The organism is Paraclostridium sp. MRS3W1, assembly GCF_032465715.1.
In the GTDB taxonomy this organism is placed as follows: domain Bacteria; phylum Bacillota; class Clostridia; order Peptostreptococcales; family Peptostreptococcaceae; genus Paraclostridium; species Paraclostridium dentum.
Genome location: NZ_JAWDJM010000188.1, coordinates 1 through 50,042, shown reverse-complemented (window position 1 = coordinate 50,042; position 50,042 = coordinate 1). Strand labels below are relative to the sequence as shown.

56 protein-coding genes are annotated in these 50,042 nt (G+C 27.8%); 45 read left to right on the top strand and 11 right to left on the bottom strand.

All coding sequences use genetic code 11. The annotated features are described in order from the left end of the window. From RWY47_RS16235 to RWY47_RS16225, 3 genes are all read left to right on the top strand, one after another. A partial coding sequence (locus RWY47_RS16235; protein WP_316030370.1) for a hypothetical protein occupies positions 1-470 on the top strand: 470 nt, incomplete at its 5' end. Beyond that, positions 463-1,461 (top strand): DUF4097 family beta strand repeat-containing protein, encoded by a 999-nt coding sequence (locus RWY47_RS16230; RefSeq protein WP_168930656.1) that lies wholly within the window; start codon positions 463-465, stop codon positions 1,459-1,461. The genes RWY47_RS16235 and RWY47_RS16230, both read left to right, overlap by 8 nt. A gap of 100 nt (positions 1,462-1,561) precedes the next feature. After that, entirely contained in the window at positions 1,562-1,702 is a 141-nt protein-coding gene (locus RWY47_RS16225) for a hypothetical protein (RefSeq protein ID WP_167402919.1), read from the top strand. 82 nt (positions 1,703-1,784) lie between these two features. Here the strand turns inward: RWY47_RS16225 and RWY47_RS16220 are convergent, their stop codons facing one another. Beyond that, positions 1,785-2,000, bottom strand: coding sequence for a hypothetical protein (locus tag RWY47_RS16220; RefSeq protein WP_021429706.1), 216 nt, complete (start codon positions 1,998-2,000; stop codon positions 1,785-1,787). A 231-nt stretch (positions 2,001-2,231) separates the two neighbouring features. Here RWY47_RS16220 and RWY47_RS16215 point away from each other — a divergent pair, with 231 nt between their 5' ends. Next, on the top strand, positions 2,232-3,449 hold the full coding sequence (locus tag RWY47_RS16215) for a hypothetical protein (RefSeq protein ID WP_168930660.1): 1,218 nt from the start codon (positions 2,232-2,234) through the stop codon (positions 3,447-3,449). 115 nt (positions 3,450-3,564) lie between these two features. Continuing rightward, complete coding sequence (locus RWY47_RS16210) at positions 3,565-4,263, top strand: M15 family metallopeptidase (protein ID WP_224170415.1); 699 nt, start codon at positions 3,565-3,567, stop codon at positions 4,261-4,263. A 27-nt stretch (positions 4,264-4,290) separates the two neighbouring features. Here RWY47_RS16210 and RWY47_RS16205 read toward each other — a convergent pair whose 3' ends face one another. Together RWY47_RS16205 and RWY47_RS16200 are read right to left on the bottom strand one after the other, a co-directional pair. Further along, complete coding sequence (locus tag RWY47_RS16205) at positions 4,291-4,611, bottom strand: YlbF family regulator (protein ID WP_021433607.1); 321 nt, start codon at positions 4,609-4,611, stop codon at positions 4,291-4,293. Positions 4,612-4,798: 187 nt separating this feature from the next. Continuing rightward, positions 4,799-5,413 carry a GNAT family N-acetyltransferase gene (locus tag RWY47_RS16200; protein WP_025161596.1) on the bottom strand — a complete coding sequence of 205 codons (615 nt, stop codon included), beginning with the start codon at positions 5,411-5,413 and terminating at the stop codon, positions 4,799-4,801. 158 nt (positions 5,414-5,571) lie between these two features. Here RWY47_RS16200 and RWY47_RS16195 point away from each other — a divergent pair, with 158 nt between their 5' ends. Together RWY47_RS16195 and RWY47_RS16190 are read left to right on the top strand one after the other, a co-directional pair. Beyond that, positions 5,572-6,723 (top strand): amidase domain-containing protein, encoded by a 1,152-nt coding sequence (locus RWY47_RS16195; RefSeq protein ID WP_224170416.1) that lies wholly within the window; start codon positions 5,572-5,574, stop codon positions 6,721-6,723. Positions 6,724-6,911: 188 nt separating this feature from the next. Further along, positions 6,912-7,316 carry a CBS domain-containing protein gene (locus RWY47_RS16190; RefSeq protein WP_021429554.1) on the top strand — a complete coding sequence of 135 codons (405 nt, stop codon included), beginning with the start codon at positions 6,912-6,914 and terminating at the stop codon, positions 7,314-7,316. 40 nt (positions 7,317-7,356) lie between these two features. Here RWY47_RS16190 and RWY47_RS16185 read toward each other — a convergent pair whose 3' ends face one another. Both RWY47_RS16185 and RWY47_RS16180 read right to left on the bottom strand, forming a co-directional pair. Then, positions 7,357-8,112 (bottom strand): peptidylprolyl isomerase, encoded by a 756-nt coding sequence (locus RWY47_RS16185; RefSeq protein WP_021429681.1) that lies wholly within the window; start codon positions 8,110-8,112, stop codon positions 7,357-7,359. 103 nt (positions 8,113-8,215) lie between these two features. Next, positions 8,216-8,662, bottom strand: a complete 447-nt coding sequence (locus RWY47_RS16180) for a hypothetical protein (RefSeq protein WP_168930662.1) — start codon at positions 8,660-8,662, stop codon at positions 8,216-8,218. Between the two features lie 201 nt (positions 8,663-8,863). On the opposite strand from RWY47_RS16180, the gene RWY47_RS16175 reads away from it, so the two are divergent. Continuing rightward, the gene (locus tag RWY47_RS16175) at positions 8,864-9,121 is read left to right on the top strand and encodes a TIGR03905 family TSCPD domain-containing protein (RefSeq protein ID WP_021429622.1); all 258 of its coding nucleotides are present in this window, start codon (positions 8,864-8,866) and stop codon (positions 9,119-9,121) included. A 49-nt stretch (positions 9,122-9,170) separates the two neighbouring features. Here RWY47_RS16175 and RWY47_RS16170 read toward each other — a convergent pair whose 3' ends face one another. Then, on the bottom strand, positions 9,171-9,623 hold the full coding sequence (locus RWY47_RS16170; protein WP_021429741.1) for a hypothetical protein: 453 nt from the start codon (positions 9,621-9,623) through the stop codon (positions 9,171-9,173). Positions 9,624-9,966: 343 nt separating this feature from the next. On the opposite strand from RWY47_RS16170, the gene RWY47_RS16165 reads away from it, so the two are divergent. From RWY47_RS16165 to RWY47_RS16140, 6 genes are all read left to right on the top strand, one after another. Beyond that, positions 9,967-10,155 carry a DUF1858 domain-containing protein gene (locus RWY47_RS16165; RefSeq protein WP_021429726.1) on the top strand — a complete coding sequence of 63 codons (189 nt, stop codon included), beginning with the start codon at positions 9,967-9,969 and terminating at the stop codon, positions 10,153-10,155. A 139-nt stretch (positions 10,156-10,294) separates the two neighbouring features. Further along, positions 10,295-11,566, top strand: coding sequence for a SulP family inorganic anion transporter (locus tag RWY47_RS16160; RefSeq protein ID WP_081949203.1), 1,272 nt, complete (start codon positions 10,295-10,297; stop codon positions 11,564-11,566). A gap of 185 nt (positions 11,567-11,751) precedes the next feature. Continuing rightward, complete coding sequence (locus tag RWY47_RS16155; protein WP_085282164.1) at positions 11,752-12,204, top strand: hypothetical protein; 453 nt, start codon at positions 11,752-11,754, stop codon at positions 12,202-12,204. Between the two features lie 160 nt (positions 12,205-12,364). Further along, positions 12,365-14,599 (top strand): formate C-acetyltransferase, encoded by a 2,235-nt coding sequence (gene pflB / locus RWY47_RS16150; RefSeq protein WP_150843142.1) that lies wholly within the window; start codon positions 12,365-12,367, stop codon positions 14,597-14,599. A gap of 443 nt (positions 14,600-15,042) precedes the next feature. Then, positions 15,043-16,581, top strand: coding sequence for a glycerol kinase GlpK (gene glpK / locus RWY47_RS16145; protein ID WP_021429684.1), 1,539 nt, complete (start codon positions 15,043-15,045; stop codon positions 16,579-16,581). Positions 16,582-16,656: 75 nt separating this feature from the next. Next, positions 16,657-17,223, top strand: a complete 567-nt coding sequence (locus RWY47_RS16140) for a hypothetical protein (RefSeq protein ID WP_150843141.1) — start codon at positions 16,657-16,659, stop codon at positions 17,221-17,223. Positions 17,224-17,287: 64 nt separating this feature from the next. Here the strand turns inward: RWY47_RS16140 and RWY47_RS16135 are convergent, their stop codons facing one another. Continuing rightward, on the bottom strand, positions 17,288-18,055 hold the full coding sequence (locus RWY47_RS16135; protein ID WP_224170417.1) for a hypothetical protein: 768 nt from the start codon (positions 18,053-18,055) through the stop codon (positions 17,288-17,290). 78 nt (positions 18,056-18,133) lie between these two features. Next, on the bottom strand, positions 18,134-18,901 hold the full coding sequence (locus tag RWY47_RS16130; protein WP_224170418.1) for a YaaA family protein: 768 nt from the start codon (positions 18,899-18,901) through the stop codon (positions 18,134-18,136). A gap of 91 nt (positions 18,902-18,992) precedes the next feature. On the opposite strand from RWY47_RS16130, the gene RWY47_RS16125 reads away from it, so the two are divergent. Further along, entirely contained in the window at positions 18,993-19,754 is a 762-nt protein-coding gene (locus RWY47_RS16125; protein ID WP_224170419.1) for a DUF975 family protein, read from the top strand. 38 nt (positions 19,755-19,792) lie between these two features. Here RWY47_RS16125 and RWY47_RS16120 read toward each other — a convergent pair whose 3' ends face one another. Together RWY47_RS16120 and RWY47_RS16115 are read right to left on the bottom strand one after the other, a co-directional pair. After that, the gene (locus RWY47_RS16120; RefSeq protein WP_150843138.1) at positions 19,793-21,415 is read right to left on the bottom strand and encodes a carbon starvation CstA family protein; all 1,623 of its coding nucleotides are present in this window, start codon (positions 21,413-21,415) and stop codon (positions 19,793-19,795) included. After that, entirely contained in the window at positions 21,412-21,840 is a 429-nt protein-coding gene (locus RWY47_RS16115; RefSeq protein WP_150843137.1) for a hypothetical protein, read from the bottom strand. Before RWY47_RS16115 ends, RWY47_RS16120 begins: the two co-directional genes overlap by 4 nt. 249 nt (positions 21,841-22,089) lie before the next feature. Here RWY47_RS16115 and RWY47_RS16110 point away from each other — a divergent pair, with 249 nt between their 5' ends. Genes RWY47_RS16110 through RWY47_RS16095 form a run of 4 tightly spaced genes read left to right on the top strand, consistent with a single transcriptional unit; the run spans position 22,090 to position 25,218 of the window. Beyond that, positions 22,090-22,446: a GntR family transcriptional regulator gene (locus RWY47_RS16110; protein ID WP_021433591.1), complete on the top strand. Its 357-nt coding sequence runs from the start codon at positions 22,090-22,092 to the stop codon at positions 22,444-22,446. 11 nt (positions 22,447-22,457) lie between these two features. Continuing rightward, positions 22,458-23,150 carry an ABC transporter ATP-binding protein gene (locus tag RWY47_RS16105; protein WP_021429577.1) on the top strand — a complete coding sequence of 231 codons (693 nt, stop codon included), beginning with the start codon at positions 22,458-22,460 and terminating at the stop codon, positions 23,148-23,150. Next, the gene (locus RWY47_RS16100) at positions 23,143-23,967 is read left to right on the top strand and encodes a hypothetical protein (RefSeq protein ID WP_150843136.1); all 825 of its coding nucleotides are present in this window, start codon (positions 23,143-23,145) and stop codon (positions 23,965-23,967) included. The genes RWY47_RS16105 and RWY47_RS16100 overlap by 8 nt, the downstream gene beginning before the upstream one ends. A 12-nt stretch (positions 23,968-23,979) precedes the next feature. Further along, on the top strand, positions 23,980-25,218 hold the full coding sequence (locus RWY47_RS16095; RefSeq protein WP_257439110.1) for a hypothetical protein: 1,239 nt from the start codon (positions 23,980-23,982) through the stop codon (positions 25,216-25,218). 53 nt (positions 25,219-25,271) lie between these two features. On the opposite strand, the gene RWY47_RS16090 is transcribed toward RWY47_RS16095, so the two are convergent. Then, positions 25,272-25,616, bottom strand: a complete 345-nt coding sequence (locus tag RWY47_RS16090) for a RidA family protein (protein ID WP_025161588.1) — start codon at positions 25,614-25,616, stop codon at positions 25,272-25,274. Positions 25,617-25,841: 225 nt separating this feature from the next. Between RWY47_RS16090 and RWY47_RS16085 the strand changes: the two genes are divergently transcribed. The 26 genes from RWY47_RS16085 to RWY47_RS15965 all read left to right on the top strand — a co-directional run. Continuing rightward, positions 25,842-27,134, top strand: a complete 1,293-nt coding sequence (locus RWY47_RS16085; RefSeq protein WP_021433587.1) for an NCS2 family permease — start codon at positions 25,842-25,844, stop codon at positions 27,132-27,134. Positions 27,135-27,219: 85 nt separating this feature from the next. Then, positions 27,220-27,381, top strand: coding sequence for a hypothetical protein (locus tag RWY47_RS16080; RefSeq protein WP_156344347.1), 162 nt, complete (start codon positions 27,220-27,222; stop codon positions 27,379-27,381). Positions 27,382-27,582: 201 nt separating this feature from the next. Beyond that, positions 27,583-28,554 carry a sulfurtransferase gene (locus tag RWY47_RS16075; protein WP_150843135.1) on the top strand — a complete coding sequence of 324 codons (972 nt, stop codon included), beginning with the start codon at positions 27,583-27,585 and terminating at the stop codon, positions 28,552-28,554. Positions 28,555-28,564: 10 nt separating this feature from the next. Then, the gene (locus RWY47_RS16070; RefSeq protein ID WP_150843134.1) at positions 28,565-29,257 is read left to right on the top strand and encodes a TVP38/TMEM64 family protein; all 693 of its coding nucleotides are present in this window, start codon (positions 28,565-28,567) and stop codon (positions 29,255-29,257) included. 80 nt (positions 29,258-29,337) lie between these two features. Continuing rightward, on the top strand, positions 29,338-30,447 hold the full coding sequence (locus RWY47_RS16065) for a (Fe-S)-binding protein (protein ID WP_150843133.1): 1,110 nt from the start codon (positions 29,338-29,340) through the stop codon (positions 30,445-30,447). Between the two features lie 16 nt (positions 30,448-30,463). Continuing rightward, complete coding sequence (locus tag RWY47_RS16060; protein ID WP_150843132.1) at positions 30,464-31,120, top strand: TVP38/TMEM64 family protein; 657 nt, start codon at positions 30,464-30,466, stop codon at positions 31,118-31,120. Between the two features lie 8 nt (positions 31,121-31,128). Continuing rightward, positions 31,129-31,710, top strand: a complete 582-nt coding sequence (locus tag RWY47_RS16055) for a CDP-alcohol phosphatidyltransferase family protein (protein ID WP_025161584.1) — start codon at positions 31,129-31,131, stop codon at positions 31,708-31,710. Between the two features lie 62 nt (positions 31,711-31,772). After that, a complete protein-coding gene (locus RWY47_RS16050) occupies positions 31,773-32,645 on the top strand; it encodes a DMT family transporter (protein WP_224170422.1) in 873 nt (290 codons plus the stop codon). Positions 32,646-33,020: 375 nt separating this feature from the next. Next, positions 33,021-33,179 (top strand): hypothetical protein, encoded by a 159-nt coding sequence (locus RWY47_RS16045; protein ID WP_021429484.1) that lies wholly within the window; start codon positions 33,021-33,023, stop codon positions 33,177-33,179. Between the two features lie 398 nt (positions 33,180-33,577). Further along, positions 33,578-33,844, top strand: a complete 267-nt coding sequence (locus tag RWY47_RS18190; protein WP_142729953.1) for an endonuclease/exonuclease/phosphatase family protein — start codon at positions 33,578-33,580, stop codon at positions 33,842-33,844. Between the two features lie 109 nt (positions 33,845-33,953). Next, complete coding sequence (locus RWY47_RS16040; protein WP_168930680.1) at positions 33,954-35,240, top strand: VanW family protein; 1,287 nt, start codon at positions 33,954-33,956, stop codon at positions 35,238-35,240. 336 nt (positions 35,241-35,576) lie between these two features. Further along, a complete protein-coding gene (locus RWY47_RS16035; RefSeq protein WP_167402914.1) occupies positions 35,577-36,566 on the top strand; it encodes a protein kinase domain-containing protein in 990 nt (329 codons plus the stop codon). Positions 36,567-36,689: 123 nt separating this feature from the next. Next, a complete protein-coding gene (locus RWY47_RS16030) occupies positions 36,690-37,634 on the top strand; it encodes a potassium channel family protein (protein ID WP_168930683.1) in 945 nt (314 codons plus the stop codon). Between the two features lie 77 nt (positions 37,635-37,711). Next, complete coding sequence (locus RWY47_RS16025; protein WP_150887146.1) at positions 37,712-38,899, top strand: D-alanyl-D-alanine carboxypeptidase family protein; 1,188 nt, start codon at positions 37,712-37,714, stop codon at positions 38,897-38,899. A gap of 315 nt (positions 38,900-39,214) precedes the next feature. Beyond that, entirely contained in the window at positions 39,215-39,937 is a 723-nt protein-coding gene (gene rpsB / locus RWY47_RS16020) for a 30S ribosomal protein S2 (RefSeq protein ID WP_021433574.1), read from the top strand. 63 nt (positions 39,938-40,000) lie between these two features. Continuing rightward, the gene (gene tsf, locus RWY47_RS16015) at positions 40,001-40,906 is read left to right on the top strand and encodes a translation elongation factor Ts (RefSeq protein WP_150843128.1); all 906 of its coding nucleotides are present in this window, start codon (positions 40,001-40,003) and stop codon (positions 40,904-40,906) included. A gap of 66 nt (positions 40,907-40,972) precedes the next feature. Next, entirely contained in the window at positions 40,973-41,677 is a 705-nt protein-coding gene (gene pyrH, locus RWY47_RS16010) for a UMP kinase (RefSeq protein ID WP_021429515.1), read from the top strand. Positions 41,678-41,701: 24 nt separating this feature from the next. Further along, positions 41,702-42,259: a ribosome recycling factor gene (gene frr / locus RWY47_RS16005; RefSeq protein WP_021429446.1), complete on the top strand. Its 558-nt coding sequence runs from the start codon at positions 41,702-41,704 to the stop codon at positions 42,257-42,259. 2 nt (positions 42,260-42,261) lie between these two features. Then, positions 42,262-42,465, top strand: coding sequence for a hypothetical protein (locus tag RWY47_RS16000; protein ID WP_021429454.1), 204 nt, complete (start codon positions 42,262-42,264; stop codon positions 42,463-42,465). 30 nt (positions 42,466-42,495) lie between these two features. Further along, positions 42,496-43,230: an isoprenyl transferase gene (locus tag RWY47_RS15995; RefSeq protein WP_021429498.1), complete on the top strand. Its 735-nt coding sequence runs from the start codon at positions 42,496-42,498 to the stop codon at positions 43,228-43,230. A gap of 12 nt (positions 43,231-43,242) precedes the next feature. Continuing rightward, entirely contained in the window at positions 43,243-44,019 is a 777-nt protein-coding gene (locus RWY47_RS15990; RefSeq protein ID WP_021429455.1) for a phosphatidate cytidylyltransferase, read from the top strand. A 64-nt stretch (positions 44,020-44,083) separates the two neighbouring features. Continuing rightward, entirely contained in the window at positions 44,084-45,235 is a 1,152-nt protein-coding gene (locus tag RWY47_RS15985) for a 1-deoxy-D-xylulose-5-phosphate reductoisomerase (protein ID WP_021429534.1), read from the top strand. A gap of 12 nt (positions 45,236-45,247) precedes the next feature. Further along, positions 45,248-46,267 carry an RIP metalloprotease RseP gene (rseP, locus tag RWY47_RS15980; protein ID WP_206198365.1) on the top strand — a complete coding sequence of 340 codons (1,020 nt, stop codon included), beginning with the start codon at positions 45,248-45,250 and terminating at the stop codon, positions 46,265-46,267. Between the two features lie 31 nt (positions 46,268-46,298). Then, positions 46,299-47,360 carry a flavodoxin-dependent (E)-4-hydroxy-3-methylbut-2-enyl-diphosphate synthase gene (gene ispG / locus RWY47_RS15975; RefSeq protein ID WP_021433569.1) on the top strand — a complete coding sequence of 354 codons (1,062 nt, stop codon included), beginning with the start codon at positions 46,299-46,301 and terminating at the stop codon, positions 47,358-47,360. Positions 47,361-47,492: 132 nt separating this feature from the next. Further along, positions 47,493-49,427, top strand: a complete 1,935-nt coding sequence (locus tag RWY47_RS15970) for a [FeFe] hydrogenase, group A (protein ID WP_035114970.1) — start codon at positions 47,493-47,495, stop codon at positions 49,425-49,427. Between the two features lie 74 nt (positions 49,428-49,501). Continuing rightward, positions 49,502-50,042 (top strand): hypothetical protein (locus tag RWY47_RS15965; protein ID WP_316030369.1); only part of this gene is annotated, 541 nt, incomplete at its 3' end.

Here is a 50,042-nt window from a genome sequence, read left to right as displayed (position 1 = left end):
GTGTAAACCAAGTCAAAATAAGATTAAAAGACAGTTACTATAAAACTAAAGATGTTATAAATAATAAGTTAACTCCAAATTTAAAAAATGATGATGAGGGATTATCAACTAAACTTATAAAAGTACTACTAGCTTGTTTGAGTTTTGGATTAATGTGTATTTGGGTTTTATTTATATTAATGATGGCAAGTGCAGGATTAACTATTGGGGCATTAAATATAGCATTTATTGCGTTATTAGGAACTTCAGGACCATTATTTGGATTAGATAGCTCTATAGCTTCACTTATAGTATTTTCTAGTATAGGAATTATAGGATTTGATATATTAGTAGTACAGGTTTATTTATATATTATGAAGCTAGGGAAAAAAATATATAAGCAATATATAAACTGGTTAAGAAATAAGAAAAAATATATACATGCAAAAGAAAACAAAATGAATTATAAAGGAGATGATATAGATGAATAAAAAAATAACTATATTTGCAGTTATATTGATTGCTATAGGAATTATAGGGACTATATCATCATCGATAGCTGCAGTACCATTTGCAACTAACTATATAAATGAATGTGCAAAAAAAGCAAGTGAAAAAGTTACAATATATGAAAAGCAGGTTGATGTAAAACAATTAGACATAGACACTAAAAACATAAATGTAGAAGTTAAAAAAAGTAACTCTGACAAACTTAAAATTGTTCAAGTAGGTACTTTAAATAATAATACACTGACTATAGATAACAAAGAAAACACATTTGATATAAAACAGAATGAAGAAAATAGACATATAGATATGGAAATTCAGGGATTTGGGGATGCTGTAATAAACATGCTAAACTTAGCTTCAAATAAAATAATTGTGTATGTTCCAAATAATGTAGACATACAAGCTAAAACTAGATATGGAGATCTAATTATAACGGATAAGGATGTATTAAATGAAAGAGTAACTTTTTCAACTGAATACAGTCAAATAACATTGCCAAAAGAAGTTAAAAGTTTAGAGAACTTAACTATAAGTTCAAATGGAGATATAAATCTAAAAGCTAGTGAAATATTAGGAATAAAGAATATAAATATAAGTACTACTGCAGGAGTATATTTACAATCTATGCCTGATGATGTATTTATTGAAAATATAGAAAACTTTATACCAGAAACATTTAATATAATAGCAACAAAATATTCACCTAGTATAAACATAGAATCTACAGTTCCTATTGCAAAAAAATTAAATATAGACAATAAAAATGGAATGACGTATTTAGATTTACCTACGGATAAATATAATATAGAATTTAATTTAGATGCATATGAGAATATATACTTTGAAGATGAACAAGATAATAATCAGGAACCTATGAAAAAATTTAATGGAACTATAAAACAAAATGAAGAAAATCAAAATAAATATAATGTAGATATAAAATCACAAATAATAAATATTAGAAATATTTAAAATAAAAGGAGCTTAAAAGCTCCTTTTTTATTAGTTATAAGAGTTAAAGTCAGACTTACCTGATAAGTAAGTAGCCATAGCTAACATTCCAACTCCTAATGTGAATTTTGCTTGTTGCTTAACTGCATACTTAGCAACAGGTACAGTTACTTTTCTTGTTTTTGGACTAACTAAGCTAAGTCCTGTTAAAACTGTAGCAGAAACTGCTGTAGCTGTTATTACAGGATGTTCTTTAGCATAATCCTTTATATAGTCAACTGTAGTTTTTGGTTCATCAAAACACTCAAAATTTGTACCACAGCAACATTCATCATAAGGATAGTCTACTTTAGACTCATAGTTGTCTTTTTTTTTACTGCATTTTCCACATCTTCAGCCATGTCGTTTGTTTTATCAACCACATCATGTGCAACACCATTAGCTTTTGACAAAAGTTCATTAGCTTTTTGTTCAGCTTTTTCTATATACTCTTGTCCTTTTTTAGTATAATCATCAATTTGATTATTAATGTTTTCATTATTTATTTTGTTATTATTCAAATTAATCACTCCAATCAACTATAATTTAGTGTTTTGATATAAATTTTAATTCATATATATCTTATGTAATAAAAGAAAATTTATAGTAAGAAAAAAATAAATTTAAAGGTAATTTTTGTATATATTTTAGATATTATTAGTAACCACACAAAGATACTTTCATATAATTAGTATTAAGCATATTAATTTGCTTAGTTAAAATAAAATACAACAAAGGGGTTTTGACTAGCTATGAGTACAATGAGAAAAAAGAAAAAATGTTATAATAGCTGTTCTGCAAATATAGGTTGCAATCCAAAAAAAGAAAAAGAAAGCTACTGTGAACCATGCAAAAAACCAGTTTATAAAAAATGTGAACCGGTAAAAAAATTAGAACCAACTTGCTGTCCTCCAGGACCATGTGATGACTGTGAAATAAAATTTGATGATACATGTGTTAAGTTAGCACAAGAAGCTGAGAGATTATTTAAAAAAGCTTTAGATTGTGAATGCTTGGCTGTAGAGTCATATGAAGAAGCTAAAGAATTTGATAAAAAAGCTAAAGCGTTAGAAGCTAAAGCTAAAAAATTAGCTAAAGAATCTATGGACAATGAAACAGAAGCTGAGAAACTTAGAAAACAAGCAAATCAACTTTTATGTAAATCGGAAGACCTTTGTGCAAGAGCGAAATGTTTATACAAAGAAGCAGAACAAGCAGGAGATGAAGCAGAACAATACTGTGAAAAAGCGAAATGCTTATATGAAAAATCTCAAAATGTAAATGAACAAGCAAAATGTCTATATTCTCAAGCTATGAAGTGTGATGAAAAGGCTATGAAGTGCTACAAAGTTGCTGGAGAAAAGATAAAAGAATACGAAGGTAAATCTAAAAAATGTGAAGATATGATGAAAAAATGCCAGGAAAAAATTGCAGGATGTTATGAAATGGAAGACTGTAAGCCGAAAAAATCTTGCTACGTGGATTTAGGAATAGAAGAACCATGTAAAGAAAAGAAATCATGTAAGCCATGCAAACCAATGCATATATGCAAAGAAGAAAAATCATGTAAACCAATTAACACATGTAAAGAAGAAAAACCAAGTTGTACATGCGAACCTAAATATGTAAGTCCAACTTATTGTAAACCTAAAAAAGAAATGAAACAATCATGTGGATGTGAATTTAACTTCTGCAATGGACAAAACAATAATAAAAATGATGATGAATATTGCAATTTAGACGATATAATGTTAATCAAAGAAGAGGAAACTGGATTATATATAAATCCTATATATAATATGGAACCAATGCAATATATGGGTGAGTTTGCGAATAAATATCCATCAATGGATGAGCCATATATGTATATGGAAAATATGGGAATGGAAGAAATGCAAGATATGTGGATGAACTATTATATGTATATGCAAAATATGATGAACAATATGATGTATAATTTAGAGGATTAATTAAATAAAAAAATCAAAGCTCATAGTTATTAGCTATGAGCTTTGATTTTTTTGGCGTAAAATAATAATATAATATATGTATAGTTAATTTTAAGTAGAGAAAGGAAAAGTTATAATGTTTTTAAAAAAATTTTTATACGTAGCTATAATTAGTTGCGTGGTTTTAGCTTGTATTGGGTGTGATACATTTAATGAAAAGAAAGAATCTAATGATGAAAAAGTAACTAAAAAAATAGAGAAAGAAGAATTTAAACCTTTATTTGAAGTTCAAAATATTCCAGATAATATATATGAAAAGATGATTGGGAACTCTATTCCTGATAAAGATTCTGTTGATAAAGATTCTTTGGATTATTTAAAAATAACATACTATGGATTTGATAATAAGCCACACATAGGAGATATGGTAGTTAGTAAAAAGGTATCGAAAGAAGTTATAGATATATTTAAAGAACTTTATGAAAATAAGTATCCTATAGAAAAAGTAAGTATAATTGATAATTATGGTGCAGATGATGAATTATCTATGTCCGATAATAATACATCTTCGTTTTGTTATAGGGTTGTAGGCGGATCAAAAGTATTATCAAACCATTCAAAAGGATTAGCTATAGATATAAACCCTCTTATTAATCCTATGGTCAAAAATGGAGTTGTAAGCCCTAAGAAAGGTCAAGATTACATAGAAAGAAATGAAAATATTAAGGGGATGATAAAAAAGGGTGATGCATGCTATAATGCCTTTACTAAAAGAGGGTGGACATGGGGTGGAGAATGGTCTAATTTAAAAGACTATCAACACTTTGAAAAATAAAAGAGACGTAATCGTCTCTTTTATTTTTTATTTAGTTAATTCAGATTCTATTTGTTTATATAAGTTTTCCATCATCGTATTAAAATTTCTATTTGCATTCATATAATTAGAAACTAGAGGATGATTAAAAAATTTATCATAATCTCTATTTAATTGACTTATTTTTTTTGATGCATCCTCTATCTTATATCTAGAATATATAAGGTTTTTCTTTTTTACATATTCATCAAATTGTTTTCTTAAAGTTGAATTTCTATCAAGATCTTTCTTTGCTTTATTCATAGTTTTAAACTCGCTAGTATTTCTTATGCACAATGCTAAATCTTTTGCCTTATCATTAATATTCATAAAATACCCCCTTGAAAAGTATAAACTAACTTAATAATATATTATAAAAATAAATAATAAGTGTTACTTATCTTTCAAATTAAAGTGTAGCAAAATTAACAATTATGAATAATATATACTATGAAGTACAAAGACATATAAGAACCTTACAACGTGGAAAAAGAGACCTTTATTTCAAAGGTCTCTTTTATATTACATCAGTCATAATGTTGTTATCTATGAAATTTTCATTTTCATCACAAGGGAATAAATCTTTTAAGAATATGTTTCTTAAAATTCCATATTCATTTTCTTGTTGAGTTTTAAATTCAAATCCTTTATTTAAAATATTGTTTATGCTGTGAATATTATCTACAGCAGCTACTGTTAATATATATTTTTTACGTTGAGATTTAGCTATATCTATTCTTAAATCTAGTAATTTACTTTGAAGCGAATTTCCTCTGTACATAGGATGAACCATAACAAAACCTGATATATAAGTGCTTTTAAAGTCTTCAACAGAAACTCCTAAAGAAGATAAAAGTTCTAAATCATTTATGCTAGGGACATCACAAAGAGCACAAGCAATAAGATCTAAACCTACATAACAACCAATTATAAAACCACCATTATCGACGGTTTTTTTTAATCCGGCATGATCTCTACTTTTTAACCAATTTTTATTATCCATAGAATTACTCACTTCTTCGTAGAGTTTTGAGACATCACCAAAATTTTCCTCACTTAAAAAACGAAAATTTGCATATATATTATTAGTAAGAACATTATTTACTTTAGACAGTTTCATTTTTGTTAGCAACTGAGCACCTCTTTCCTTTAATTTAATGTTAGACAATTATACCATAAATTTAATTATATTTGGCTAAAAAAATGTAAAAACTATATAAAATATTATATTAGCTTTGAAATACTCTATATTCTTAAGATAAAGTCTATTATTTGATAGGAGGAACAAACTTGAACGTAAAAAATACAAAAGGCAAAAAACTAAGGAGAATATTAGTATTAGCAGGAATTTGTATTATTACTACAATTATTTTAAACAATAAAAATGAAATAAAGTTGAATGCATTTATAAGAGGAAATGAAATTGTAAAAGCTAATAAAGATCCAGAAAAAGAACAATTTCAACTTTTACTTGAAAATTTGTTTGATCATAGAAATGAGGCTATATTGACTAAAAATGATGATGTTTTGAAAAAATTATATGATGTAAATCATAAATTTGGATTATGGGCATATGAACAAGAAGTGACTAAAATGAAATATTTAGAAAACTGGTCATATAAGCAAGGTGTTAAATTTAATGATATAAAAACTAGAGTTAAAATTAGTAAAGTAAAAGAAAAAGAGGAGAATTTATATGGAATTATATGTTCTGTATCTACTGAATACAATTATTCTTATGAGAATCAGCCAGATATGAAAAATATGTTTAGGATAGGAACATATCATTATCTTAATATGAGAATTGTAGATAATGAATATATAATTACAAAAGAATGGTATACTGATCCATTTGCAGATTCTCTTCATCTAGATAACATAAAATCAGATGATATTAGAAATTATATATTGGCTCAAGAAAAGAAGGATTCAAACTTAACTACTGAACAGATTAAAGCAATTGACTATGCACATAAATATTGTGGAGCTGCAGCAGATGAAGAGCATGGAATGAAGTTTAACTCAAAATATAAAGATTTCAATCCCGATGGAGGAGATTGCGCAAACTATGCATCTCAAATTATGTTTGAAAGTGGAAGATTCAAGAAAAATGGAACATGGAATTACGAAGGAACAGAAGGAACTAAAGCTTGGGTAAATGCCCAAGGATTTAAAAATTATTTGGTATATAGTGGAAGAGGATCGTTAATAGGAAAAGGTTCATACGAAGAAGTGTACAAGCTAGCATATAGCATGACTCCTGGAGATATAGTTGCTTATGAGAAAAATGGTAGAATAACTCATGTATCTACGGTCACGGGAGTAGATTCTAAAGGATATCCACTTGTAACGTGTCACAATACTGATAGGTTATTAGTTCCTTGGGATTTAGGTTGGAGTGATAAATCTATAAAGTTCCATTTAATAAAAGTTAATTATTAATAATGAAAAAGCTATTTTTAGTAAAATAAAAATAGCTTTTTTATTTTAAGATATTAAAAAGTCGCTTAAGCAAAGTGAATTTTTTTAATTAGAAATAAAATCTAATTTATTCAAATCTTATTAAATATATGATAAAATATGGATAGATGTATTTTTAAGTTTATACTACTTAATAGGAGGTGTAGTATTTGAATATACTATTTTTTATAACACCCAAAAGTGAAGTAGCATATATATATGATGACTATACAATGAGACAGGCATTAGAGAAGATGGAGTATCATAGATATTCTGCTATACCTATTATAAATCGTGAAGGTGCGTATGTAGGGACTATTACAGAGGGGGACTTACTATGGTATCTAAAGAATGATTTAAATTTAGAATTAAAAGCCATAGAAGATGTATATGTATGTGATGTAAAAAGAAGAATGGACAATAAACCTGTATCTATAAATGCAAATATAGAAGATTTGATATCTAAATCTATGAACCAAAACTTTGTGCCAGTTATAGATGACCAAAATATTTTTATTGGGATAATTAAAAGAAGAGATATAATTGAATATTGCTATAAAAAGATAAAATCATAAAAAAGATAACTAATGTTTAGCCATTAGTTATCTTTTTTTATTAGTCGTTTAATTTTACTAAATTATTATACTTAGCTTTTAAGTCATTTATTTTTGAAGAGTAAACTTCATTTTGTTTTTGGTACATTAAGCTTTTAGCTATTTCTTCCTTAACTTCATCAAGTTCAGATTGACCACCTTCGTGTCTATCTTCTACTTTTATTAAGTGATATCCGAATTGAGTTTTAACTGGACCTTGTACGTCGCCTCTATTCATATTAAATACAGCTTCTTCGAACTCAGGAACCATTTGTCCTCTAGGGAAAGTACCTAAATCTCCATCAGCATCTTTAGATGGGCAAGAAGAATGCTCTCTAGCTGCTTCTTCGAATGATATTTCATTACTATTTATTTTGTTTAATAAGTCATTAGCTAATTCTTCAGTATCAACTAATATATGTTTAGCAGATGCTGTTTCAGGTTTAACAAATTTAGTTTTGTTAGCTTCATAGAAGTTAGCTATTTCTTCATCAGTTAATTTAACAGATGCTAAAACTTTATTTATAGAATATTGTTTTAACATATTTTCTTCTATTCTTTTCATTTCAGCTTTGAAGTTTTCGTCATTATGTAAATTTTCGTCTTTAGCTTCAAGGTAGAATAACTCTTGATTTACTAAATCTTCTAGTAATCTTTTTTTACCTTCTTCTGTATTAAATTGCATAGCTTGGTATGGGTCTAAGCTTTTTAAAGCATTCTCGATATCAATATTAGTTATTTCCTTTTCACCGATAGTGGCTAAAACTGTTCTTTCCATTATAATAACTCCTTTTTATTTGATTATTAATAGTATTTTACTACTAAGATAAATAATATCAAAAAATACTAAATATGTCTAATATTTCAAAAAACTAATAATTTTAGTATCTAAGAAACATAAATAGCATTAAAGCAGATGCTAGTATACCAACAACGCCTTCTTCAAGTTTGTATTTATAAACTTTTAATATAGAAATATACATATATGTAAATAATAATGATAGCTTAATTAAAAACCACATAATACTAATAGGGAATATATAGTAACTTAATGTGGAGAAAATAAAGGATAAAAGCGTTGAAATTTTATAAAAAACTTCTATCTTTTTTTCGAAATTATTTGAACTTTTCATATAAATTACATAACTAATAATATATATTATACAAACTGAACTATATGCAATAAAAAAGTATATTGCTATTTTATTAAATTTATAATCTGTAAGGATTATTCCTATAAACCAAAACATAACCCAAAACATAAGAAATAAAAATTTAAATAAATTATTAAATAAGTTTAGTTTGTTTTCTTTTAATACATCACTCATAAGTATCACATCCTAAAAGGTAATCTAATAGATTATATACACAATCTATCTAATATATTCAGAGCAAATATAGCTATTATTATAATTATAACTACTAATTGATATATATAAAATATAAATTATAAAAAAATATTTAAAATCCTCATAAATTATACTGTTTATAAATAAATATGTATAAAATATTAAAATAAGGTGATGTGTATGTATAGATATTATACTAGTGGTGTTTGTTCAAAATCAATTTTATTAGACATAGAAGGAGATATGTTAAAAGATGTAATATTTGAAGGTGGTTGTGCAGGGAATTTAATAGGAATTAAAAATTTGATTGAAGGAAAGAATATTGATGAAATTATAGAAGCATTTGAAAAAATTCCATGTAAAAATAGAGAATCATCTTGCCCAGATCAGCTTGCGAATGCGCTTAAAATATATAAAAAGTATGTATTAAAAGAGTAATATAAAAAAGCTTCTACATTAATTTAGTAGAAGCTTTTCCTTTGAAAAATTATTTAGTTACAACGATTGCAATTTTTTCATCTTTATTATAACTTATTTGAACTAATTGGTTCTTTTTAACTTTCTCTAACTCTTCGCCACCATATTTTATTTGTAACTTATCAACTCTTTTACCTTGTTTTATTATAGCTACATATTCTTTTTTACCCTTTTTCTCAAGGCTTATTAAATTTCCAACAAAAGGTTTGAAGTTTTGATATTTGTCACCTTGTTTTTTGATGTAAAAATAAGTACCAACAGCGATAACAAGTACGATTCCGAATAATACCCAACCATTAACTTTAAAGTATATACCTGTCATCCAAACAACTAACATTATGATCATAGGAATAATACTCTTTTTAAGTAATAATTTCCCCATTATTTCATTAGCTTTTTTTTCAGGGCCAGACATTGTTTTAGATCTAGCGTATGATGCTGCGAATTTGTCTTTTAAGCTCATATTAATCCTCCTAGATTATTTCAAATTTAAATTATGATAACAAGTTATGCTTGAAATTTAAAATATATTTATAGTATGTACAAGTTTCACAATTAAATTTATATTCAAGCAAGCATAAATATATAACATATTTTATCATAAAAACATTAAAAAGAAAATAAATGGGAATGTAAAATTTTAATGTAAAATAAAATTTTACCATAATAAAGATTTTCATGCTTTTAATTATTAACAAAAAAATTAAAAATGTAACGTATGTTACGGAAAAAAGTTTAAAAATATTATAATATTAAGATATAATAAAATTAGAAAAATACGAACTATTATTAAAGGAGAATTTAAAATGAAAATAGATAAAAATACCTTAATAGGAGATTTAATTAATAAAAAACCAAACTCAGTAAATGTTTTAATGTCTTACGAAATGGGATGCTTAGGTTGTCCTTCAGCACAAATGGAAACTTTAGAACAAGCTGCATATATACATGGTATAGATTTAGACGAATTACTTCAAAAACTGAATGAAATTTAAAAAACAAAAAAGATACTTCGATTGCGGAGTATCTTTTTTGTTTTTAACACAAATTTTAAAAATTATGTATGGACTTTATCAAAAAATAGGATTAATATATTAAATGTTGCAATATTTAGTTTTGGAAGGAAGTGTTTTCGTGTCACCAAAGTTATTTAAAATGATTAAAGATAATGAGCTTACTAAAGATCAAGTTGGAAAAGATATAATAGCAGGTATAATAGTTGCTATAATAGCTTTACCGCTTTCGATAGCATTAGCTATATCTTCAGGAGTATCACCAGAGAAAGGTCTTATAACTGCTATATTTGCAGGGTTTGTAATTTCTCTTCTAGGTGGTAGTAAGGTTCAAATAGGAGGACCTACAGGAGCATTTGTTGTAATTGTTTATGGAGTAGTTAAAACTTATGGAATAACTGGACTTATAACATCTACAATGATGGCAGGAATTATATTAGTAGTTATGGGACTACTTAGATTTGGATCTTTAATAAAATATGTACCACAAACAATTACAGTAGGATTTACAAGCGGAATAGCAGTAACATTACTTACAACTCAATTAAAAGATTTTTTTGGATTTAAAATAGCGGATGTGCCAGCAGAGTTTATAGGCAAAGTTGAAAGCTATATACAAAACATATCTACTTTTGATATAGCATCATTTCTAATAGGTCTATCTTGTATTTTAATTTTAGTTTACTGGCCTAAGGTAAATAAAAAGATTCCAGCTTCAATAATAGCGCTAATAGTTTCTACATTAGCTGTAAATTTATTGAACTTACCAACAGACACAATAGGTACTAGATTTAGTGAAATATCATCTTCAATACCTAAGCCACAAATACCACATATGGATGTAAAAACAATTATAAACTTAATAAATCCAGCACTTACAATTGCACTATTAGGAGCTATAGAATCACTACTTTCTTGTGTAGTTTCAGATAATATGATAGATGATAAACATGATTCAAATATGGAACTTGTAGCACAAGGATTAGGAAATATAGCATCTTCTTTATTTGGAGGAATTCCTGCAACTGGAGCTATAGCAAGAACTGCTGCAAACGTAAAAAATGGGGGGCGAAGCCCTATATCAGGAATGGTACATGCTATAACATTATTACTTATAATGGTTATTCTTATGCCTTTTGCAAAGCTAATACCAATGACAACTTTAGCAGCTATACTTATTATTGTTTCATATAATATGGGAGAATGGTCTCATTTTAAGGAACTATTATCTTCAAGTAAATCAGATGTTTTAGTACTGCTTATAACTTTTACATTTACAGTAGTATTTGACTTAGTATTTGCTATTGGAGTAGGTATGGCAGTTCATTATGTATTTAAATTTATAAAATCTAGACAAGAAAAAGACGAAGAAGAAGAATTAGAAGCTGCATAATAAAACCTTAGTAAATAGTTATTTTCTTTGCATAATTGTCAAAAAAGGCAATATAAAATGCTACGTTAATAATTATTTATTAAAATAATTCTTTTAAAAGCATGAATTAATATATTAATTCATGCTTTTTTTGTATAAAATTGGGAACACTAAAGAGTAATAATATTGAGATTTTGGAGGATGTAATGAAAAAATTATTATTTTTATTGTGTTTAATGATGGTATTTACTGTTGGATGTTCTAAGGAAGTTGTTGAAAATAGAGTTGAAGTTGAAAAAACAATCCCATCTGGAGTGGAAGGGGATATAGGTAAGGGTAGTATAATAGTTACTACTCATGTTTCAAATTCAGAAGATGGCTCTATTCCTACTGTATATAGAGATGAAAAAAAAGGTTTGGGACAAGTTGGACTTAGCTCAAAAGACTTTGATGATTCTAGAGTAAGTTATATATATATAGATGGAAAGTTAAATACAGTTGAAAAGCTAGGGAAAGAAAGTTCTGTTACGTTAACTATATGTGATAATGATTTAAAAGAGGGTAAACACAAAATTGAAGTTGTTCAATTTGATAATGATAAAACAAATGGAACTCCTATAACTTACAAAAAATGTGAATATGAAATATATATCAGATAAGTTGTTTAAAAACATATATGAATTTAAATTTATAAATTAGAATAGATTTATAAAATTATTACCAAATAAAGATGAAGTGTATAAATTTTATTATAAAGGTAAGTAATAAAGTAAATAAATTTATAAGATATATTTAAAGAAATATGTAGGAGGCAACTAAATGTATAATACAGCTTGGAAAAATTTTAAAGATGGAAAGTGGAGTAAGGAGATTGATGTTAGAGATTTTATACAATTAAATTATACTCCATATGAAGGAGATGGGTCTTTTTTAGTTGAGGCAACAGAAAACACAAACGCATTAATGGATGATATGATGATATTATTTAAGAAAGAGAGAGATAACGGAGGAACTTTGGATGTAGATACTAAGACAGTATCAGCGATAGATGCTTATAAACCAGGTTATATAGATAAAGAAAAAGAGGTTGTTGTAGGATTACAAACAGATGAACCTTTAAAGAGAGGTATAATGCCTTATGGTGGGATAAGAATGGTAGAAACATCTTGTAAGGCTTATGGATTTGAACTAGATAAAAAAGTAAAAGAAATTTTCACTAAATATAGAAAAACTCATAATCAAGGTGTATTCGATGCATATACAGAGGAAATGAGATTAGCAAGAAAATCAGGAATAATAACTGGATTACCTGATGCATATGGAAGAGGGAGGATTATAGGAGACTACAGACGTGTTGCATTATATGGAGTTGATAGATTAATTGAAGATAAAATTAGCCAGAAGAATAGTTTAGATGTAAGTGTAATAGATGAAGATATTATAAGATTAAGAGAAGAAATATCAGATCAAATAAAAGCGTTAGAATCACTAAAAAAAATGGCTGAAAGTTACGGGTTTGATATATCAAGACCAGCTGAAAACTCTAGAGAAGCAGTTCAATGGTTATACTTTGGGTACTTAGGAGCTATAAAAGATCAAAATGGAGCGGCAATGTCATTAGGGAGAACTAGTACTTTCCTAGATATATATTTTGAGAGAGATTTAAAAAATGGAGAAATCACAGAGGAAAAAATTCAAGAGTTAATGGATCATTTTGTAATGAAGTTAAGAATGGTTAAGTTTCTTAGAACTCCAGAATACAATGATTTATTTTCAGGGGATCCAACTTGGGTAACGGAATCAATAGGAGGTATGGGTATAGATGGAAGAACATTAGTTACAAAAAATTCTTTTAGAATTTTACATACATTGTATACACTAGGTCCATCGCCAGAGCCAAATCTAACTGTTTTATGGTCAAATTCTCTACCAAAAGGATTCAAGGATTTCTGTTCTAAAGTTTCAATAGATACAAGTTCTATACAGTATGAAAATGATGACCTTATGAGACCTTATTGGGGAGATGATTATGGAATTGCATGTTGTGTTTCTGCTATGAGAATAGGTAAACAAATGCAATTCTTTGGAGCTAGAGTTAACTTAGCAAAAACACTTCTTTATTCGATAAATGGTGGAATTGATGAAAAACTAGGAATTCAAGTTGGCCCTAAATTTGAGGTTATAAGATCTGAGTATTTAAATTATGAAGAGGTGATAGAAAAGTTTGATTTATTTACAGATTGGTTAGCGAATTTATATATAAATACTCTTAACGTAATACATTATATGCACGATAAATATTCCTATGAAGCTTTAGAGATGGCGTTACATGATAGAGATGTATTTAGAACTATGGCTTGTGGAATAGCTGGATTATCAGTATGTGTGGACTCTCTATCAGCTATTAAATATGCAAAAGTTAAGCCAATAAGAAATGAAGCTGGTATAGCTATAGATTTTGAAGTAGAGGGAGAATACCCTAAATATGGTAACAATGATGATAGAGTAGACAATATAGCTATAGATTTAGTAAAAAGTTTTATGAATAAACTAAGAAAGAATAAAACTTATAGGAATTCATATCATACCCAATCAATACTAACTATTACTTCTAATGTGGTTTATGGAAAGAAAACAGGAAATACTCCTGATGGAAGAAAAGCAGGCGAGCCATTTGCACCAGGAGCCAATCCTATGCATGGAAGAGATGTTAGTGGAGCATTAGCTTCCTTATCATCGGTTGCTAAACTTCCTTATGAACATGCTCAAGATGGAATTTCTAATACATTTTCAATAATTCCAGGAGCTTTAGGTAAAGATATAGAAGAAAGAACTTCAAATCTAACTGCAATGTTGGATGGTTATTTTGGACAAGGTGCACATCACCTAAATGTAAATGTATTTGATAGAGAGATGCTTATAGATGCAATGGAAAGACCAGAAGAATACCCTAGATTAACAATAAGAGTTTCTGGGTATGCGGTACATTTTACAAAACTTACTAAAGAGCAACAATTAGATATTATAAATAGAACATTCCATATGGGTAAATAAATTTAAAATAGGTGTGATTATATTCACACCTATTTTAAATTATTTTTTGTATCATATGTATTTATAGATATAGTTAAATTGAATTATTTCTATAATAAAGCAAATTTAAGATTTAATATCTAAAATAATAAAATTTAAAAAAGGAATATTACATTATTTTCAGTAATTATATTATATATATAGCAAATCTAATAATATGCAGATATAATTTTGAAATTCCTAGTTGAAAATGTTACTATTGAATAATTGTATTAATGCAAATTATAATAGGTAGAGATGCTCAATAAAATAATAATAAAAACTAATTAGCATACCTTAGACAAAAAAAGACTAATTTTAGATTGATAATATACATTAATTTACTTAAAAATGTGTATATCGAAAGGAGATGAAATTTAGTGAAAGGTATTGATTAAGATATACTCTTTCGCTGAGGATAAATTATGGAAAAAAAATATATAATAGCATTAGATCAAGGAACTACTAGTTCAAGGGCAATATTATTTGATAAATATGGTAATATAGTTTCAACTGCACAAAAGGAGTTTACTCAAATATACCCAAAGGCTTCTTGGGTTGAACATAATCCTATGGAAATTTGGGGAAGTCAAAGTGGTGTACTAAGAGAAGTTCTAGAAACATCTTTTATAAGACCTGATGAAATTGCAGCAATAGGTATAACAAATCAAAGAGAAACTACAATTGTATGGGATAAAAATACGGGCAAACCGGTATATAATGCTATTGTGTGGCAATGTAGAAGAACAGCAGACATATGCGATAAGTTAAAAGATAAAGGCTTAGAAGCTACTATAAAAGAAAAAACAGGACTTTTGGTAGATGCATATTTTTCAGCTACTAAAATAAATTGGATTTTAGAAAATGTAGAAGGTGCAAGAGATAAAGCTGAAAATGGAGAGCTTTTATTTGGAACTGTAGATACATGGCTTATATGGAATTTAACTAGAGGAAAAGTTCATGTTACAGATTATTCAAATGCATCAAGAACAATGCTTTTCAATATAAAAGATTTGAAATGGGATGAAGAAATTCTAGATGAATTAAACATACCAAAGAGTATGTTGCCTGAAGTTAGACCATCTAGTGAAATTTATGGATACACAGATTCTGAAATGTTAGCTGGTGCACAAATACCTATAGCAGGGTGTGCAGGAGATCAACAAGCTGCATTGTTTGGGCAAACATGTTTTGAGCAAGGTAGTGTTAAAAATACTTACGGAACTGGGTGCTTTTTATTAATGAACACAGGTGATACGATAGTTGAATCAGAAAAAGGATTATTGACTACTATAGCGTGGGGAGTAGATGGAAAAGTTAACTATGCTTTAGAAGGAAGTATATTTGTTGGAGGGGCATCGATTCAATGGTTAAGAGATGAACTTAGGTTAATATATGATTCAGGACAATCGGAATACTATGCAAATCAAGTTCAAGATACTAATGGAGTTTATGTAGTTCCTGCATTTACAGGATTAGGGGCTCCTTATTGGGATATGTATGCTAGAGGAGCTATATTTGGATTGACAAGAGGAGCAAAAAGAGGGCACATAGTTAGAGCTACATTAGAATCTATAGCATATCAAACAAAAGATGTTTTAATGGCTATGCAAGAGGATTCTAAAATGCAGTTAAAATGTCTTAGAGTTGATGGAGGAGCAAGTGCAAATAACTTCTTAATGCAATTTCAATCAGATATATTAAATGTGAATATTGATAGACCCAAAATAATAGAAACTACAGCTTTAGGGGCTGCATATCTTGCAGGTCTTTCAGTAGGATTTTTCAAAAGTATAGAAGAAATAAAAGAAAAATGGGAAATAGACAAGGAATTTACACCGAGTATGGATGATAGAAAAAGAACTATTTTATATAAAGGATGGAAGAGAGCAGTTGATAGAACTCTCTTATGGGCTAAAGAAGATGAAGAATTGGCGAATGAATTAAGCAGTATAAACAACTAAAAATATATAAAATATTTCTATATTTGATTCATATAATTAAAATAGATGTTATATGTAAAATATGGAGGTATAAATATGAAAAAGTTAAAAAAAGTTTTTTGCTTAATATTTATATGTATGTTGGTTTTAAGCGGATGCAACAACAATGTTGATGTTAAAGGTGATAATAAATCTGAGATGCAAGTATCTAGTAACTTAAGTACTGATAAGCAAAATGAGAAAAAAAATTCAAAAACTTATGACGCTAAAATAATAAGTATGAATTCTAATACAAGTGAAAAGAAAATAATAAGTGATATCAAAATCGATGATAATTTATCTATGAATGATAAAGTAAATATAATTATCAAAGAAGTATCAAAATTACAATTTAAAAATGCTCCAATAGAGTTAATTAAAATAGATAATAATATAGCTTACATAAATATTAAAGAAGATAAAGAAAACAAATTGTGGGGCAATAAATTTTTTCAAGGAAGTACAGGAGCTAGTGTAACAACATACACAATTGTTGAAAGTTTACTTCAACGAGATTACAAAGGTAAATGGATTGATGGTATATACATTACTTATGAAGGAAAAACAAATGTAGAGTTTGATCACATAGATGTTGACTTTTTTGGTAGTGTAATAAAAAGATAATAAATCAATTAAAAAGGTAACTATAAAAATTTTATTCTTAAAATTATATAGTTACCCTTTTATTTTACTTGTTTTTTGATAAACAATTTTCATTTAATAATTTAAATCCATAATCCTTTGTTAATACTTCAATTAATTCATCATAATTGTATTTAGGATAATTTATTATGCAGTACTTAGTATCGTCCTCTAATTTATCGAATTCATTATAAACATCAAATGTAGTAGACATCTTAGCCATATCATCTCTAAGTTTATCCATATCAACTAATATATGAGCAAATTCAAAATCAAGAGATTCATTAACTATCATATCAGCAATTGTGCTCAATAAGCTTTCTTTGTTTTTAAATTCTATTTTTATTGAATTATTTTTATATTTATCTAACTTAATTGATAACTCCTTCAAACAACTATCTAAGTCATTATTCACAAAGTTTACAAACCCTTCTTGGCTAAATAATGATTGAATATCTGATATTAATAAATTGTTCATATGCTCTTCCCAAAGTAAAAGTCCAAATTTAGAATAACTAGAATCAGATACAGGCTCTCCTTTATAGTTTTCAAATCTTGGATGAAGTCTGTCATGATGTTTTGATATTGATACTCTAAATAAGTTCCCCTCATGATCTGATGGGATACAGTTTATAATAAACTTATCTAAATCACTTCCAATAAAAACTTTTTCACTTAAAAGTAGTTTTTTTGTTTTATCTAAATTTTCTTTTGAAAAATCTATATTTTCATTACTTACAGCCATTCTAAAAATAATTTCTTTATATGTTTTATTTAATATATTATTTAACTCTTGTGTGTAGTTATACTTCATAGTCAGAAACCTCCAAATTTTAAGTCAAATGATATATACCCAAAATAATACTTTTTAATCTAAAAATAATAATTGTTACTATCTAGTAAAGATTATTGAATTACTATCAGATAAATTTGCATTAAAAGTATATCCATCGTAATTAAAGTTTTTAATACCTTCTATAGAATCTATTTTGTTTTTAATTATGTAGCTAGTTAGGTGCCCCCTAGCTTTTTTTGAGTAAATACCTATAACTTTATAAGTATTACTACTTTCTTTGAAGTCTTTAAACTCTACATTTACAACTTGAAAATTTTTAGATAATTTTTTAAGATTTATAGCTTTAGAATATTCAGTTGATGATAAATTAAGCAAAGTTTTATTTTGCTGATTATTAAATTCATGATAAAAATAATCAGTTATTTTTTCTTTCCAAAATTTATACAAATCATTTCCTTGTTCATTTTTTAATTTAGCTTTCATTTCAAGTCTATAAGATTGTATCATATCTAAAGGTTTTAGTACACCATACAAACCTGATAAGATTCTTAAATGAGCATTTGCAAATTCAAAGTCTGACTCATCAAATTCATTTACTTTAATGCAATTAAACACTTGACCATCAAAAGCAAGTAAAGCTTGTAAGTATTTGCTAGATTCAGTACCTAACGTTTGATATCTATCAAAATTTAAATTAGTTAAGTCATTGCTTAGATTCATTAGAGTGCTTATTTCATCTCTAGTTAACTTTTTTAAAATAGATATAAGATACTTAACTTCAGGCTCAAAAAAAGGAGTAGAAGACTTGAAATTAGTATTTATATCAAAATTCATAGTTGTTGCGGGGGAAATTATTGTTATCATTAAAAATCACCTCGAAAAAATTTTTTATATAATATATATATCAATAAATTAATAATTTAATCAATAAATAAAAAGTTTTTAATATAATATAATGTATGTAGTTTTAAATGTCATACAAATTAAAAATAAGGGGGCGTTTAAAATCGATAGAGTTCAACTAAAAGAATTATCGAAAAGTCAATTAAAGGGAAATTGGAAGATACCTGTATTATTGACACTATCTTATAGTGTAGCATCTATAATAATAAGTATGTTACAAGGGCAATCAGAATCTATGTTATTAGCTTTAGTAATGTTTGTAGTGTCATTTGGATTTGGAGTATTTATAACTATAGGAATTCCTAACTTTTACTTAATGTTTATTGAAAAAATTGGGAATGGTTCTTTTTCAGATGTTGTAGTTTCTAAAAGTAAATTTATAAAGGCATTAATATATACAGTTATATTATCTGCAATTGTATTTATAGCTACATTTATTGTAATAGGTATAGCACTAGGGGGAACAGTTGTATTTACTTTTTCAGAATCAGGATTCGGAGCAGGATTTATATTTGGAATTTTGGTGATATTGGTACTGTTAATACTTTTAACTATACTTGAACTAGCTTTAATGCTAACTCCATATATAATAATAGAACATGAGCACTTAGGTACTATAGAAGCTATGGGATTAAGTATAAAAATGATGAAGGGTAATAAATGGAAATTTTTTGTTATAGAGTTAAGCTTTATAGGCTGGGCTATTTTATCTGCACTTACATTTGGAATAGGTTTTTTATGGCTAATTCCATATATAAGTTTAACTCAAGCAAACTTCTATAGAGATTTAAGTTTTAACTATTTAAATAAATAAAAAATAAGCTATCTTTTTTAAGATAGCTTATTTTTTATTTATTTAAAGTTTTTTATTTTTTCTTTTTTTATAAACATAATAGCTTCTTTTATTAATATAATAGCTAAAACAAGTAAAAGAACTGCTATTATTACAAGTGCATAATTGACCCCTATATTAGCTTTTATATTAAAACATAATGATACTATAGTAACTATAAACATAAAAATTATAGGAATTATAAATTCTTTAAAGCTCTTATTTGAATTAGCAAGCCATATAGCTATGGCCATTAATGCTATTGCTGCTAAAAGTTGGTTTGCAGATCCGAATATAGGCCATATTTTTTCATATCCCATAACAGCTAAAAGACCAGAGCATACAACTGTTATAGTTGTAGAAACATACATATTGCTAAGTGGATTGGCTTTTGTAGCTTCTTTGTTGTTCAATCCATTTGTATCGAAAAACTCTTGGAATATAAATCTACCAAGTCTAGTAGCAGTATCTAAAGATGTAAGCGCAAATGCAGATATAGCAAGTGATGTGAATGTTTTACCTATGCCAAATGGGATGCCAAATGATGCCATGAAATTAGCGATTCCTTCAGAAAATACGTTGACAGGTCCACCGTTTCCTAATAAACTTCCAAATTGCTTGTTAGAAATATAAGCTACAGTTATAAGCGCAACAATTGCAAGAAGACCTTCTATAAGCATAGCTCCATAACCTATTTTTTTAGCATCGGATTCTTTATACAATTGTTTTGAAGATGTACCAGATCCAACAAGTGAATGAAATCCTGAAATAGCTCCGCAAGCAACGGTTACAAATAGTACAGGGAATAAGTATTGGCCTCCGACATTAAAGCCTATAAATCCATCCATTTGTATTTCTGGTCTTAATATAACAATACCTAAAAGGGCTCCAATTATCATTGCATATAATAGATAAGAGTTAAGATAATCTCTAGGTTGAAGTAATATCCAAACTGGAGTTACAGAAGCTATGAAAATATAGATCATAAGTAATATTATCCAAGTTTGTTTACTTAAAGCTATAGGAAATAAAAAACCTAAGTAAATACATCCAAATAACATTAGAACACCTACTACAGAAGCTGGAATTAAAGGCATTTTAAATCTATAAACTGCTATACCAAACAAAATTGCTAAAACTATAAAAAATATTGAAGCACTAGCAGCTTGTGGGGTAGAAACAAAGTTATCAGCTACTATATTTGCAAAGGCTGCAACAACTAAAACTAGAGTTAACCAAGCAAATAATGCGAAGAGTTTTTTACCCTTTTTACCCATGTTGGATTCTATTATTTCACCTATAGATTTACCCTCATGCCTAATAGATGCAAATAAAGAACCAAAGTCTTGAACACCACCAAAGAAAATACTACCTATTAATACCCAAAGGGCAACTGGTATCCAACCAAATATAGCTGCTTGGATAGGACCTACTATAGGACCAGCACCAGCAATTGAAGCAAAGTGATGTCCGAGTAATACTGGAGATTTAGCAGGAACATAGTCAACCCCATCATATTTAGTATGAGCGGGTGTTTTTCTTGTATCATCTACGCCCCATTTTTTAGCTAAATATCCACCATAAAATACATATCCTATAAAAAGAATAAGTGCACTTATTAAAAGTAGTGTTAATGAATTCATAATAAAACCTCCTTATAAAAATGAATAATATCTTTAGAATCGCAGTTATAAATAAATTCATTTGTGGATTTATCAAAAAGAATTATTCTGAGTGATGAATAGCCTTTAAGTCCTAACATATAGCTTTTTCTTTTTTTTATCTTGGGTATTTTAGATCTTAAAATTTTATCGATATGATTTGTAGATACAAAAAGAGTTATGGTTGTAGACATGTGATTTTCATCGACTTGTACAAGGTTTTTCATAGCAAAATCAGTAAAAGATAATAAGTTTTTTTCTAAGTAATCAATTGACAGATTATCTAATTCTTTTGCAAACACATACTCTTTATTATCATAAGACCAAATTACTCTCTTTTTATTTAAAAAGTATTTTGAATTGGTAAGTATATACTCCCCCATAAAATCAAAATTATAGTTAGACACTTGATAGTTTTCGTATATATTAAATTGATTTTTCATAGAGGATTTAAGTTTATCTAAAATAAAATCACCTCCTTAATTAATTTATATAAATATGAGGGCTTTATTATGTATGGGTTAACAAATTAAATGTATTTATATATATAAATTACTTTATTACTTAAATTTACAGTTGAACTCTGAGTGTACTATATATATAATACACTTAGAGGTGTACTATTTGCATGGTACAGTGATACGGAGGTGAAAATTATGAGTTTTATTCCAAACGATAAAGAACCAGTATATATTCAGATTATACGATATATAAAACAACAAATTGTAATAGGGGAATTAGGAATAGGAGATATCATACCGTCAAGGAGAGATATGGCAGTTATGATAAAAGTAAACCCAAATACTGTTCAAAAAGCATATAAAGAAATGGAAGAAATGGGGATAATAACGACTCACAGAAACTATCAAAGTAACATAACGGATGATAGTTCTATAATAACAAAAATAAAGGAAGATTTGATAAATGAATCCATGGATTCGTTTATAGCAAGCATGAAAGCTATAAATGTTAAAAAAGAAGAAGTTATAAACATAATAAATGATAGGTTTTAGGAGGGATAAATTTGATAGAAATTAAAAATGCTAGTAAAAAGTACAAAAAAGTAAAAGCATTAGACAATATATCCTTTGAAATCCATGAGGGAAAGATAACTTGCATTTTAGGAATAAACGGTGTTGGAAAGTCGACTATTTTGAAATCTATATGCGGACTTGTGAAATTAGATAGAGGTGAAATATTAATAGATGGAGAAAAAATAGATTATAAAACATATGAAAAAGTAGCTTTTGTCCCAGATGTGGACAACTATTTTGCACAACTTACAATAAAAGAAAGTTTTGAATTTATGAAAGAATTTTATAAAAAATGGGATAGAGAAAAAGCATATGATATGCTGAAATTGTTCAATTTGACTGATGATAAAAAAATTTCAGAGCTTTCAAAGGGAAATATTGCTAGGGTTAAAATTATACTAGGCTTTGCTCAAAATGCTAAGTATACTATATTAGATGAACCATTTTCAGGAATAGATATATTTAAACGAGAAGATTTTTTAGGTGTAATGACTAAGTATGTAGGTGATGAACAAAGTATAATAATAACCACTCATGAAATTGCTGAAATTGAAATGATAGCAGATGACGTAATTCTTATTGATGAGGGGAAACTTTCTCTAGTTTTCAATGCAGAAAAGACTCGTGAAGAAGAAGGAAAATCAATAATAGATAAAATGAGGGAGGTATATAAAGGTGAATAAGATACTCACTTTATATAATATAGAATTTAAAAGAATATACAAACTGTACTTCTTGCTTATAGGAACATTATTGATAGCTAACTTAGCTGGAGTTATGAAAACTTTATATGATTCTGTAAAAAGGATTAGCTTAGAAAATAATTTGCCTATGAATATAGATATATTGAAAACTAATTTAGGTTATAGTTTTGTAAATGAATTTACAAAAAATGATATATACGTATACGGAAGTATGGCTTTAGGCGTAGCTATATTATTTTGCTTATTATATGCAACTATTATATGGTACAGAGATTACTATTCAAAGAGTAAAACCATATATACATTATTAAGCCTTCCACAACCGAAATTCAACATATATTTAGCTAAGTTAATTATGGTACTTGTTATGATATATGGAGTAATCGCATGTCAATTTTTATTTTGGTATATGGATTTAAATATTATAAAAATATTTGCTGGAATAAGTTCTCCAAATTTTGCGAACGTATACTCTAATATGATGCAGCCGGTTAATCAAATAAATGTAGTATCACCATACTTATTAGATTTTTTAATGATAGATTTATTTGGAATAATACTTGCTGTTGTAGTTATATTTACTGGAGTGTTAATAGAAAGATCATTTAAAAAAGTGGGAGTATTATTAGGGATTGGATACATTTTAATTACTATAATAGGATATGTATTTATAATAGGATTAGATAGTGGAATTTTAGGAAACTTACTATTAAATCACATAATGTATTATATTTTATTGCTTATGGTATCCATCTTGATTTCGTATAGATTAATAAATAAAAGGGTTTGTGTATAAAGGAGGATTTATATGAATAAAAAATTATCAATTACAATTTTAGGATTAGCAGTATTCTCTTTTATACTAGTTTTATTAGGGGTTATTATAAATCAACCAAAGCATGAATTAGTAGATATAAAGGGAGATAGGAATGAAATCGGAGATGTATTATTTATATCTCAAACTCAAAATGGATTGTATGGAAATGTTCAAACTATAACATCAAAAGATAAATTTACAGTGAAAAAGAATTCAAAGTCAATATACAACCTAAGTGAAAATACTAAGGTGAAAGATGAACATAAGGAAATGTTAAAAAATGTACAACAAGATAATCAGAGATATTGTAGTGAAGAAAATATAGGATACATAGAGGATACGGGAATAAACTATACAGGTACAGGAGATGCTAACTTAAGTTTTAAAATAGTTAATAAAAACCTTAGGAGTGGTAATGTTGAAGAATATGATTTAAATTTACCAAAAAGTTTTGATGGAGAAAGTAATTTTTCTTATGGACTAACTGTTGGTATTAAAAATGAAGATATATATATATTATCTAGTGTATCTGAAGATGTTGAGTACTCTGCAAAAGGAAATATTACAGGTAGCGGGGATGTAGCAATTGATATTTATAAATTTAATTTGAATAAAAAAGAAATTGATAAAGTTGGAGAATTTGTTCAAAAGAAAAAAGATAGTGAAATAATAATAAGCAATAATCAAATATGTTTTGAATATGAGGATAAATTGTATTCAACAATAGAAACTTATCCAAATGATAAAAAGAAAAATGGAGAAGTATATTTAATTTATTATGATATGAAAAAAAATAAATTTGAATATATGGAAGGACCTATAATTAACAATAAGGATATTGAATCAATCGATACAGATACAATTCAATATAGCATAGAAAATGGAAAATTATATTTACTTAACAAAAATGATAAAGATGAGAGTTATACAAATATAATTCAATACACAATCGATTTGAAAAATAACAAAATAGATAAAAATAAAGAGTATAAAGTTGAAAAATTAAATGAAATGTCACATATAGAATCTTTTAGAGTTATAAATAAAAAGTTGTATCTTTGTATGGGAAGTTATAAGGCAATTAGAGGAGGGTACTCTGGTGATGAGGATTTGAAAAATACTATAGTTGTAGTAGATGAAAAAAATGGGAATACCTTGTATATGGGAGAATATATAGAGGGTAAACCCGAGGATAGTTCAAACTTTATATTAAAAAATAATGAAATTTAATTTTAAAGCTATAAAATACAAATAAACTTGTGTTTTATAGCTTTTATTCTTAATTATTTAACTGCTGCAGTAACAGACATCTCAACTAATAAAGCTTCTCTAGCTAATCTAGCTTCAACACAAGCTCTAGCAGGCTCAGAACCTTCGTTTACCCAAGCATCCCAAACAGAGTTCATATCAGCAAAGTCTTTCATATCTCTTAAATATATAGTTACAGATAATATATGATCTTTATCAGAATCATATTTATTTAGTAAATCTTCTACTTTTTGTAATACCATCTTAGTTTGTTCCTTAACATCACCTTCTCCATGTGTTTGACCGCATAAATATATTGTGTTGTTATGTACAACTGCCCTACTCATTCTACCAGTTCCTTCATATCTTTTTATTTCCATTTTACAATTTCCTCCCATAACATTAAAAAATTAAGTTCAATATTTAATTATAGATGAATATAAAAACATTTTCAATTACATAATAATACAAAGTATAAAATGAAAACACATACATAAACATACAAAAATAAAAAAATATTCGAAAAAATGTGCATAAAAATTTAAAATATGATATTATAGAGTTCTGTGAAAAAACAAAATTCGACAGAAAGAGTGAGGACGTAAATGGAGAAGTATTTTAAACTTAAAGAAAATAATACTACGATAAAAACAGAAATTTTAGCAGGTATTACTACTTTTATGACAATGGCGTACATATTAATAGTAAATCCTAGTATATTATCTGCAGCAGGAATGGACTATGGAGCGGTATTTACAGCTACAGCTTTATCTGCAGTTATAGCTACTCTTATGATGGGATTATATGCGAAATTACCATTTGCTTTAGCCCCAGGTATGGGATTAAATGCATTCTTTGCATATACGATAGTAATAGGAATGGGATATTCATATCAATTTGCATTAACAGCAGTATTCTTAGAAGGACTTATATTTATAATGTTAACATTATTTAATGTGCGTGAAGCTATTGTTGATTCTATTCCAAATAACATAAAGAAAGCTATTTCGGTAGGTATAGGACTATTAATTTCACTAATAGGATTAGAAGGAGCTGGAGTTATAGTTCACCCTGAAGGTGGAGGAACTATATTAGCTCTTGGAAATATAGTTTCAGGAACTGGATTATTAGCTTTAATAGGTATATTAATAACAGCTGTATTATTAGCTAAAAACATAAAAGGGGCATTATTTATAGGAATGATAGTTACAACTATAATTGGAATACCTATGGGTGTTATAGATATACCAACAAAAGTAATGAGCATGCCTCCTTCAATTTCATCAACTGTACTTAGCTTTGAGTGGCACAACATATTCTCTTTAGATATGGTTATAGTGTTATTTACACTATTATTTATGGATATGTTTGATACTATAGGGACTTTAGTAGGAGTTGCTACAAAAGCTAAAATGTTAGATGAAAATGGGAAAGTACCAAACGTTAAAAAAGCATTATTTGCAGATGCAGTAGGAACTACTATAGGAGCTTGTCTAGGTACAAGTACAGTAAGTACTTTTGTTGAAAGTGCATCAGGAGTTGCAGAGGGTGGAAGAACAGGTCTTACAGCTGTATCAACTGCAGTTATGTTCTTTTTAGCATTATTCTTTGCACCTTTATTTTCTATAATAACTCCAGCTGTTACAGCATCGGCACTAGTATTAGTTGGACTATTTATGATAGAGCCTATAAAAGAAATAAATTTAGAAGATTTTACAGAAGCTATTCCAGCATTTTTAACTATAATAATGATGCCGTTATCATACTCTATAGCTGATGGGATAGTATTTGGTGTTATATCTTATATAATATTAAAATTATTCTCTGGTAGAGCTAAAGAAATAAGCATAACTACAGTAATTATAGGATTTGTATTTATACTTAAATTTTTAATATAGATATTTAAAGCCTTGCCTCTTTAGGAAGAATAGAAATATAAATTGTGAGTAAAATAATTTATAAAATGATAAAGAGGTGAAAATGATGGCTAAGAAAAATAAAATGTTTAAAGAAATGGGACATAAAATGGAAGAACTAGGCCATGATATGTCAAAAGGTATACAATCTTTTTCAAACTCAGTAGAACATGCAGGAGAAAAAGTTGCAAAAGATATGAAAAAAGCTAGTAAAAAAATGTTTAAATAATAATAAAAAAAGACTAGAGTTTACTCTAGCCTTTTTTTATTATTAAATTAAAATTTTAAACTATCTAAATAGATAAAAGCTATATTGAATAACTAAGGTATAGATTTTTTCTATAATTTATGTAATATCTATTATGATATAATCCAAGATGTAATACAAAAAGTGACAAAAAATTCTTGAAAATTATCTGGGAGGATTCATATGAATATTAGGAGTAAAAAAGCAATATTAATAGTTAGTTCATTATTAATAACTAGTGGGTTAGTAGTAGGTTGTGCTGATAAAAAAAATGAGCAAAATACTAATGCAACAAATAAGGAGCAAAGTGTAAAAACAACAAAAGAGGATTATACATATGAAAATAATGAATATTTCACAAGTGTAGACTGGTTAAGTAAAAATTTAAAGAATAAAGATATATTAATAATAGATGCTAGAAGCGAAGATGACTATAATAAAGGACATATACCAGGAGCTATAAATGTAGCTTGGCAAAGTTTTTGTAAAATGGAAGGCAAAGCAGGAGACAAGGACTGGGGAACTCTTTTAGATAAAGATCAATTATCTAAGATATATTCGGATCTTGGAATCGATAAAAATAAAAAAGTTATCGTTTATGCTCAGAAAAATGGATGGGGTGAAGACGGACGACTAGCTTGGATGTTCAAGGAAACAGGAGTAGATGTTAGAATGTTAAACGGAGGAATGGACCTTTGGAAATCTAACGGAGAAGAAATATCTAAAGAAAAAGTGGATCCTAAGAAATCAGAGTATGTTATAAAAGAACTTAAAAATGATATAAATATAGATACAAAGACTTTAAAAGAAAAAATGAATGATGTTAAAATAATAGATACAAGAGAAAAAGATGAGTATGATGGCGCTACTAAGTTTGGAGAAGCTAGAGGTGGACATATACCTAAATCTATAAATATACCATTTAATGAAGTGTATAATGAAGATGGAACTATAAAATCTAAAGCAGATTTAGAAAAGTTATTCAAAGATGCAGGTATAAATAAAGACGATGAAATAGTTACTTACTGTACATCTGGAATTAGATCAGGACATATGGCATTAATTTTAAAATCAATAGGGTATGATAATGTTAAAAACTATGATGCATCTTACTATGAGTGGGCAGGAGATAAAACTAATCCTGTTGAGAAATAAGAGGTAAATTATGAAACAAAAAAAGAAAAAATCTTTAATTTTAAAAATAGGAGTTTTACTTTTGATTATAGGTATATACTTATTTGTAGGACCTGTTAATCGATTTATAAATCAAATGATATTTTATTTAAGTATGTTGAATTTAGAAAGCTTAAAACAGTATATTTTATCATTTGGAATCTGGGCGCCAATTATATCATTTATTTTAATGATACTTCAGTCCGTAGCCGCTCCATTGCCTGCATTTTTAATAACATTTGCAAATGCAGCATTATTTGGATGGGTAAAAGGGGCACTTCTTTCTTGGACTAGTGCTATGGCAGGGGCAGCACTATGCTTTTATATAGCACGATTTTTAGGAAGAGATACAGTAGAAAAACTTACAAGTAAGTTTGCAATTGATAGTATAGATGAATTTTTTAATAAATATGGAAAACATACAATATTAATAGCAAGATTACTTCCATTTATGTCATTTGATTTAGTTAGTTATGCGGCAGGGTTAACATCTATGAGTTTTGTATCATTTTTTATAGCTACTGGAATTGGTCAGCTTCCAGCAACTATAATATATTCGTATGTTGGTGATATGCTTACTGGTGGGGCTAAATTAATGATGATGGGAATTCTTACACTTAGTGCTATAAGTGTTTTGATATATGTACTAAAGAAAATATATAATGATAAAAATAAAGTTAGTTAATATTTAGTATAAGAAATATCCCAAGTTTGTTAATCAAATTTTGGGATATTTCATTTTGTATATATGAGAGGTGAGGATGAATGGAGCTAAATGAAAATTTAAAAAATAAAGTTAAAGATGATGAAAATAAATGTATAAATTGTAAGCTATGTTTTCATAACTGTCCTATGATGAAAGAATTTGAGAACTCACCAAAGGATTTAATGAATAGGATTTTATCCGATAGTATAGATATAAGAAAAGTTGCATATTCATGCATGCTTTGTGGCTTATGCACGAGTAAGTGTCCTAAAGGAATAGATCTAAAATCTACATTTTATAAAATAAGAAAATACGCAGTTTTAAATAATAAACAAGAAGTAAAAAGAGATGGATATAAAGTTGTTAGGTTTCATCAAATGAATAGTTTTTCACCTATATTTTCAAAAAGCTTAAAAATTAATGATAATAAAACTGTATTTTTACCAGGATGTAGTTTAAGCAGTTATAGTGAAGATATTGTTTTAAAGACATATGAATACTTGAAGCAGTACTACACTAATATTGGAATGACTTTAAAGTGTTGTGGAAAACCCACATTATCAATGGGAGATGAAGATAAGTTTAAAAAATATTATTCTAGCTTAGAAACGTATATAAAAAAAGAAGGAATAGACGAAATTATAGTGGCATGTCCGAATTGCTACAATACTATAAAAAATTACAGTGAAAATGTTAAGATAAAGACTGTATATGAAGTTATAAATGAAATTGGAGTTCCAGACAACTTGAAACATAATTATGAAGGAATAGAGGCTGCAATCCATGATTCATGTTCAACAAGGCATGAAAACCAAATACATGAAAGTGTTAGATGTATATTAAGAGAGCTAGGGTTAAATATAGTCGAGTTTAAAAATAATAAAAAAGATACTGTTTGTTGTGGAGCTGGAGGTATGGTGGGAGTAACGAATTATCAACTTGCTTTAAAACAGATGAATAGTAGGGCTGATGAGACTAAATGTGAAAATATAGTTTGTTATTGTGAATCATGCTGTGAATCATTGTTAAATTCAAATAAAAATATACTCCATACATTAGATTTACTATTCAATGAAGAAGTTATAAACAAAAATTTATTTACACAATCTAAGACAAAAACACTTAATAAATGGATCACAAGATATAAAACAACTACACTATGCAAATAATTAATTGGAGGTTGGTATGAATTATAAATTTAGCAAATTTTTAAAAGTATTGTTATCGGGAATTATAATTTTTGTAATTGGAAGTATTATATACAAAATTTTAAACATGGATATAGGACCAAATGATATACAAAAGTATGTTACTTCATTTGGAAAACTAGCACCTTTAGTATATATTATTATGTTTGCATTAGTGCCTTTAACTCTTTTTCCAGATTCAATTTTAGCAATTGGAGGAGGAATTATATTTGGATTAACTAAAGGATATATATACACACTTATAGGAGCGCTTTTAGGGGCGAGTTTATCTTTTTATATATCTAGAAAACTTGGAAGAAATTTTGTGAAAAAAATTACAAAAGAAAAATTAGATTATATAGAAGAAATGATAAACACAAAAGGTTTTTTTGTGATTTTATTACTTAGGCTTATACCGTTGTTTCCGTTTGATGTGATTAGTTATGGAGCGGGTCTTACAAATATAAAATATAGAGATTTTATATTTGCAACTATAGTAGGTACTATTCCGGGCATTCTTGTCTTTACAAATATTGGAGCTCAATCGGTTGATATAGGTAGCAATAGTTTTTATCTATCAATAATGGCACTTATACTGCTAATTTTATCGTCAATAGTTTTAAAAAATAAGTTTATAAATACACAGAAGAAGTAGGTGAAATTATGTTAGATACACACGGTAGAAAGTATGTAGATCCAATTATAAATTGTGGAGCTAATTTTTTTATTAAACTAAATTTAACTGCAAACAATGTAACTATTATAGCTTTGCTTTTAGGAATATTGACAAGTGTATTTATATATATAGATATGAATATACTTGCAGTTATAACTCTTTGGATTTCAGGATACCTAGACGCTGTAGATGGTTCTATAGCTAGGAAAACAAAAACAACATCTTTATTTGGAACGTTAATGGATATAACTTTTGATAGAATTGTTGAAACTTCTATAATATTATCATTAGCAATGAGGTATTCAAATGCAAGAATTAATTTTATTGTGCTACTTATATGTATTATAATTTCTATGACTATATTTTTGACAGTAGGAGCTTTAGTAGAAAAAAAAGGTATGAAATCTTTTTATTATCAAGCTGGAGTTGCTGAAAGAAGTGAAGGTTTTTTAATGTTTAGTTTAATGATACTAGTTCCAAGCTATATAGTAATTTTTACAAATTTATTTTCGGCGATTATATTTATAACGATAATACAAAGAATAATAGAAGCTAAGAAGATATTGTAAAAACACCTTTTATTATATGTTATACTGTATACAATATATATTTAGCTACGGAGGTGTGAAATTTGGGAAAATTAAATAATTTAAGTGATAGAAATAAAGGAATTGTATTTATAATTTTATCTGCATTTGGGTTTGCGATGATGTCAGCTTTTATAAAGCTATCGGGTGATTTACCTAGTATCCAAAAAACTTTTTTTAGAAATTTAGTATCATGCATAATTGCATTTTCATTAATACTAAAATATAAAGAAAGCGCCTTTGGAAGCAAAGAAAATAGAAAAATATTAATTTTAAGGTCTATATTTGGTACTTTAGGAATAATACTAAATTTCTATGCTATTGATAGATTGGTTTTATCAGATGCAAACATGTTAAATAAACTAAGTCCATTTTTTGTAATAATTTTTTCAGCTATATTCTTAAAAGAAAAAATTAAGTCAAATCAAGCTATAGCAGTAATAATAGCATTTATAGGAGCTTTGTTTATAATAAAACCTACTCTAAATTTTGCAATAATACCATATGTGGCAGGAATTTTAGGGGCGATATTTGCAGCAGCAGCGTATACTTGCCTAAGAGTTCTTGGGGGAAAAGAAAAGTTTTACACTGTGGTATTTTTCTTTTCGTTATTTTCAACTGTTTCAATATTTCCATTTGCCATTATGGCATACAAATCTATGACAATTATACAATTTGTATATTTAGTTTTAGGAGGCGTTTTTGCAAGTATTGGACAATTCGGAGTAACACTTGCATATAAATATGCACCAGCTAAGGAAATATCTATATTTGATTATTCAAATATAATATTCTCAGCTATTATAAGTATAGTAGTATTTAATGTGATTCCGGATAAATACAGTTTTATAGGCTATATAATAATATTTTCAGCATCATATTACATGTTTTTAAATAATAAAAAAACTAAAAATTAGATTTGTATTTATAAAATTTTAAAATGTGTACACTATATATAAAAAGTATAGTTTATTGTGTTGACAAAATGTGATTTATGATATATAGTATATTGTATACAATATGAAAATTCCTTAAAATAGATAAAATAAATAAATGCTTAGTTAATTAGAGTGCTATATAATATTAAAAATTATTATATAGCACTCTTTTTTTTATTCACAAAAAATGACAAAAAAACATAAAAAATAATATTTTTCTATTGAAAACGAACAGGTGTTTGGTTTATAATAAGTATTGAAGGAACGGTTGTTCGGTTGAAGTTTAGTAATAAATAATGGCATACATGAATATAAATAGTATAAATTATTAATTTATGAAGGAGAGAAAAACCAATGATGATATCAAATAGAAGACTAGAGGAAATAACTATAAATAACCTAAGAAAGGGAGATGTTAGCATAGGAGAATTAGATGAATTATATAAAAAAATGGGATTCTTATTTGTTATAAATCAAGGTAAATGTACAAGGATAAAAAAAGAAAGAAGTTAAAATTTATGCAACTGGAATTTAGGAGGATAAATGAAAATTATAACTTACAACATTCATAAAGGTATGGATGCACACAATAAAGATACCTTAAATGAATTATTAAGTTTTTAAAAAAGATAAATGCAGATGTAATATGCCTTCAAGAAGTTTTAGAGAGTATACATTATAAAATTTTAAATGATTTAAATATAAAAGGTTACTTTTTTAAAACTGTAGAGTTAAAAGGTGATAATTATGGAATTGCTATATATTTTGTTGAATGTGTAAAGTACACAGATGGATTTTATTTAAGTAGTAAAAAAGAGCAAAGGGGATTTATTCATACTCAATTTTTTATAAATAACAAATTAGTTAATATAATAAATACTCATTTAGGGTTAAATGAGTAAGAAAGAAAAATACAGATTGAGGAAATTTATAGTTATGTAAATAATTTAAGAGGAAAAATTATTATATGTGGTGATTTTAACCAAACGAATATAAAAATAAAAGATTATTATGACTTATCTATATTGTTTAGTTGTGAAAATATAGAAACATTTCAACCTAGTAAATCTAGAATAGATTATATATTTATGTCTAAAAATCTAAGACCGAGTAGATATAAAGTTGAATTTATTAATTTATCTGATCATTATCCTGTAATAGGAGAATTTATTATATAAATATACAAGCCTCTACAATTGTGACAATAAAGTTACATATACTTAAGAAACGTTGTTTTATAAAGTTCATTTAAATATAATTATCTTAAGTAAAGTAGGGGGGAATGAAATGCAACAAAATGTAGCAGTAGAAGAAAAAAAAGAAAGAGTAAAACTTGATATTACATCAAAAAAAAATTTAAGTATTATAGCAGCAATTATTTTAACACTTATAATAATAGCATCTATAGGCATAAAATCATTTAATAACAAGTATATTTACAACGGCAAGATAGCTACCAATATGTATATTGGAAATGTAAATGTTTCAGATCTTACACCTAATGAGGCTAAATTAGCTGTAGCCAATGAATACAAGCCTAAGATTATAGATGTGGATTACAATGATAAAAATTTTACAATAAATCCGAACCAAATTGATTTAAAATACGATGTAAATAAGTTTGTTGATAATGCATATAAATTTAACAAAACTGATTCGTATTTCAAGAATGTAGAAAGAGTTATTGCACTTCAAAGAGGAAAAAAAGAAGTAATAGCTATAAATCCTACATACAATGAAAAAAAATTAGACTCAGCATTAGATGAAATAAGTAATAAGGCAAATAAAAAAGTTGCTGATGCAAAGTTATATATATCAGATTCAGGAAGCTTTAATATAACTCCAGAGGTTATAGGACAAGAATTGGATAAAAAATCTAGTAAGGAAAACATAAAAAAATATTTATCTGAAAACAAGTTTAGTGGTATGGCGCTTTCAATAAAAAGTCAGAAACCAATTATAACCGCGGGTATGCTAAAAAGTGTAGATTCATTACTGGCTACTCACAGTACTAGATATACAAATTCATCTGCTAATAGAGCTTACAATATAGTTAAGGCATCTAATAGTACTAGTGACATAGTACTTATGCCAGGAGAAGAATTTTCATACAATACATCAACAGGACCTAGAAGTAGATCGAATGGGTATAAAGATGCCCCTGTAATTGTAGATGGTAAAGTACAAGATGGATCTGGAGGAGGAGTATGTCAAGTATCTACAACTATATATAATTCAGCTCTTTACTCAGGGCTTGATATAACAAATGTTAGAAATCATTCATTGCCATCTACGTACGCTCCTAAGGGAAAAGATGCAACAGTTGCTTATGGATCTATAGATTTAAAATTTAAAAATCCATATAAACATCCTATATATATAAAAAACTCAGCGTATAATGGAACAGTAACAAGCACTATATATGGTAGTTCAAAGGATAAGCAAAATATAAGTGTGGTAACTGAAAATGTGGGAAGTAGTAATGTAGTTAAGACTTATAGAGAATTTAAAGATTCTAACGGTAAAGTAACAGAAAAAGAGTACATAACAACGAGTTCGTACAAGAAAAAATAAAATTAATAATAATATACTAAATAATATATATATATATCCGTATATAATTTTAAGGATTATAGTTGTTTGACTTCTATGAATCTATTAAATTGTATACGGATATTTTTGTAAAGACTAAAGCACCTCTATATTTATTTTCAAGAATTTTTAAAAAGTTTAAAGGTAATAATAATTGGGTATGACCACAAAAATAAACTAATAACACTGAAACGATACAATAATACAAAAAAATATAAATGTGGTCATGCAATACTTATTAATTACAATTATTTCCAAAATTGTTATAATATAACTAAGGATAGAAAATGTTTGCATGCATATTGGGAGGGAGATTATTTGGTATATATAGGAAAAAGGTATGAAATTGTAGAAGAAATAGGAAGATGTTCTAATTCGTGTCTATATAAAGGCAGAGATTCTTACGATAAGCAGCTGGTCATTATAAATATCATAGATAAAGGGATAATTAGAAGTGAAAAATTTATATCTAACTTAATTGATGAATCAACATCTATAAATGAAATTAACTCGCCGAATATACTTAAAGTAAAAGATGTAGGAATGGATAAGCTTGAAAATGGAACGGAATTATACTATGTTATAAGTGAGTATATGGAAGGTAGCACTTTGAACCAATTAACTAAATTTCATAAATTGAATATGGATGAAATAATTATAATTTTTAGACAAATATTAAATGCACTAGAAGTAATACATAGCTATGATATATATCATGGATGTCTACAGCCAAGTAACATAATTATAGATGAAGGATATAATGTAAAGTTAAGTAACATTGGAATTATAAAATCTAATAATAAAATTTTTAATAATGGAATAAAAAGATTTTCTAAAAACTTAAAGTATATGTGTCCTCATCAAATTTGTCTAGGATATACAGATAAAAGTAGCGATTTTCATGCTTTAGGAGTAATTTTGTTTGAATTGATATTTGGAGAACACCCTTATGGAGAAGCAAAAAATGAAGAGGAGCTCATAAGAAGAATGGACAAGGGTATATGTTGGAGAAAAATTGACACCGGAAAAAGTCCAGAAAAAATCATAAATATAGTAAAAAAACTGTTAAGTCGAAAGCATAGATATCAAACGCCTCAAGAAGTTATGATAGACTTAAGCGAATATCTATATGAAGTTGAAAATATATGTGAAAAAGATGAAGAAAATGAAAATATTGAACAAGATTTAATAGTACATAAAGATGGATATGTAAAAAACAAAAAACACATACATAGATTTAGTAAATTTGCAGCATTAGGAGCAATTGCCATTGTTTCTTTTTTAGTGCTTGGGATGACTATAAAATAAAACTGTTTCAAAGTTAACCTTTGAAACAGTTTTTTTATACAACTAATGAAGTTATTATATTATGAATAAAATTTAATTAATATCAAAAAATAATAACCATAAAAATTGGAGGACGTATAGTCGATGGTTAAACAAAATATAAACTTTAAAAAAAAACAATGCATAGATTATACTAACTTAATATTTGATGAAGTTGTTATTATAAATAGTGATAAACTATATGAATTGAGTAAAAACAAAAATATAGATTTTTCCGATGCTTTATTTAAAAAAGATGTGATATTTGATAATTGTAGATTTGAAAAAAATATTACTTTTAAAAATATTACCTTTGAAAATAAGGTATCTTTTAAAAATTGTATTTTTTATGGAGATTGTATCTTTAAAAATGTAGAGTTTAGTAGAGAATTAACTAGTGAGAAAATTTTTATACATTCAAAAATAAAAGGTCAAAAGGTTTCATTTGAAAATATAAAAAATTTGCCTAGATTAGATGGAATTATTTTTAGTAATTGTACAAAAGTTTTATTAAAAGATATAAAGTATGGTAAAAACAATTATGAAAATGCAAAGATTAATTATAGAATAGCAAAAAATCAATGTAGTATAACTGGAGATTATGAAAAACTTGGACACTATTATTACATGGAAAGATATTATGGAGGTAAATGTATAAAAAGAAGTGGATTTAGAGGTAATATTCAATATATAAATGCTAAATTTATAGATTTTCTATCAAGAATAATAATTGGATATGGAGAAAAGCCTTTAAATATTTTTATAATATCTTTTTTTATAATCACTTTGTTTGCTATTTTATATATGGTAACGGGAGTTAAATATAATGATAAAATAATAAAAATAGGTGAAGTTAAAAATATATATGAGTTAATTAAAAATTATATTGATTTATGGTATTTTAGTATGATTACATTCAGTACTGTAGGATATGGAGATATGACAGTAATTAATATAGCTGGAAAAGCTCTAGTAAGTATAGAAGTTTTTCTTGGAGTAACTATGGGAGCATCATGGGCTTCTGTAATTTTTAGGAAAATGTCAAGATAGTAAATAATTACTAGATATATATTTAAGTAAATAAGTGAAAAATTAATATATACTTATTAACTTAAGAAGGTGAAAAAATGACATTAGGAGTAAAGAAAATCATATCATTTATTTTAATTTTAGCATTTGTAACTCCATATACTATATTTGCAACAGAAAAAGAAAAAGAAGTAGATAAGTATTCTTTATCATCTATACTAATAGACCAAGATACAAATAGAGTTTTATATGCTAAAAATCCAGATGAAAAAAGACCATTAGCTAGTTTAAGTAAAATGATGACATTTTTAATAGCTATAGAAGCTATTGAAAACAAGCAGGTAAGTGCTAAGGATAAAATTAAAATAACTAAAAAAATAGCATCTGTAAAAGGATCAAGTTATCATTTGAAAGAAAATGAAGAAGTAGAGCTAATTGAACTGATGAAAGGATTAATGATAGTTTCTGGAAATGATGCAGCAATTGCTATAGCTACTCATATAGGTAAAAGTCCAGAGCAATTTGTAAAAATTATGAACAAAAAGGCTAAAGATATAGGAATGAGCAATACTCATTTTGTGAATCCTCATGGACTACCTATATATGACTTACAAAATCCTAAGGCTCAACCAAAACAGAATATATCAACAGCTAGAGATATTGCAACCCTTGGTAAATATATGTTTGATAATTATGAAAAACAAGTTACATCGGTTACTGATATGGTTACCTATTCAAATCCAAATAGAGGATTTGAAAAAAACAACACTAACCCTTTGTTAAGGATAATACCTGATGTTGACGGAATTAAGACTGGATACACAGGCAATGCAGGATATTGTTTATCATTTTCGATGAATGTAAAAAAACAAAATGATATACGAAAATATAGAGTTATAGGTGTGTCTTTAGGTGCTAATCATAAAAATAAAAGATTATCAGCATCATTAGACATGCTAAATTATGGTAAAGAGAATTATCATACAGAAAAAGTAATACGTAAAAATGATTTAATTGGCAAAAAATATATAAAGGGATTAGAAGAATTAGAAGTAGAGCTTAGAACTAAAGATGAATTATATACAATCTTAGGAAATGAAGAAAATTTAAATACACAGTTAACTTTAAAAGAATTAGAATATCCTATTAAAAAGGGTGATGTACTAGGTGTAATTAAATACTATACTGATAATGGAGAAATCTTGGGTAGTATTGATATAGTTAGTGCGAAAGATGTGGATAATGCTTCTTTAATTACTAAAGTTAAAATGCTGTTTTCAAAATAGTAAAAAATAAGATAGAGTATCAACTCTATCTTATTTTTTATGTGTAAAAAAATGAAAATTTGATTTATGAATTAAGTTGAATATATTTTTGAAAATTTGGCAATAATTACTTAGGGAAATGAAGAAAAATAGAAAATAATAGTACGTATATAATAAGGATATAAAATTTATAAAAGATATTGTAATTTATAGTAGGCTATGATATACTAACTGAGGTAAAAAAATAAAATAACGCACGACTATGTGATCTCTAAAAGGTGCCTAGAGGGTTTTTTAGAGAGTTGATCAAGTCGGAGGTAAAACCAGGAGGAAAAAATGGCAGTAATATCAATGAAACAATTATTAGAAGCTGGTGTTCATTTCGGACATCAAACAAGAAGATGGAACCCTAAGATGGCTCAATATATATTCACAGAGAGAAATGGAATATATATAATAGACTTACAAAAAACTGTTAAAAAAGTTGAGGAAGCTTACAGATTCACTAAAGAAGTAGCTGAAACTGGAAGACCTATATTATTCGTAGGAACTAAGAAGCAAGCTCAAGAAGCTATAAAAGAAGAAGCTGAAAGATGTGGAATGTTCTACGTTAATGAAAGATGGTTAGGTGGAATGTTAACAAACCACAAAACTATAAAGACTAGAATAGACAAGTTAAGAAAGTTAGAAAAAATGGAAGAAGAAGGAGTATTCAATGTTCTTCCTAAGAAAGAAGTTATAAAATTAAGAGCTGAAAAAGAAAAATTAGAGAAATACTTAAACGGTATAAAAGATATGCCTGAATTACCAGCTGCTATATTCGTAGTAGACCCAAGAAAAGAAAACATAGCTATACAAGAAGCTCACAGATTAGGTATACCAGTAATAGGTATAGTTGATACAAACTGTGATCCTGAGCAATTAGACTTTGCTATACCAGGTAACGATGACGCTATAAGAGCTGTTAAGTTAATAACTGGTGCTATGGCAACTGCTATAATAGAAGGAAGACAAGCTATAGCTGATGATCAAGAAGAAGTAACTGAAGATCAAGAATAATAAAATAATTTAATGGTAAGGGGGCATACCCTTACCATTAGTAATATATAGGAGGGAATACCAATGGCTATAACTGCACAAATGGTTAAAGAGTTAAGAGAAACTACAGGTGCCGGAATGATGGACTGTAAAAAAGCTTTACAAGAAGCTGAAGGAAATATGGAAAGAGCTATAGATTTATTAAGAGAAAAAGGATTATCTAAAGCTGCTAAGAAATCTGATAGAATAGCTGCTGAAGGATTAGTTGCTATAGAAATGAACGATGATAACACAGTTGGTGCTATAGTTGAGATAAACTCAGAAACAGATTTCGTTGCTAAAAACGAAGATTTCAAAACTTTCGTTAAAGATGTTGCTGAAATGGCTTTAGCTACTGAGAAAGAAGATGTAGCTGGATTATTAACTGAATCTCACAAAGAAGGAGCTTTATCTGAAGTATTAAACAACAGAATAGCTACTATAGGAGAAAAGTTAGACATAAGAAGATTTGAAAAAGTATCTACTAACGGACAAGTTGCAGGATACATCCACGGTGGTGGTAAAATAGGTGTATTAGTTGAATTAGAAACAGAAGCAAGAGATGCTGACGTATTAGCAATGGGAAAAGATATAGCTATGCAAGTTGCTGCTATGAATCCTAAGTATGTTTCTAAAGATGACGTAGACCAAGACTACATAGCTCATGAAACAGAAATATTAACTCAACAAGCATTAAATGAAGGAAAACCAGCTAATATAGTTGAAAAGATGATAAAGGGAAGATTAGAAAAACAATTAAAAGAAGTTTGTTTAGTAGAACAAACTTTCGTTAAAAACCCAGATTTAACTATAAAGCAATTAGTTGCAGACGTTGCTAAAAAAGTAGGTTCTGAAATAAAGGTTGCTAGAGTCGTAAGATTCGAAGTTGGTGAAGGTATAGAAAAGAAAGAAGAAAACTTTGCTGAAGAGGTTGCTAAGCAACTTAAGTAATTAACCAAAAGAGAACACTTCGGTGTTCTCTTTTTTAAAAAGTGGATTAACTAAGGAGGATTTCAAATGACAAAGCCGATGTATAAAAGAGTATTACTTAAATTAAGTGGAGAAGCACTAGCTGGAGAAAAAGGATTTGGTATAAACAATGATGTTGTAAATGAGATAGCTAATGCTATAAAACAAATTCAAGGTATAGGTGTAGAAGTAGCTGTAGTTGTTGGAGGAGGTAACTTCTGGAGAGGAAGAACATCAGAAGGTATGGACAGAACTACTGCTGACTACATAGGAATGTTAGCTACAGTTATGAATGCTATGGCTCTACAAGATGCTCTTGAAAACATAGATGTATTAACAAGAGTGCAAACTGCTATAGAAATGAGACAAATAGCAGAACCTTATATAAGAAGAAAGGCAGTTAGACACTTAGAAAAATCTAGAGTTGTTATATTCGGAGCGGGAACAGGAAATCCTTACTTCTCAACTGATACAGCAGCTGCACTTCGTGCTGCAGAAATGGAATCAGAAGTTATATTATTAGCAAAAAATGTTGATGCAGTATATGATAAAGATCCAAAGGTACATGCGGATGCTAAAAAGTTTACAGAACTTAGTTATATAGAAGTTTTACAAAAAGAACTTAAAGTTATGGACTCAACTGCTACATCTTTATGTATGGATAATAAGATACCAATAAAGGTATTTGAACTTTCTACAGAGAATATAATAAAAGCGGTTATGGGTGAAAATATAGGAACTACTGTAAAATAATAAACTATTAAGGAGGAAAATATAATGAGCGCACAAGTAAAAAAACAATTAGAAGAAAAAATGAATAAAACAATAGAAGCTCTTAAATCAGAATTTACTACAATAAGAGCAGGAAGAGCTAATGCTCAAATGTTAGATAAAATAAGAGTTGATTACTATGGAACACCAACTCCTGTAAATCAAGTAGGGGCAATATCAGTTCCAGAACCTAGAACTTTAATGATAAATCCTTGGGATAAGACTGCTATGGCTGAAATAGAGAAAGCTATAAGAAATTCAGATTTAGGATTAAACCCAACTAATGATGGACAAGTTATAAGAATATCAGTTCCAGCTTTAACAGAAGAAAGAAGAAAAGAATTAGCTAAACAAGCTGGTAAAGTAGCAGAAGAGTTTAAAGTTAGATTAAGAAATGAAAGAAGAGATGCTAACGATAAACTTAAAAAAATGGAAAAAGATGGCGATATAACTGAAGATGATTTAAAGAAATCTCAAGATGAAGTTCAAAAATTAACTGATAAGTTTGTAAAAGAAGTAGATGCGTTATTAAAAGCTAAAGAACAAGATATAATGGCGGTATAATATTGGAAAGTTATTATAACTTATTAGGACTTCATACTGAAGAAGTAGAGAGCTTTTTTAAAAAAGAAAATAAACAATATACTATAACTACTATAAATGGCTACAAAGATCAAGATACTTTAATTATTCCCAGAGTTATTAAAATATCTAAAGTAGGAAATAGTATAGAAATAATACAAACATACTTTGCTGACTCCTTAAAATAGGAGTCAGAAAATTTTATTGGGAGGTAGTTTATGAATAAAAACACTATATATGACATAAACTTAAGTAACGTACCTACTCATATAGCAATAATAATGGACGGGAATGGGAGATGGGCAAAAGAAAGACTCCTTCCAAGAACAGTGGGTCATAAAGCTGGAGTTGAAGCTATAAGAGCTGTAACTAAAGAGTGTTCAGCATTAGGGGTAAAGCACTTAACTTTATATGCATTTTCTACAGAAAATTGGAAAAGACCAAAGTTAGAGGTAGATGCTTTAATGAACCTACTTTATACATATCTAAACAAAGAGCTTAAAGAACTACATAAAAATAATGTAAAAATAACAACTATTGGTGATATAGATGTATTACCTGGTAAATCTCTAGATGCTATAAAAAATGCAATTGATATAACTAAAGATAATACTGGATTAAACTTAAATATAGCATTAAATTATGGTAGTAGAAATGATATAAAAAATGCAGTTGTAGATATAGTAAAAAATTGTAAAAGTGGTAAAATAGATATAGAAGATATAACTGAAGATACTATAACAAAATATTTAAGCACTAAGTCTATACCAGACCCAGACTTAATTATAAGAACTAGTGGTGAACAGAGGATAAGTAACTTCTTATTATGGGAAATTGCATATTCAGAATTTTATTTTACAGATGTATACTGGCCTGACTTCGATGGGAATGAAGTAAGGAAAGCTATATATGTTTACCAAAGTAGAGATAGAAGGTTTGGTGGACTTAAGTAAGGAGATTATTTTATGGTTGTAAGAATCATTGCTGCATTAGCGCTAATACCATTATTACTATTTGTAATATATGGGGGGCTACCACTATATATAGCAGAAGCTATTATAGGAATTATTGCATTGGATGAGTTTTATAAGGCATTTAAAAGTAAAAATATACAACCTATAAGTATTTTAGGATATTTATTTGCCGTATACTTGTCTTTAAAACATATTTTAAATTTGAAAAATGAATACACATATGTAATTGTATTTTTACTATTTTTGGTAGGAATAATTTATATTTTATCAGGCAAGAAAAATATTATAGATTTTTCTATAACATTTATAGGGATATTTTATGTTCCTATATTCTTAGATTATATAGTTTTAACAATTAATGATTTTAAATTAGGTGCAATTTATGTATGGTTGATATTTATTATATCATTCATGACAGATACATTTGCATATTTTAGTGGGTATTTATTTGGAAAACACAAACTAATACCTACAATAAGTCCTAAAAAGACAATCGAAGGCAGTATTGGTGGAATTTTAGGATCTACAATTTGTTGTGTAATATTTGGCTATATATTCAAGTTAGATATACCTCACATGGTTTTAGTGGGAAGTATAGGAAGTATTGTAGCACAATTTGGAGATCTATTTGCATCAGCTATAAAAAGATACGTAGGAATAAAAGATTATGGAAAATTAATACCAGGACATGGTGGTATATTAGATAGATTTGATAGTGTTATACTAGTAGCACCATTTGTTTATTATGCAATATATTTATTTATTTAGCTTCAGGGGTTTCTGAAGCTTTAATTGTATAATATTTAAATTATCAGAAAGGAATACAAAGGCAATGAAAAGAATATCAATATTGGGGTCAACAGGTTCTATAGGAACTCAAACATTAGATGTAGTGAGAAAAAATAAAGATAAGTTTGAAGTAGTAGCTATATCTGCAAATAGTAGCATAAATTTATTATTAGAACAAATAACTGAATTTAAACCAAAGTATGTTGCTGTATATGATGAAGATAGTGCTAAAGCATTAAAAAATATGATACCAAGCGATATAGATATAAAAGTTTTAAGTGGAATGGAAGGCTTGGTACAAATATCATCTTTAGATGAAATAGATGTACTTTTAACTGCTATAGTAGGTATGATAGGTTTAGTGCCTACTCTTGAAGCAATAAAAAAAGGCAAGACTATAGCACTTGCAAACAAAGAAACTTTAGTTACAGCAGGTCAATTAGTAATGGAAGAGGCGAAGAAAAGAAATGTAGATATACTTCCTGTAGATAGTGAACATAGTGCTATATTTCAATGTTTAAATGGTGAAAATAACAAAGAAATAGATAGTATAATTTTAACTGCATCAGGAGGACCATTTAGAGGTAAATCTAAGCAAGAACTAGAACATGTAACTAAAAATGAAGCATTAAAACATCCGAATTGGAGTATGGGAAGAAAAATCAGCATAGACTCATCAACCCTTATGAATAAAGGATTAGAAGTTATAGAAGCTAAATGGTTATTTAATGTAGAACCGGATAAAATAGATGTAGTGGTTCATCCTCAAAGTATAATACATTCTATGGTTCAGTTTGTAGATAGTTCTATAATTGCTCAGATGGGATGCCCTGATATGAAATTACCTATACAGTATGCTCTAACATATCCAAATAGACTACTTAATGATTTTGAAAGATTAGACTTTTCTAAACTAAGCAGTTTAACATTTGAAAAGCCAGATTTAAATACATTCCCATGCTTGAAACTAGCTTATGATAGTTTAAAAATGGGAGGTACATATTGTGCAGTATTAAATGCGGCAAATGAAGTTTTAGTAAATGAATTCTTGGAAGATAAAATTAAGTTTTACGATATTCCTAAGTATATTGAAAAAACGTTAGAAGCACATAAAAGTATAGAAAAACCGACATTAGAAGAGATATTACATATAGACAATTGGAGCCGTGAGTTTGTAAAACAGTGTATAAAATAGGATGGTGAAAATATGAATATAATAACTATATTAATAGCTATTTTAGCTTTTGGTGTGATAGTTTTTATTCATGAACTTGGACACTTTTTATTTGCAAAAAAAGCAGGTGTTAGAATTCATGAATTTGCTATTGGTATGGGACCGAAAATATATAGCTTTAAAAAAGGTGAAACTGTATATAGCATAAGGCTACTTCCTCTAGGCGGGTACGTTGCTATGGAAGGTGAAGATGGAGATTCACATGATCCAAGAGCATTTGGAAATAAGAGTATACTTCAAAGGGCAAGTATATTATTTGCAGGACCATTTTTTAATATATTACTTACAGCTGTAATTTTAGCTGGTATATACATGTACCAAGGAATGCCAAGTACAACATTGAAAGAAGTTATAGATGGAAGTGTTGCTCAAAAAGCTGGTATTCAAGCTGGAGATACTGTAACTGAAATCAATGGTAATGATATAAAAAATTGGAATGAGTTAAGCAAAAACATTCAAGATTCTAAGGGAAAAGAGTTAAAATTAACTATTGATAGAAATGGAAAAGAAAAAGAAATAGAGGTTACTCCAGAGTCTAAAGAGGGTAACTATCTAATAGGTATATATCCAGAAAATAAAAAAGATATTCTGGGATCATTTGGAATGGCTATAAAATCAACAATAGCTATGTTAGGTCAAATGATTGCAGTTTTAGGAAAGTTAATAACAGGAACTTTACCAGGTGGTGTAGAAGGTTCGCTTGCAGGACCAATAGGTGTAATAAGCATAGTTGCAGATGCTACAAAAGTAGGTGTAATGAATGTGTTATATTTAGCAGCTGTAATAAGCTTAAACTTAGGAGTATTAAATTTACTTCCTATACCAGCTCTTGATGGAGGAAGATTATTCTTCTTATTTATAGAGTTTTTAAGAGGTGGGAAAAAGATAGATCCAGAAAAAGAAGGTATGGTAAATCTAATTGGATTTGGAGCATTAATGGTGTTTATGTTATTTGTAACATATAAAGACATAGTTAGATTAGTTGGAATGTAGCAACGTTTTACTAGAAAGTGAAGGTGAGATTATGAGTTACGAAAGAAGACTTAGTAGAGAAGTTAGTGTAGGAAGTTTAAAGATAGGTGGGAATAATCCTATATCTATACAATCTATGACAAATACAGATACAAGAGATGCAAAAGCTACAATAGAGCAAATTAAAAGATTAGAAGAAGTTGGATGTGATGTAGTTAGAGTTGCTGTGCCAGATATGGAAGCTGCTAAAAATATAGGTGAAATTAAGAAAAATGTAAATATACCTGTGATTGCAGATATACATTTTGACCATAGATTAGCTTTAGAGGCTATTGACCAAGGGGTTGATGGAGTTAGAATTAACCCAGGAAATATAGGTAGTATAGAGAAAGTTAAGATGGTTGTAAATAAATGTAAAGAAAAAAATCTTAAAATAAGAATAGGTGTAAATGGAGGTTCATTAGAAAAAGAACTTCTAGAAAAGTATGGATCTGCTACAGCTGAAGCTCTTGTAGAAAGTGCTCTTGGGCATGTTAAAATACTTGAAGATTTAGATTTTTGCAATATTGTTATATCGCTTAAATCATCTGATATTTACAAAACTATAGAGGCATATGAACTTATATCTAAAAAAGTTGATTACCCTCTTCATATAGGTATAACAGAATCAGGAAGTGTAAAAAAAGGAACTATAAAATCTTCTATAGGAGTAGGTGCTCTTTTATTAAAAGGAATAGGAGATACTATAAGAATATCTCTGACAGGAGACCCTACAGAAGAAGTTATAGTAGGTAAAGAGATACTTAGAAGCTTGGATTTACTAAATGATAAAATAAAGGTTATATCTTGCCCAACATGTGGAAGATGTAATATAGATCTTATAAGTGTAGTAAATGAAGTTGAAGAAAAAATCAATAAAGTAGATAAGGACATGACTGTTGCTATAATGGGATGTGCAGTTAACGGTCCTGGAGAAGCTAAAGAAGCAGATATAGGAATTGCAGGAGGAAAAGGGGAAGGATTATTATTTAAAAAAGGTGAAATAATCAGAAAAATAAAGGGCGATAACTTGGTTGAAGAGCTGTTGAATGAGATAGATAAATTTAATAAATAATAAAAAGTTAAGTTGAGACATTATGTTTCAACTTAACTTTTTTTTTACAAAAATTAATTGGAATATTATGTTACAATAATGGAGAAGTTAATTAATAATGTAAATTTAATTTCTATTTAAGGAGAGTTCAAAATGGGAGATAATAAATCAACAATAATTCAAAGTTCATTGGGATCTGTTTTCACAGTGTTTAGTGAAGAAGAGCTAAAGCAAATTACTGATAGTAGTAGAAAGATTGCTATTTCAGGTAAAATAAATAACCCTGGAATTATAGAAGTTCCGGAAAGTGCAACACTTAAGGATATTATAGATTTAGCTGGAGGAATAATAAAAAATAGGGATTTTAAAGCAGCTCAATTAGGAATTCCATTTGGAGGTTTTTTAACAGAAGATAGTTTAGACAAAGAACTAGACTTTACTTTGTTTAACTCAGAGTGTAGTAGAACCATAATAATTCTTTCTCAAGAAGACTGTATAGTTCAGTATGCTAAATTCTACATAGATTTCTTAATGGGAAAAATGAAAGATGATAAATTTAAAAAATATGCAAAGGTTAAAAATGAAATAATGGAAATGTGGAAGATATTAGATAGAATTAGTAAAGGTAGATCTAATATGAGAGATATTTTCATATTAAGAGAACTTGCAAATGAAGTAAAAGATACTTTAAATCAAAAACACAATATAATGCAAGAAATAATAGATAAGTTTTATGAAGAAATAGAAGAACATATAGAGGATGAAAAGTGCTATACAGCTCAATGTAATAATCTTGTTAAGCTTACAATAACAGGTAAATGTATAGGGTGTGGAGCGTGCAAAAGAGCTTGTCCTGTGGATTGTATAGTAGGAGAAAGAAAAGAACAACACTATATTGACTACAATAGATGTACTCATTGTGGGCAATGTATAGCATCATGCCCAGTTGATGCTATAACTGCTGGAGATAATACTCTTAAATTTTTAAGAGATTTAGCTACTCCTAATAAAATTGTAATTACTCAAATGGCACCAGCTATAAGGGTAGCTATAGGAGAAGCATTTGGATTTGAACCAGGGACAAATGTTGAGAAGAAAATTGCTGCTGCACTTAGAAAGTTAGGTGTAGATTATGTATTTGATACTACTTGGGCAGCAGACCTTACAATAATGGAAGAAGCAGCGGAACTACAAGAAAGATTAGAAAAACACTTCGCAGGGGATGAAGATGTTAAGCTTCCAATACTTACATCTTGTTGTCCTGCTTGGGTTAAATTTATAGAACAAAACTACGGAGATATGTTAGATGTTCCATCAAGTGCAAAATCACCAATGCAGATGTTTGCTACAGTTGCTAAAGATTTGTGGGCTAAAGAAGAAAAAGGACTTAGTAGAGATGAAGTAACATCTGTAGCTATAATGCCATGTATAGCTAAGAAGTATGAAGCATCGAGACATGAATTTTCAAGAGGTCTAAACTATGATGTAGATTATGTTATAACGACTAGAGAACTTATAAAAATATTTGAAGACTCAGGAATTGATTTAAAAGAAATTGAGGATCAAGAAATAGATCAAGTTTTAGGTGAATATACAGGAGCTGGAATAATATTTGGAAGAACTGGTGGCGTAATTGAAGCTGCAACGAGAACAGCAATAGAAAACATGACTGGTAAAAAGTTAGAAAATGTAGAATTTACTTGCTTAAGAGGATGGGATTCATTTAGATCGTGTGACTTAGAAGTAGATGGAATAAAGCTTAGAATAGGAGTTGCATATGGACTAAAGGAAGCTGGTAAAATGCTAGATAAAATAAGGGCTAAAGAAGAATTTTTCCATGCAATAGAAATAATGGCGTGTCCAGGTGGATGTGTAGGTGGCGGAGGTCAACCTAAAGCTAAAAAAAGAATTGAAAGTATAGAAAAAAGAGCAGAGGGATTAAACAACATAGATAAATCATCTGATTTAAGAGTATCAAAGGAAAACCCAGCTGTACAAGCTATTTATGATAAATATTTAGGAAAACCATTGAGTCATAAGGCACATGAACTTCTTCATACAAAGTACTTTGTCAAAGTAAAAAAATAAATATTTCATTTAGATAAATAAAATTTGATTTTATAGGGATAATATGAATGTAGTCTGTTGGAAGGAGAATTTTTATGCGTAATATTAAAATATTATCGATGATTTGTATCATAATTGGTAATGTTTTATTAGGTGGATGTAGTTTTTATAAAAGTACTAATCATAATTCAAACAATAATGAAAGTGTTAATCAAAATGGATTAAGCATATTTGAGTATAATGAGCAATTTACTAATTCATATAAAAAATATATAGAACCTTTGTATATAGAAGAATTTGATAATGCTGAAAAATTTTTAAAAAATCAAGAACTAACAAGTAATGCAGACTATCTTGATGAATACAAAAATTTATTAGGAATATGTGAAAGGCATATATCAGGATTTAAGAAAGATATGAATAATTTAGTAATGCAAGATTTAAAGCTCACAGATATGAATAATGAGTTAGTAGAAAATAGCGATATTTTAATAACTGAAATAAATACTAAAATAAATGCTTTGGAATCCATCCCCAGCGAAAAACATTCTTTAGATTCAGATAGTTTTGTAGATTATATAGAATCAAATTTTCAAATATCTGAAAGAATTACGGATAAGTTTGAAAATTCTATAA

Coding starts and splice junctions, on each gene's coding strand:
- RWY47_RS16230 (WP_168930656.1), top strand. CDS start 463: ATGAATAAAAAAATAACTATATTTGCAGTTATATTGATTGCTATAGGA.
- RWY47_RS16215 (WP_168930660.1), top strand. CDS start 2,232: ATGAGTACAATGAGAAAAAAGAAAAAATGTTATAATAGCTGTTCTGCA.
- RWY47_RS16210 (WP_224170415.1), top strand. CDS start 3,565: ATGTTTTTAAAAAAATTTTTATACGTAGCTATAATTAGTTGCGTGGTT.
- RWY47_RS16205 (WP_021433607.1), bottom strand. CDS start 4,611: ATGAATATTAATGATAAGGCAAAAGATTTAGCATTGTGCATAAGAAAT.
- RWY47_RS16185 (WP_021429681.1), bottom strand. CDS start 8,112: ATGGAAAGAACAGTTTTAGCCACTATCGGTGAAAAGGAAATAACTAAT.
- RWY47_RS16180 (WP_168930662.1), bottom strand. CDS start 8,662: ATGAGTGATGTATTAAAAGAAAACAAACTAAACTTATTTAATAATTTA.
- RWY47_RS16175 (WP_021429622.1), top strand. CDS start 8,864: ATGTATAGATATTATACTAGTGGTGTTTGTTCAAAATCAATTTTATTA.
- RWY47_RS16170 (WP_021429741.1), bottom strand. CDS start 9,623: ATGAGCTTAAAAGACAAATTCGCAGCATCATACGCTAGATCTAAAACA.
- RWY47_RS16165 (WP_021429726.1), top strand. CDS start 9,967: ATGAAAATAGATAAAAATACCTTAATAGGAGATTTAATTAATAAAAAA.
- RWY47_RS16155 (WP_085282164.1), top strand. CDS start 11,752: ATGAAAAAATTATTATTTTTATTGTGTTTAATGATGGTATTTACTGTT.
- pflB (WP_150843142.1), top strand. CDS start 12,365: ATGTATAATACAGCTTGGAAAAATTTTAAAGATGGAAAGTGGAGTAAG.
- glpK (WP_021429684.1), top strand. CDS start 15,043: ATGGAAAAAAAATATATAATAGCATTAGATCAAGGAACTACTAGTTCA.
- RWY47_RS16140 (WP_150843141.1), top strand. CDS start 16,657: ATGAAAAAGTTAAAAAAAGTTTTTTGCTTAATATTTATATGTATGTTG.
- RWY47_RS16135 (WP_224170417.1), bottom strand. CDS start 18,055: ATGAAGTATAACTACACACAAGAGTTAAATAATATATTAAATAAAACA.
- RWY47_RS16130 (WP_224170418.1), bottom strand. CDS start 18,901: ATGATAACAATAATTTCCCCCGCAACAACTATGAATTTTGATATAAAT.
- RWY47_RS16125 (WP_224170419.1), top strand. CDS start 18,993: ATGTATGTAGTTTTAAATGTCATACAAATTAAAAATAAGGGGGCGTTT.
- RWY47_RS16120 (WP_150843138.1), bottom strand. CDS start 21,415: ATGAATTCATTAACACTACTTTTAATAAGTGCACTTATTCTTTTTATA.
- RWY47_RS16110 (WP_021433591.1), top strand. CDS start 22,090: ATGAGTTTTATTCCAAACGATAAAGAACCAGTATATATTCAGATTATA.
- RWY47_RS16095 (WP_257439110.1), top strand. CDS start 23,980: ATGAATAAAAAATTATCAATTACAATTTTAGGATTAGCAGTATTCTCT.
- RWY47_RS16090 (WP_025161588.1), bottom strand. CDS start 25,616: ATGGAAATAAAAAGATATGAAGGAACTGGTAGAATGAGTAGGGCAGTT.
- RWY47_RS16085 (WP_021433587.1), top strand. CDS start 25,842: ATGGAGAAGTATTTTAAACTTAAAGAAAATAATACTACGATAAAAACA.
- RWY47_RS16080 (WP_156344347.1), top strand. CDS start 27,220: ATGGCTAAGAAAAATAAAATGTTTAAAGAAATGGGACATAAAATGGAA.
- RWY47_RS16075 (WP_150843135.1), top strand. CDS start 27,583: ATGAATATTAGGAGTAAAAAAGCAATATTAATAGTTAGTTCATTATTA.
- RWY47_RS16070 (WP_150843134.1), top strand. CDS start 28,565: ATGAAACAAAAAAAGAAAAAATCTTTAATTTTAAAAATAGGAGTTTTA.
- RWY47_RS16065 (WP_150843133.1), top strand. CDS start 29,338: ATGGAGCTAAATGAAAATTTAAAAAATAAAGTTAAAGATGATGAAAAT.
- RWY47_RS16060 (WP_150843132.1), top strand. CDS start 30,464: ATGAATTATAAATTTAGCAAATTTTTAAAAGTATTGTTATCGGGAATT.
- RWY47_RS16055 (WP_025161584.1), top strand. CDS start 31,129: ATGTTAGATACACACGGTAGAAAGTATGTAGATCCAATTATAAATTGT.
- RWY47_RS16045 (WP_021429484.1), top strand. CDS start 33,021: ATGATGATATCAAATAGAAGACTAGAGGAAATAACTATAAATAACCTA.
- RWY47_RS16040 (WP_168930680.1), top strand. CDS start 33,954: ATGCAACAAAATGTAGCAGTAGAAGAAAAAAAAGAAAGAGTAAAACTT.
- RWY47_RS16030 (WP_168930683.1), top strand. CDS start 36,690: ATGGTTAAACAAAATATAAACTTTAAAAAAAAACAATGCATAGATTAT.
- RWY47_RS16025 (WP_150887146.1), top strand. CDS start 37,712: ATGACATTAGGAGTAAAGAAAATCATATCATTTATTTTAATTTTAGCA.
- rpsB (WP_021433574.1), top strand. CDS start 39,215: ATGGCAGTAATATCAATGAAACAATTATTAGAAGCTGGTGTTCATTTC.
- tsf (WP_150843128.1), top strand. CDS start 40,001: ATGGCTATAACTGCACAAATGGTTAAAGAGTTAAGAGAAACTACAGGT.
- pyrH (WP_021429515.1), top strand. CDS start 40,973: ATGACAAAGCCGATGTATAAAAGAGTATTACTTAAATTAAGTGGAGAA.
- frr (WP_021429446.1), top strand. CDS start 41,702: ATGAGCGCACAAGTAAAAAAACAATTAGAAGAAAAAATGAATAAAACA.
- RWY47_RS15995 (WP_021429498.1), top strand. CDS start 42,496: ATGAATAAAAACACTATATATGACATAAACTTAAGTAACGTACCTACT.
- RWY47_RS15990 (WP_021429455.1), top strand. CDS start 43,243: ATGGTTGTAAGAATCATTGCTGCATTAGCGCTAATACCATTATTACTA.
- RWY47_RS15985 (WP_021429534.1), top strand. CDS start 44,084: ATGAAAAGAATATCAATATTGGGGTCAACAGGTTCTATAGGAACTCAA.
- rseP (WP_206198365.1), top strand. CDS start 45,248: ATGAATATAATAACTATATTAATAGCTATTTTAGCTTTTGGTGTGATA.
- ispG (WP_021433569.1), top strand. CDS start 46,299: ATGAGTTACGAAAGAAGACTTAGTAGAGAAGTTAGTGTAGGAAGTTTA.
- RWY47_RS15970 (WP_035114970.1), top strand. CDS start 47,493: ATGGGAGATAATAAATCAACAATAATTCAAAGTTCATTGGGATCTGTT.